The 57,671-nt window shown below is 65.6% G+C and carries 43 protein-coding genes and 1 pseudogene (2 of these 44 cut by a window edge); 27 read left to right on the top strand and 17 right to left on the bottom strand.

The window, feature by feature from the left end; genetic code table 11:
- Positions 1–99, top strand: the final stretch of a protein-coding gene (locus J2W23_RS10840) for a helix-turn-helix transcriptional regulator (RefSeq protein ID WP_307648712.1). Its footprint begins 798 nt before the window's first position; 99 of the gene's 897 nt are visible here — the last part of the coding sequence; its start codon lies beyond the left edge, outside the window; its stop codon occupies positions 97–99.
- 74 nt (positions 100–173) lie between these two features.
- On the opposite strand, the pseudogene J2W23_RS10835 reads toward J2W23_RS10840, so the two are convergent.
- A pseudogene (locus J2W23_RS10835) lies at positions 174–428 on the bottom strand (helix-turn-helix domain-containing protein); the annotation flags it as partial.
- A gap of 212 nt (positions 429–640) precedes the next feature.
- On the opposite strand from J2W23_RS10835, the gene J2W23_RS10830 reads away from it, so the two are divergent.
- The 4 genes from J2W23_RS10830 to J2W23_RS10815 all read left to right on the top strand — a co-directional run bounded on the left by J2W23_RS10830 (position 641) and on the right by J2W23_RS10815 (position 5,359).
- Positions 641–2,134, top strand: a complete 1,494-nt coding sequence (locus J2W23_RS10830) for an NCS1 family nucleobase:cation symporter-1 (protein WP_307648711.1) — start codon at positions 641–643, stop codon at positions 2,132–2,134.
- A 30-nt stretch (positions 2,135–2,164) separates the two neighbouring features.
- Positions 2,165–2,902 carry an aspartate/glutamate racemase family protein gene (locus tag J2W23_RS10825; RefSeq protein ID WP_307648710.1) on the top strand — a complete coding sequence of 246 codons (738 nt, stop codon included), beginning with the start codon at positions 2,165–2,167 and terminating at the stop codon, positions 2,900–2,902.
- A 49-nt stretch (positions 2,903–2,951) separates the two neighbouring features.
- Positions 2,952–3,707, top strand: a complete 756-nt coding sequence (locus J2W23_RS10820) for a GntR family transcriptional regulator (protein WP_307648709.1) — start codon at positions 2,952–2,954, stop codon at positions 3,705–3,707.
- 155 nt (positions 3,708–3,862) lie between these two features.
- Complete coding sequence (locus tag J2W23_RS10815; protein WP_307648708.1) at positions 3,863–5,359, top strand: nucleobase:cation symporter-2 family protein; 1,497 nt, start codon at positions 3,863–3,865, stop codon at positions 5,357–5,359.
- A 7-nt stretch (positions 5,360–5,366) separates the two neighbouring features.
- Here J2W23_RS10815 and J2W23_RS10810 read toward each other — a convergent pair whose 3' ends face one another.
- Positions 5,367–6,224, bottom strand: coding sequence for an aldo/keto reductase (locus J2W23_RS10810; protein WP_307648707.1), 858 nt, complete (start codon positions 6,222–6,224; stop codon positions 5,367–5,369).
- 131 nt (positions 6,225–6,355) lie between these two features.
- Between J2W23_RS10810 and J2W23_RS10805 the strand changes: the two genes are divergently transcribed.
- Entirely contained in the window at positions 6,356–6,775 is a 420-nt protein-coding gene (locus tag J2W23_RS10805; protein ID WP_307648706.1) for a hypothetical protein, read from the top strand.
- A gap of 229 nt (positions 6,776–7,004) precedes the next feature.
- Here J2W23_RS10805 and J2W23_RS10800 read toward each other — a convergent pair whose 3' ends face one another.
- The 3 genes from J2W23_RS10800 to J2W23_RS10790 all read right to left on the bottom strand — a co-directional run bounded on the left by J2W23_RS10800 (position 7,005) and on the right by J2W23_RS10790 (position 24,442).
- Positions 7,005–8,453, bottom strand: a complete 1,449-nt coding sequence (locus J2W23_RS10800) for a right-handed parallel beta-helix repeat-containing protein (RefSeq protein WP_307648705.1) — start codon at positions 8,451–8,453, stop codon at positions 7,005–7,007.
- A 389-nt stretch (positions 8,454–8,842) separates the two neighbouring features.
- Positions 8,843–9,325, bottom strand: coding sequence for a hypothetical protein (locus tag J2W23_RS10795; RefSeq protein WP_307648704.1), 483 nt, complete (start codon positions 9,323–9,325; stop codon positions 8,843–8,845).
- A 9-nt stretch (positions 9,326–9,334) separates the two neighbouring features.
- On the bottom strand, positions 9,335–24,442 hold the full coding sequence (locus J2W23_RS10790; RefSeq protein ID WP_307648703.1) for a LysM peptidoglycan-binding domain-containing protein: 15,108 nt from the start codon (positions 24,440–24,442) through the stop codon (positions 9,335–9,337).
- A 368-nt stretch (positions 24,443–24,810) separates the two neighbouring features.
- Between J2W23_RS10790 and J2W23_RS10785 the strand changes: the two genes are divergently transcribed.
- The 5 genes from J2W23_RS10785 (at position 24,811) to J2W23_RS10765 (ending at position 30,249) form a co-directional block, all read left to right on the top strand.
- Positions 24,811–26,151 carry a C4-dicarboxylate transporter DctA gene (locus J2W23_RS10785; protein ID WP_307648702.1) on the top strand — a complete coding sequence of 447 codons (1,341 nt, stop codon included), beginning with the start codon at positions 24,811–24,813 and terminating at the stop codon, positions 26,149–26,151.
- Positions 26,152–26,158: 7 nt separating this feature from the next.
- On the top strand, positions 26,159–26,863 hold the full coding sequence (locus J2W23_RS10780) for a GntR family transcriptional regulator (protein WP_176659611.1): 705 nt from the start codon (positions 26,159–26,161) through the stop codon (positions 26,861–26,863).
- A gap of 168 nt (positions 26,864–27,031) precedes the next feature.
- Positions 27,032–28,165, top strand: a complete 1,134-nt coding sequence (locus J2W23_RS10775; RefSeq protein ID WP_307648701.1) for an AI-2E family transporter — start codon at positions 27,032–27,034, stop codon at positions 28,163–28,165.
- Between the two features lie 145 nt (positions 28,166–28,310).
- Positions 28,311–28,745, top strand: coding sequence for a DUF2141 domain-containing protein (locus J2W23_RS10770; RefSeq protein ID WP_307648700.1), 435 nt, complete (start codon positions 28,311–28,313; stop codon positions 28,743–28,745).
- Positions 28,746–28,752: 7 nt separating this feature from the next.
- Entirely contained in the window at positions 28,753–30,249 is a 1,497-nt protein-coding gene (locus J2W23_RS10765) for a carotenoid oxygenase family protein (RefSeq protein ID WP_307648699.1), read from the top strand.
- 19 nt (positions 30,250–30,268) lie between these two features.
- On the opposite strand, the gene J2W23_RS10760 is transcribed toward J2W23_RS10765, so the two are convergent.
- Positions 30,269–31,171: a LysR family transcriptional regulator gene (locus tag J2W23_RS10760; RefSeq protein WP_307648698.1), complete on the bottom strand. Its 903-nt coding sequence runs from the start codon at positions 31,169–31,171 to the stop codon at positions 30,269–30,271.
- A 112-nt stretch (positions 31,172–31,283) separates the two neighbouring features.
- Here J2W23_RS10760 and gcl point away from each other — a divergent pair, with 112 nt between their 5' ends.
- Genes gcl through J2W23_RS10745 form a run of 3 tightly spaced genes read left to right on the top strand, consistent with a single transcriptional unit; the run spans position 31,284 to position 34,821 of the window.
- Entirely contained in the window at positions 31,284–33,077 is a 1,794-nt protein-coding gene (gene gcl / locus J2W23_RS10755) for a glyoxylate carboligase (RefSeq protein WP_307648697.1), read from the top strand.
- 20 nt (positions 33,078–33,097) lie between these two features.
- Positions 33,098–33,877 carry a hydroxypyruvate isomerase gene (gene hyi, locus J2W23_RS10750; protein ID WP_307648696.1) on the top strand — a complete coding sequence of 260 codons (780 nt, stop codon included), beginning with the start codon at positions 33,098–33,100 and terminating at the stop codon, positions 33,875–33,877.
- Positions 33,878–33,909: 32 nt separating this feature from the next.
- On the top strand, positions 33,910–34,821 hold the full coding sequence (locus J2W23_RS10745) for a 2-hydroxy-3-oxopropionate reductase (RefSeq protein WP_307648695.1): 912 nt from the start codon (positions 33,910–33,912) through the stop codon (positions 34,819–34,821).
- Positions 34,822–34,930: 109 nt separating this feature from the next.
- Here the strand turns inward: J2W23_RS10745 and J2W23_RS10740 are convergent, their stop codons facing one another.
- Positions 34,931–36,271 carry an NAD(P)/FAD-dependent oxidoreductase gene (locus J2W23_RS10740; RefSeq protein ID WP_176659603.1) on the bottom strand — a complete coding sequence of 447 codons (1,341 nt, stop codon included), beginning with the start codon at positions 36,269–36,271 and terminating at the stop codon, positions 34,931–34,933.
- A 237-nt stretch (positions 36,272–36,508) separates the two neighbouring features.
- Here J2W23_RS10740 and J2W23_RS10735 point away from each other — a divergent pair, with 237 nt between their 5' ends.
- The 5 genes from J2W23_RS10735 to J2W23_RS10715 all read left to right on the top strand — a co-directional run bounded on the left by J2W23_RS10735 (position 36,509) and on the right by J2W23_RS10715 (position 42,151).
- Entirely contained in the window at positions 36,509–38,812 is a 2,304-nt protein-coding gene (locus J2W23_RS10735) for an NADP-dependent malic enzyme (RefSeq protein ID WP_307648694.1), read from the top strand.
- A gap of 182 nt (positions 38,813–38,994) precedes the next feature.
- Complete coding sequence (locus tag J2W23_RS10730; protein ID WP_307648693.1) at positions 38,995–40,029, top strand: ABC transporter substrate-binding protein; 1,035 nt, start codon at positions 38,995–38,997, stop codon at positions 40,027–40,029.
- Complete coding sequence (locus tag J2W23_RS10725) at positions 40,029–40,886, top strand: ABC transporter ATP-binding protein (RefSeq protein WP_307648692.1); 858 nt, start codon at positions 40,029–40,031, stop codon at positions 40,884–40,886. The genes J2W23_RS10730 and J2W23_RS10725 overlap by 1 nt, the downstream gene beginning before the upstream one ends.
- 10 nt (positions 40,887–40,896) lie before the next feature.
- Entirely contained in the window at positions 40,897–41,667 is a 771-nt protein-coding gene (locus J2W23_RS10720) for an ABC transporter permease (RefSeq protein WP_176659599.1), read from the top strand.
- 7 nt (positions 41,668–41,674) lie between these two features.
- A complete protein-coding gene (locus J2W23_RS10715) occupies positions 41,675–42,151 on the top strand; it encodes a nucleoside deaminase (RefSeq protein WP_307648691.1) in 477 nt (158 codons plus the stop codon).
- 4 nt (positions 42,152–42,155) lie between these two features.
- Here J2W23_RS10715 and J2W23_RS10710 read toward each other — a convergent pair whose 3' ends face one another.
- Positions 42,156–42,380 carry an oxidoreductase-like domain-containing protein gene (locus J2W23_RS10710; RefSeq protein ID WP_176659597.1) on the bottom strand — a complete coding sequence of 75 codons (225 nt, stop codon included), beginning with the start codon at positions 42,378–42,380 and terminating at the stop codon, positions 42,156–42,158.
- 79 nt (positions 42,381–42,459) lie between these two features.
- Between J2W23_RS10710 and J2W23_RS10705 the strand changes: the two genes are divergently transcribed.
- Positions 42,460–43,593, top strand: coding sequence for an acyltransferase family protein (locus J2W23_RS10705; protein ID WP_307648690.1), 1,134 nt, complete (start codon positions 42,460–42,462; stop codon positions 43,591–43,593).
- Here the strand turns inward: J2W23_RS10705 and J2W23_RS10700 are convergent.
- Together J2W23_RS10700 and J2W23_RS10695 are read right to left on the bottom strand one after the other, a co-directional pair.
- Positions 43,583–44,926, bottom strand: coding sequence for a sensor histidine kinase (locus J2W23_RS10700; protein ID WP_307648689.1), 1,344 nt, complete (start codon positions 44,924–44,926; stop codon positions 43,583–43,585). The genes J2W23_RS10705 and J2W23_RS10700 overlap by 11 nt on opposite strands.
- A gap of 5 nt (positions 44,927–44,931) precedes the next feature.
- Entirely contained in the window at positions 44,932–45,612 is a 681-nt protein-coding gene (locus J2W23_RS10695) for a response regulator (protein ID WP_307648688.1), read from the bottom strand.
- A 127-nt stretch (positions 45,613–45,739) separates the two neighbouring features.
- Between J2W23_RS10695 and J2W23_RS10690 the strand changes: the two genes are divergently transcribed.
- Positions 45,740–46,426 (top strand): phosphatase PAP2 family protein, encoded by a 687-nt coding sequence (locus J2W23_RS10690; RefSeq protein ID WP_307648687.1) that lies wholly within the window; start codon positions 45,740–45,742, stop codon positions 46,424–46,426.
- Positions 46,427–46,469: 43 nt separating this feature from the next.
- Here J2W23_RS10690 and lpxO read toward each other — a convergent pair whose 3' ends face one another.
- The 3 genes from lpxO to J2W23_RS10675 all read right to left on the bottom strand — a co-directional run bounded on the left by lpxO (position 46,470) and on the right by J2W23_RS10675 (position 49,618).
- The gene (gene lpxO / locus J2W23_RS10685; RefSeq protein ID WP_176659593.1) at positions 46,470–47,366 is read right to left on the bottom strand and encodes a lipid A hydroxylase LpxO; all 897 of its coding nucleotides are present in this window, start codon (positions 47,364–47,366) and stop codon (positions 46,470–46,472) included.
- 144 nt (positions 47,367–47,510) lie between these two features.
- Entirely contained in the window at positions 47,511–48,938 is a 1,428-nt protein-coding gene (locus J2W23_RS10680; protein WP_307648686.1) for a sensor histidine kinase, read from the bottom strand.
- Positions 48,935–49,618 (bottom strand): response regulator, encoded by a 684-nt coding sequence (locus J2W23_RS10675; protein ID WP_176659591.1) that lies wholly within the window; start codon positions 49,616–49,618, stop codon positions 48,935–48,937. Before J2W23_RS10675 ends, J2W23_RS10680 begins: the two co-directional genes overlap by 4 nt.
- 226 nt (positions 49,619–49,844) lie before the next feature.
- Between J2W23_RS10675 and J2W23_RS10670 the strand changes: the two genes are divergently transcribed.
- Positions 49,845–50,147, top strand: coding sequence for a hypothetical protein (locus J2W23_RS10670; RefSeq protein ID WP_307648685.1), 303 nt, complete (start codon positions 49,845–49,847; stop codon positions 50,145–50,147).
- A gap of 169 nt (positions 50,148–50,316) precedes the next feature.
- Positions 50,317–51,498, top strand: coding sequence for a serine hydrolase domain-containing protein (locus tag J2W23_RS10665; protein ID WP_307648684.1), 1,182 nt, complete (start codon positions 50,317–50,319; stop codon positions 51,496–51,498).
- 30 nt (positions 51,499–51,528) lie between these two features.
- Here J2W23_RS10665 and J2W23_RS10660 read toward each other — a convergent pair whose 3' ends face one another.
- The 3 genes from J2W23_RS10660 to J2W23_RS10650 are packed head-to-tail and all read right to left on the bottom strand — an operon-like array spanning position 51,529 to position 52,938.
- Positions 51,529–51,927, bottom strand: a complete 399-nt coding sequence (locus tag J2W23_RS10660; RefSeq protein ID WP_307648683.1) for an OsmC family protein — start codon at positions 51,925–51,927, stop codon at positions 51,529–51,531.
- A 31-nt stretch (positions 51,928–51,958) separates the two neighbouring features.
- The gene (locus J2W23_RS10655; protein WP_307648682.1) at positions 51,959–52,444 is read right to left on the bottom strand and encodes a GNAT family N-acetyltransferase; all 486 of its coding nucleotides are present in this window, start codon (positions 52,442–52,444) and stop codon (positions 51,959–51,961) included.
- A 26-nt stretch (positions 52,445–52,470) separates the two neighbouring features.
- Positions 52,471–52,938, bottom strand: a complete 468-nt coding sequence (locus J2W23_RS10650) for a winged helix-turn-helix transcriptional regulator (RefSeq protein WP_176659586.1) — start codon at positions 52,936–52,938, stop codon at positions 52,471–52,473.
- A gap of 128 nt (positions 52,939–53,066) precedes the next feature.
- Between J2W23_RS10650 and J2W23_RS10645 the strand changes: the two genes are divergently transcribed.
- Entirely contained in the window at positions 53,067–54,368 is a 1,302-nt protein-coding gene (locus J2W23_RS10645; protein WP_307648681.1) for a D-amino acid dehydrogenase, read from the top strand.
- 12 nt (positions 54,369–54,380) lie between these two features.
- On the opposite strand, the gene J2W23_RS10640 is transcribed toward J2W23_RS10645, so the two are convergent.
- On the bottom strand, positions 54,381–55,463 hold the full coding sequence (locus tag J2W23_RS10640) for an aromatic ring-hydroxylating dioxygenase subunit alpha (RefSeq protein ID WP_307648680.1): 1,083 nt from the start codon (positions 55,461–55,463) through the stop codon (positions 54,381–54,383).
- Positions 55,464–55,819: 356 nt separating this feature from the next.
- Here J2W23_RS10640 and J2W23_RS10635 point away from each other — a divergent pair, with 356 nt between their 5' ends.
- The 3 genes in view from J2W23_RS10635 to J2W23_RS10625 are tightly spaced (at most 29 nt apart) and all read left to right on the top strand, a layout consistent with a single transcriptional unit that may run on beyond the window.
- The gene (locus J2W23_RS10635) at positions 55,820–56,854 is read left to right on the top strand and encodes an ABC transporter substrate-binding protein (protein WP_307648679.1); all 1,035 of its coding nucleotides are present in this window, start codon (positions 55,820–55,822) and stop codon (positions 56,852–56,854) included.
- The gene (locus J2W23_RS10630; RefSeq protein WP_307648678.1) at positions 56,851–57,384 is read left to right on the top strand and encodes a nucleoside deaminase; all 534 of its coding nucleotides are present in this window, start codon (positions 56,851–56,853) and stop codon (positions 57,382–57,384) included. The genes J2W23_RS10635 and J2W23_RS10630 overlap by 4 nt, the downstream gene beginning before the upstream one ends.
- A gap of 29 nt (positions 57,385–57,413) precedes the next feature.
- Positions 57,414–57,671, top strand: the 5' end (the start) of a protein-coding gene (locus J2W23_RS10625; RefSeq protein ID WP_176659581.1) for an urease accessory protein UreD. 573 nt of this gene lie beyond the right edge of the window; the window shows 258 of its 831 coding nt (coding positions 1–258); its start codon is at positions 57,414–57,416; its stop codon lies off the right edge, out of view.

Below are 57,671 nucleotides of genomic sequence, written 5' to 3'. Positions count from 1 at the left end.
ATGCCTGGCGCGTCGACTGAAGAGGCCGCAACTCCTTCCGCGTTTGCGACGCAAGTGCTTAGGCAGCGCAACGCGCCACAACAGATTCGGCCCAACTGATTCCTGCGTGTTGGACTCCGCCGATCTCTGACCCGATGGGGTTCAGTCCATGGCCTTGTGAGCCTGAAGGCTGTGTGGATCTGCCGCAGATTGCGCCGCCGTTTCCGCGATTGGGTGGCCTCGATCGCGAGCCAGGTCGAGAGCTTGTCGGCATAGGGATCGAGCTTGCTTGAGCTCGCCCGTTTGGCGTAGCGCGGCTCTTCGTCGCCGGCTCGCAGGTACTTCTTGACGGTGTTGCGAGACAGGGCCGTACGCCTGGCTATCTCGCGGATGGGCATCTGCTCGCGCAGGGCCCAACGTCCGATGACACTCAATGCCGCCACGTCCATCGCTCCCAGGGTCCCCTGTCTTAAAAATCGTCGACCTGGCGACGCACTTTGTTGAGCATCAGCAACCGCATCAGGGAATCTACGGATATATGATTCCCCGAATGGTCTTGATTGCGTGCATTTTTTGTATACAAATAACGCACTCGAAATATGGCGCGATATTTGCGTCAAAAACGGCTTCATCTTCCCAACACTTGCACGAGGAAAAGACCATGAGCACAGTCGTGAGCCAAGCCCCCGCCGGGGTCAGCGAAGCGGGCATTGCGCCGCACGCGGAATCGAACGCCCTCATCAAGCCCGGCTACGACCCGCGCCTGACCAACGAGGACCTCGCGCCGCTCAAGAAGCAGACCTGGGGGCAATACAACATCTTCGCGTTCTGGATGTCCGACGTGCACAGCGTGGGCGGCTACATCACGGCCGGCAGCCTGTTCGCGCTCGGCCTCTCGAGTTGGCAAGTGCTGGTGTCGCTGCTGGTGGGCATCGTGATCGTGCAGTTCTTCTGCAACCTCGTGGCCAAGCCCAGCCAGGTGACCGGCGTGCCCTACCCGGTGGTGTGCCGCGCGCCGTTCGGCGTGCTGGGCGCCAACATCCCGGCCATCATCCGTGGGCTGATCGCGGTGGCCTGGTATGGCGTGCAGACGTATCTCGCGTCGGCCGCCTTCATGGTGCTGGCGCTGCACATGGCGCCCGGCCTCGCGCCGTACGCCGATGTCGCGCAGTACGGCTTCGTCGGCCTCTCGGCGCTCGGCTGGGTCGCGTTCATGGTCATGTGGGTGCTGCAGGCCTTCGTGTTCTGGCACGGCATGGAAGCGATTCGCAAGTTCATCGACTGGGCCGGCCCGGCGGTGTACGTGGTGATGGCGGTGCTGTGCGGCTGGCTGGTGTGGAAGGCGGGCTGGACCAACATCGACCTGAACCTGGGCGGCATCAAGTTCCAGGGCTGGGACGCGCTGCCGGTGATGCTCTCGGCCATTGCGCTGGTGGTGAGCTACTTCAGCGGCCCCATGCTCAACTTCGGCGACTTCTCGCGCTACGGCAAGAGCTTCGACGCGGTGAAGAAGGGCAACTTCTGGGGCCTGCCGGTCAACTTCGTTTTCTTCTCGCTGCTGACGGTGATCACCACCGCCGCCACGCTGCCCGTGTTCGGCGAACTCATCACCGATCCGGTGCACACCGTGGGCAAGATCGACAGCACCACCGCCGTCGTGCTGGGCGCGCTGACCTTCATGATCGCCACCATCGGCATCAACATCGTCGCCAACTTCGTCTCGCCGGCCTTCGACTTCTCGAACGTGGCGCCGCAGCACATCAGCTGGCGCACGGGCGGCATGATCGCCGCGGTGGGCTCGGTGTTCCTCACGCCGTGGAACCTCTACAACAGCCCCGAGGTCATTCACTACACGCTCGATGTGCTGGGCTCGTTCATCGGCCCGCTGTTCGGCATCTTGATTGCCGACTACTACATCGTGCGCAAGCAGCAGATCGACGTGGACGCGCTCTACACCATGAGCAAGCAGGGCAAGTACTGGTACAGCAACGGCTACAACCCGAAGGCGATCCAGGCGCTGGTGCCCTCGGCCATCGTGCCCATCCTGTGCGTGATGGTGCCGGCGCTGCGCGGTGGCGCGAACTATGCATGGTTCATCGGCATGGGCCTGGGCTTCGTGCTCTACGTGCTCCTGAACCGCAACACCAAGACTTGAAACACTGAAAGAGAAAGAAAGGGCCGCGCCGTGCGCATCAAGATCATCAATCCCAACACCACCTGGAGCATGACCGAGAAGATCGGCGCCTGCGCCCGCGCGGTGGCGCACGCCGGCACGGAAATCGTCGCGGTCAGCCCGGCCATGGGGCCGGTCTCCATCGAGAGCCACTACGACGAGGCGCTGGCCGTGCCCGGCCTGCTGCAGGAAATCGCGGCGGGCGAGCGCGAGGGCATCGACGGCTACGTGATCGCCTGCTTCGGCGACCCGGGCCTGAAGGCCGCACGCGAACTGGCGCGCGGTCCGGTGGTCGGCATCGCCGAAGCGGCGATGCACCTGGCCAGCATGATCGGCAGCCGCTTCAGCGTGGTCACCACGCTGGGCCGCACGATGGGCCAGGCCTGGCACCTGGCCGAGATCTACGGCATGGAGCGCTTCTGCGCCAACGTGCGCGCCTGCGAGCTGCCTGTGCTCGAGCTCGAAGAGCCGGGCTCGCGTGCGCGCGAACGCATCGTCGACGAATGCCGTCGCGCGCTCGAAGAAGACGGCTCCGACTGCATCGTCCTCGGCTGCGCCGGCATGACCGACCTGTGCGAGCACATCGGCGACCTGCTCGGCGTTCCGGTGATCGATGGCGTGGCCGCAGGCACCAAGCTCATCGAATCGCTCGTCACGCTGAAGCTCAAGACCAGCAAGCGCGGCGAACTCGCACGGCCGCTGCCCAAGACCATGACCGGGGCGCTCGAAGGCTTCACGCTGCGCGGGTGATACCGGCCGGCGCGGGCGGGGCCATCGAACGCTGAGCCACAATCTCCGCATGCCCCGCGCCAGCTCCAAACCCCCTGCTCTCCCCGAAACGATCCCCGCCCCCGCCGAGAACGGCGCGGCTGCCGACAAGGGCAGCTCCATCGAGAGCATCGCCCAGGACATCGCCACCGCCATCGTCGAGAAGCGCCTGCCGCCCGGCACATGGCTGCGCGAAGAGGCGCTGGGCCGGGTCTATTCGGTGAGCCGCACCAAGGTGCGCGCGGCGCTCTTGATGCTCTCGAAGGACAAGCTCATCGAGATGATTCCCGACAAGGGTGCTTTCGTCTCGCAGCCCACGGTGCAGGAAGCGCGCGAGGTGTTCGCGGTGCGCCGCATCCTGGAGAGCGAGGTGGTGCGCCTCTTCATCGCGAATGCGCGGCCGCGCGACTACCAGGTGCTGGAGCAGCACATCAAGTTCGAGCGCACGGCGCTGCGCCAGAGCCCCGCGATGGGCACGGTGCGCGAGAAGGTACTGGGAGACTTTCACGTGGCGCTGGCCGAGGCGACGGGCAACCACACGCTGACGGAACTGGTGCGCGAGCTGGTGGCGCGCAGCTCGCTGATCGCGATGCTGTATCACTCGTCGAACGATCCGCACTGCTCGTCGGATGAGCACTCGGACTTCCTTCGCATCTGCCGCAAAGGCGACGTGGAAGGCGCCGTGATCTGCATGACCGAACACCTCGAACGCATCGAGGCGAGCCTTGAACTGGGCACCGACAAACCTGACCGGCAGCTCGATCTGGTCAAGGCCCTGCTCGCCTAGAAACAGCCCGACACCATTGCGCGCGGCGATGCGGGTTTTCCTGCATCCGTATTGCCGCATAAATTGTATACAGTTTCGCGTACACACTTTGTGGACGCCGCGAAACGACGCGCCGTCCGCGCCTTCTCTCCCCTTGCTGCGCCAGGAGATACACGATGACGGCCGAGACTTCCTCTTCTGTTTCCACAGTCCATCCGGTGGACCAGCGCCTGCCCTCGGGCAAGCTCGCGGCCCTCGGCCTGCAGCATGTGCTGGTGATGTACGCAGGCGCCGTCGCGGTGCCGCTCATCGTGGGCCGCGCGCTCAAGCTCTCGCCCGATGAAGTCGCGCTGCTGATTTCCGCCGACCTCTTTTGCTGCGGCATCGCCACGCTGATCCAGGCGCTGGGCGCCACGCAGTTCTTCGGCATCAAGCTGCCGGTGATGATGGGCGTGACCTTCGCATCGGTCGCGCCGATGGTGGCCATTGCCAATGCCAACCCCGGGCAGAACGGCGCGCAGTTGCTCTTCGGCGCCATCATCGGCGCGGGCGTGGTGTCGATCCTCATCGCGCCGCTCGTGAGCCGCATGCTGCGGTTCTTTCCGCCAGTGGTCACGGGCACGATCATCGCGGTCATCGGCATCAGCCTGATGCGCGTTGGCATCAACTGGATCTTCGGCAACCCCGTGGGTCCGACAGCGCCCGCGCTGGTCGACCCGGTGTATGCCAAGTGGCTTGCCGAAGTCACCTCGCCGGGCAGCTCGATTCCGGCGGTGCCCAAGGGCTTCGCGATCATGCCCACGGTGCCCAACCCCAAGTACGCGGACCTCTCGGGCTTCGGCGTGGCGGCGCTGGTGCTCGTGTCGATCCTGCTCATCGTCAAGTACGCCAAAGGCTTCGTCGCCAACATCTCGGTGCTGCTGGGCATCGTGATCGGCGCGGTCGTCGCCTCGATCACCGGGCTCATGACCTACGAGAAAGTCGGCAAGGCCGCATGGGTCGACATCGTGCTGCCCTTTCACTTCGGCATGCCGCAGTTCGACCCGATCCTGATCCTCACGATGACGCTGATCATGATCGTGGTGATGATCGAATCCACCGGCATGTTCCTCGCGCTCGGCGAGATGACCGACCGCAAGATCACGCAGAAGGACCTGGCCAAGGGCCTGCGCACCGACGGCCTGGGCACGCTGATCGGCGGCATCTTCAACACCTTTCCGTATACCAGCTTCTCGCAGAACGTGGGCCTCGTGGCCGTCACCGGCATCAAGAGCCGCTACGTGTGCGTGGCAGGCGGCGTGATCCTCATCGTGCTGGGCCTGCTGCCGAAGATGGCGGCGCTGGTGGAGTCATTGCCCACCGTGGTGCTTGGCGGCGCGGGCCTCGTGATGTTCGGCATGGTCGCGGCCACCGGCATCCGCATTCTCTCGGGCGTGGACTTCAAGACGAACCGCCACAACGCGATGATCGTCGCGGTGTCGATCGGCGTCGGCATGATTCCGCTGATCGCGCCGAACTTCAAGCAGTGGATGCCGCATGCGATCCATTCGCTGATCGAGTCGGGCATCCTGCTGGCGTCGATTGCGGCGGTGCTGTTGAACCTGTTCCTCAACGGTGCAAAGCACGACGAGCAGGCCGTGATCGCGGCGGCCAAGCAGGCCGAGGCGCACTGAAAGGAAATCAGATCATCGCCAGCGGCGTCTTGCGCCGCGGCGGCGGATGCAGGCGGTCCAGCTCGGCGAGGGTCGCCGCATCGAGCTTCAGTTCGGCGGCTGCAAGGTTTTCTTTCAGATGCGCGCTGCGCACTGCCTTCGGAATCGCGACGACACCGGGGCGCGCGATCACCGCGGCCAATGCCAACTGCGCGGCGGTCACGCCGAGGCGCTGCGCCAGTTCTCCAAGCGCGTCGTCGCCGGCCAATGCGCCCTGGTCGATGGGGCTGTAGGCCATCAGCGGCATGCCGCGTTCGCGCAGCCAGGGCAGCAAGTTGAACTCCGGGCCACGCTCGCCGAGCGACAGATACACCTGGTTGGCCGCACAGCCCGGGCCACTGCCGATGACGCCCTCCAGCTCTTCCATGTCGTCGGTGTCGAAGTTGCTCACGCCCCAGTGCGCGATGCGCCCATCGGCCACGAGCCCATGCATTGCCTCGACCGTCTCGCTCAACGGATGGCTGCCGCGCCAATGCAGCAGGTAGAGGTCGATGGCGTCGAGCCCCATTCGCTTCAGGCTGCGCTCGCAGGCCTCGCGCGTGCCGCGGCGGCTCGCGTTGTGCGGATAGACCTTGCTCACGATGAAGAGGTCATCGCGCCGCACGTCGCCCGCACGCAGCGCCTCGCCGACGGCCTGGCCGAGCACCGTCTCGGCGCCGCCTTCGCCGTACATCTCGGCGGTGTCGATGAGCCGGTAGCCCAGCACGATGGCTTCGCGCACCGCGGCGACCTCGGCCGCGCGGCGCCCGGCCACCTCGCCCATGCGCCAGGTGCCGAGGCCGAGAACCGGCATCTCGCCGCCGGTGGGGAGTGGGAGTGTTCGCATGCGGGCAATGGTACGAGGGCGGTGCGAGTGAGCGGCATGCATGTCCGCGGCCCGGGTGGGGTGACTTTCGACACTGGCGGGCCGGCCACCGGCCTTCTAGAGTCGCCGCGAAAACCTTCACGCCACGCCGAATGAATCACGCCGCGCCGGAACCTGCAGTCACCACCGCCTTCGATGTGGTCGAACTCTTCGTGGGCGACGACGACGGCATGCTGTGGCTCACGCTCGGCTTTGCTTCGCTCGGTGAGCCGCTGGACGTGCTGCACATCGTCTGCGGAAAAACGCCCACCGGCATCCTCGAAGAAGACGCGCTGTACCTGGAGCGCACGAGCCAGGACCTGGCCTGCAGCGGGGAAGTGCTGGCGCTCGCGGTGCGGGGCAACTGCCTCGCGCTCACCCTCACGCCTGAAGGCGCCGGCGCGCTCGAGTTGCCCGAACACACGCGCTTCACGTTCAAGGCGCAGCCGGCGCTCTTTTCTGAGGCGGTCGGGTTGCTCGCGCAGATGGCGGCGGTCGGGCACGCCTGCATCGCGACGAACGGCGGCCTGTGAGTAGCAAGCAGCCGCGGAGTGATACAAGTAGCTGACTGACGCCGCGCGGCCACTTCCCCCGCGTCTTTCATCGCCGCACGGGCAATAGGTTCACGGACCTTCAGATCCAACTGCGCGTGTCCAGGGCGTGGGGGCGTAGACGCATCGTTGTTCGGCTCTTGGCGATGCAAAACAAAAGCGCGCTCGCCATTCGCTGAAGCGCAGATTGCAATCTGCCCCTCTGTTTTTGCTACCTCGGTACGGCGTAACCAAGGGGACCATCCACGACTTGGCCCTCGCATCCAGGATCCCAGCTGGCGAAGTGGTCGCTCCCAACCCTGCACCGGTAAAAAGCCTGAGCCCCCGGGTGGCCAGGTTCGAACGAGTAGCCCAATATGGAATGGAGCACCTGACCTTCGCAGTTTGCATCCAGGCTGGGGAAATCGTTCTGGGCGACGGTCGATTGCACGCATCGGTAGATCGGCGTCCTTCGTGCACCTGGTCGCGGCGAAAGGCTCAAAGCCATTCTTGCTTCCTGCACCGTATTCGGCATGGCCCACGAGCTTTCGAAGTGGAAGGCTCCATTCAATCTGAAGAGCTCATAGCCATTGAGCCCTTCATGCGAAAGCGTAATCGGGGCATCGCCCACATTGTTGCTTCCCAAGTTCAAGGAAGTGAAATTGGAAAGAGAGGTAACACCAAATACCTTGTTTCCCGAAATCTGCAATGTTCCATCCACAGGAGAATTGGGGTTCAAGAAAAAACCCACTCCCAGGTGATTGAAAATATAATTATTTGACAGTTGAATATTGGACAGTGTCATGCCATCGGCGCTGTTGGCGGTTCCAAATTCAACGGCCCAAATCTGAGATGTGGAGCAGTTGAAGCAGCGCCCATCTCCAAATGTATTATTCGCGACCGTAAGATTGCTGGCGCGAGCCAGGTACAGCTGACCGCCATTGTAGAGTCCGCCATTCCCATCGGACCACAAGCCGTGATGATGATTGCGATTGAATACGTTATTGGCAATTACATTGTCTGTTGGAGATGTGCCTCCCGCTCCTTCGATTGCAAGTCCATTGGCGCGTGCTCCGGCGAAAACAGAGTTTCGCACTTGCAGCCGATAACTTTGCCGATACACCGCATGACCTACGTAAAGACCTATTACCCCGGCATTGGAAATTGATGAATTCAGAAAATTAAGTCCATTCACGCCCCAAGCATTGACGGAATTTCCTTTTCCATCGTTTATATGAACGCCATTCAGAGTGATATCTGTTGAATCAACGATCTCAATCGTTGGGGCGCAACCATCAAAAGGACCGCAAGGCGGGACATTGCCGTTTTCGTCGATCGTGAGATTGGAAATCTGAATGTTGGAGGCACCCGACACCTGGATCGCTGGGCAAGCCTTTTGCTGCGCAAGCCGTGTCAGGCGATGGCCGTTTCCATCCAGGATCTTGTTCTGAAAATTATTGAAGTCCAGAAGCGGAGAATTTGCTCCAGAGCAGCAGCTGTTTCCGGGACCTTGGCCGCAGACCACATCATTCGTTAATTGAAATGTGTCGTAGGTGCTTTTGTACTGCATGCAAGACATCAGGGTTGCCACATCATTGATGTGGCATGTTGCGGCGTTTGCTGCGCACGAACAAGCGAACAAGACCACAGACATTAATTTAATCAGGGTGATATTTTTCATATTATTTTGGAATTAGAAAATCGTACCCACAAAGCACTGCTACTTCGAGCATTGGCGCTCAAAAAAATCAGATCGAATTGTGGTAGACCGAACCGCACGGTCGCAGCTTATCTGCAATGAATTAAAACTCTCGATCTTCAATTCAATTCAATCATTGCGTGTTGCTCTGAGCAGGACAGCGCCTATGCAGCGGTTCGTCTACAACCAGCGGGCGAGCATCGAATTTTAATCCGGCCCTCCACTTCTTAACAATAAGACCCTCCCCAATCTCGGGAATTTCCTATTCCCCGCAGCTGACTAAATATTGCGCGCCGGAAGAATTTGCGCAAAACACAAGACTCACCCCAATGTCAGCGCAGCGGCGCGCACTTGCTGCCACAGCCGCAACATCAGCAATCTTCCGACAGGCGCTTTTTCAATTTTTCCACAAGTTCATCCAATGCAAGATCAGCCTTGCGGGAGAAGGAGAATTCACCCATGACCAGCGGCCTATTCACGATACCACTAACGCTTTCCGCGATCTTCTTAGTTGACTCTTCTGGAAAAAGAGAATCCCAAAGCACTTTAATAAATTCCTGATGCAAAGAGGGTGGAATTTCGCAGAGCAGCAGTTTCTCTGTAATCACCTCACTCGCGACGTTCGAGTGATACAAAAAATATCCAAGCGCCCTACCCACCTCCGTTTTTGTTGAGTCAGTCAATCTCTCAAAACTCGGAAGAATCAAAGAATCAATAACCAATCGAGTCTTATCTTTACTTGAGTAGTCGATCAAATCAAACACATCCTGGTTTGATCCTTTTGCTGTAGCGAGCGCCAAAGGCCCAAGTAGGCTTGATATATAGTTTGGGTTGGCCTTGATTTTATAAATCATAGTTAACATTTAATAGAGAGTCCCCAAGCTTTTATTCGAAATTACTGGGAAAGCAGTGATGGCTTGCCCCGTTTTCGAGTCAATTCCAAAATTGGCAAACTTCGTCTGCCGATAGAATTTTGTCGGATCTCCACCAAACAATGGCGTGTTCTTCAAATATCCCTCCCCCACAACATCATTGAATTTAAGAGAAATATAGTTATCAATTGGATTTCCCGTACTTATCGCATACTGTTGAATTCGTTCGGCTCGATTGATGCCGTAAAGCATGTCCTTGTTGGACAAGAATTGCGTAGAGTCAACTGCAAATCTATTATTCAACTTTCCCGTGATTTTTCCATCTGGGCGCATGCCCGTTGCCGCGGATACAAGCTGGTCCCTCAATGGCACTTGAGGCGAATGCCTCGCCATAAAATGAGCGTCAGGAGTTGCTGCTTGCCTTGCTTCCAACTCCCTGCGAGCGATATTTTCAGTGCGTTCCCAAATGATGGCTTGGCGTTCATCAGTACTTAGATGTCCGTACTTTTGGCGCAACTGTTCACCGCGTGTGAGCGCCTGCCGTTCAATCGCAAGCGCCTCACTTTTCACCGCCTGCATTTCAATTCTGGTTGCTGTGCTTGCGCCCCCGGTCAGAACCGTCGCCGCTGCGTTGATCAACGTATCGATACGTCCATCCCGCTGCTGCGTCAGGTTGAGATTCTTGCCGGTTGCAGGGTTGTAGCCGTCATCGCTGACAAAGCTTGCCCATCCAGTCCCCAGAGTATTTGCCACCCCACCTACCAGCTTGCCTGCAATGGTATTGCCCATCACATGCTGCACCTCGGGCGATAGCCATGTCTTTTCCCAGAACGTCGGCTGGTACGGCGTAAGGCTACCGTAGTAGCGACCACCACTTGGCGCTGTTTCAACCGCCTTTGCTTTGTCAATCCCCGCTTGCTGTGCAGCCCTGGAGGCCGTCAAGAAGCTCGTGTCAATATAGCCCGGGGGGGGCGTATCTCGAGCCTCAACGGTGATGGCAGGAAGGCGCCCAGGTGCGCCAGAGTCGGACTGATAGCTGCCCTGGTAATAGGTGCCGCCTTCACCGTCATCGACTCTCTCCCAAGCCCAGGGAGGAACACCAGTCGTTACCGCAGTGACGCGACCGCCGCTAGGTGCCTCCGACATCACAACAGGCTGCGATGGATCCAACACCCCGTTGGCCGCATATGCGGATTGCAGGAACAAACGGTTTCGGCGGATAGCTTCAGCGTCGCTGATCGTTGAACCGTCGTGCAGGGTGTTCATCGAGGCGTTCGGCTTAGTCTGCTGTTCGCCCGCCTGCTGGCCGTTAGCCGCGGCCAGCGAATCCCCAATGACGTTGCCAAAGGCATCCGCCGCGAGCGCGCCCGCACTGATCTTTCCACCGCGCGCTACCTGCCCCACCAAGCTGCCGCCCAGCCCCGAAACCAAGCTCCGCCCTAGATCGAAGCCCGTGATCGCTCCGTCAGGCACGCCATTCATGCCCGCCTGCTGACCGGGGTAGTAGTCCATCGCCGCATTCAGCCCTTGACCGACGCCTGCGCTCGCAGCGCTGGCCGCGACGCTCTTCCAGCTGAACTTTTCTTGCAACCCAGTGGCAATTGCAATGCCTTGCGTCGCGGCATTGCCGATGGCGCTCCGCACGATCGCATTGCCCACCAGCGCCGTCTGACTTGCCGTGCCAAAGGGCTGGAACCCGCTCAAGGCACCGCCAATCGCGCCTCCGATCGCGCCGAGCGCTACGCCCTTCCAGCTGAAGCTGTCCTGGGCACCGATGGCAACGCCGACCGCCTGACTCGCGATGGAACCCACGGCGCCAGCGATGGCCCCAGCAGCAGCCAAGGTGCCGGCGCTCGCAGTGCCGACAGTTACTCCGGCAGGGCCGATGAGCGAGAGGCTATAGCCAAACGTAAAGTACGAAGCAACGACGGCCACGATGGCCACGATGATCTGCCCCAGTCCACCGCATCCGCCCCCGCTCCCCTTGGGCTCGGGCATCGGCATGTTGGGACTCGTATCCCCCACCATCTTGCTCGGGTCATACGGCTTGAAGCTGTTCGCATTGTTCGCCGCCCCTACCTTCGTAGGAATCGTCAGCACCTGCCCCGACTTCAGATCCGCATTGCTCGACAACCCATTGGCGTCCGCAATCAGGTACCACAGCCCCTCATCCCCATAGGCCCCGCGCGCAATGCTCTGCAGCGTGTCGCCCACGCTCACCGCATACGTGCCCGGGCTGGCCGACGGGTAGTTGCCGTCGATCGGCTGGTACCCGAAATTGAACTCCGCCCGCGCCTGGAACAGCGGCACGCCGTTGGGCATGCTCGGGTTGTTCGGGTCGCGCAGTTGCCCGTACTGCCCCAGCACCTCGCCGTTGACCACCAGCTGGCGCTGCTCCTGGCCCGAGGCCAGGTATTTCGAATACAGGATGTTGCCCTCCATGTCGCTCACGAAGGTGCGGTTGGTCGCAGGCAGGGTCACGTCGCCGATGCCCAGCAGCTCGTTGCCGTTGCCGTAGAACCAGTTCGTGCCGCCCGGCAGGTTCACGTTGCTCGTGCCCACGGTGGTCATCTGCCGGTAGCCCTCGGCGCGCGAGTAGGTGTTGGCGTAGTTGGTCACGCTCACCTGCCCCGGCGTGAAATTCCACACCGTGTAGCCCAAGAGGTTGCCCGCGTTGTCGTAGCCGCCGGCCGTTCCCATGCCCGGTACGATCGGCGCGCCCAGCGCACCGTAGCCGATGGTGTACTTGCGCACGTTCTGGCTGTTGAACACGTCCTGGCGCGTGATCTGGCCGTTGGCGTTGTAGGTGCTGATGCGCGTCTCGCTGCCCGTGCCCGCGAGCGTCTGGCCGTTCCAGGTGGTGCCCAGCAAGGCATTGACGTAGCCTACCGGCAAGGTGCCCGCGGGGCCGGTCTGCACCACGCGGCTGGCGCCGTCGTACAGGCGCGCATCGGTCTGCACGCCGTCGCGCACCACGCTCTGCAGGCGCCCCAGCGCGTCGTAGCGGTACGCCTCGGTGGTCTCGCCCTGGCTGGTCACGTACTGCTTGGTGGCCGTGCTGTAGATCGCCGCCCCGGTCATCGGGTCGTAGCCGGTGATCTGGCTTTGCCCGTCCACCGTCTGCACACGATTGCCCCACCACGTGTCGCTGGTGCGGTTGCCGTTCTGGTCGTAAGTGATCCTGTGGCCCTGCGCGCCCAGTGCGCCCGCCGCGTTGGCGGCATTGGCCACCGTCTGGCGGTTCATCGCGTCGTACTGGAAGTACAGGTCGCTGTCCAGGCTCGTGTCCTGGTCGAGCACGTGCGTCTTGATGCGCGTGCGGTTGCCCACCTTGTCGTACTCGATGTTGACGTACGCACGGCCGTCGGCCACCCAGCGCATGCGGCCAAGCGCGTCGTAGGCGATGTGGTTGTCCTTGTAGACCACGCCGCCCTGGCCGAACCATTCGCGCACGCGGTTGCCGGCCAGGTCGTATTCGTAGCGGGCATCCTGGCCGGTGGTCTGGTCGTAGGTGCGAGCCAGCAAGCCTTCGATGTTGTAGGTGTACGTGCGGTTGGTGCCGCTGTCGAAAGTGAGCTGTCCTGCCTTGTCGTAGGTGTAGGTGTAGGCACGGCCGCCGAAGTCGGTGTGCGTGAGCACCTTGCCGAAGTAGCTGTAGCTCCAGGTGGCCATGTAGCCGTTGCCGTCGACTTCCGCGGTCTTGTTGCCAAGGGCGTCGTAGGCCACCTTGGTGCTCTGGCCCATGGGCTGGATGGTGCGCACCACGCGACCCTGCATGTCGTAGACATAGCGGATGGTCTCGCCGTTGCCATTGGTCTGGCTGAGCTTGCGCCCGGCCTGGTCCCAGGTGCTGGACTCGACGATGGCCCGGGTCGCAACCAGTTGCGGGATGTTGTTGGGCGTCTCGGCGTTGAAGACCTGCACCACGCCGCGCGTGGTCGTGAGCAAGCGGCCCAGGCTGTCGTAGGTGAAGCTGGTGAGGTTGGGCGCCACCGTCAGCGCATCGGTCGCCGAAACCTTGTTGCCGAAGACGTTGTAGCTGTTGCGGATCACGCCGCCGTCGGCATGCAGCTCCTGCAGGAGATTGCCGCGCGCGTCGTAGACCTGGCCCTGGATCTTGCCGTTGGCATCCTTGATCGCCACCTGGCGACCCAGCTTGTCGTAGAACAACTGGGTCACGGCAGCACCCGCGGTGCCCTGCACGCCGTCGGCGTCGGTCTGCTTCTGCTCGATGAGCTGGTTGTTGGCGTTGTAGCGGTAGGTGGTCACCCAGCCCGCCGAGCGCGGGTCGCTGATGGAGACCACGTTGCCCCAGCGGTCGGTGTTCCGGTTCACCACGGGGCGCGGCGAGCTGCCGGCGCCCTGGATGGCGGGGGTCTGCACGGCGTTGGCGCCGTTGGTGTTGCTCTGGCTCACCGCCGCGCTGCCCGCCACCGTGCTGGTGACGGAAGCAAAGAGCGGCGGGATCAGCGGCGTCATGTAGCCCGGGGTGTAGGGCGGCGTGTTGTCCTGCACCGATGGCGCGGTCGTGCCGACCTGCACCTGGTAGGAGTAGGGCACGGCTTGGTAGCGGGTTTCGTAGCGCGGCTGGTAACCGGTGATCACGGGTTTCTGCACCGCGACCTGGACCGGGTAGGTCACGTTCTGCCAGCCGGTGATCACCAGCACGTTGTCGTAGACGGTTCTATAGCGCGTCTCGTAGACCGTCGTGTACTGGATGTTGCCCCATGGGTCGCGCACGATGATGACGTTGCCCGACTCGTCGGTGGTCGTCTGGGGCGGGCCCTGCACCGCGACCGTATAGGCCTCCTGGCGCGGCACCTGCACCCACCCATAGACCGGATCGGTGCGCGTTTGGTACTGCGTCTCGTAGACGGTCTCGTAGACGATGTTGCCGCTCTCATCGCGGGCATAGATCGGATCGGACCCCACCTGAACCTGGTACGGCACCATGTTCACGCCCGAGCGCGTTTCCATGATGGGCGTTCTCTGATTGTCCAGAATGCCCGTCGCCTGCGCGACCGGTTGCGAGGTTCCACCGGAGACCAGCGTCGCCAGGATGCGGTACTCGTAGCGGCCGGCCGCGAGGTTGGTGATGTCCACCTGTTGCATGCCGATCGGCAGGCCCGATTCGTTGCTGCCGGCCAGATTGACGATCGGCAGCGTGCTCCAGGCGCTGCCGCCCACGGCGCGGTACTCGAAGGTCACCGTGTTGCCGGCGTTGATGATGGTCGAGTAGGGCCATTCGACAATGGTCTTCGGGCTGCCGATCGGGTTGCCCGACTCGTCGGTGCCGCCGGTGGTGGTGGAGCGAACGGCAGCGCCCGTGATCACCGGCAGATTGACCGGCGGGACCCATTGCGGGAGCTTGAATCCGCTCGATGAGAAATTGCCCGTGGCGTGCGCGTACGGCACGCCCTCGCCCGAATGCGTCCAGAGCAGCTCGTATTCGTAGTTGCCGGCGGCCACCAGCGTGACGTCGACGCCGTCCCGGCCGTTGCCGCGGGCGGTGACTGGCGTCGCAGTCCACGCGCCCGTGCTGCCGGCCACCCGGTAGCGGAAGACCTGCTCCACGGACGTTCCCGGCGATGACCAGGTGAACAGGCCGCCGCTGGTGGCGCCCATCTGATAGAACGCCATCGGCACGCTGATGAGCGACAGCGGCGGCGAGGTCAGGGTGACGGTGCCGCTGGCGGTCACGCTGGTCACGCCGGCCGTCGTGGTCTGCGTCACGCGGTACTCGTAGCTGCCCGCCGCCAGGCCGCTGGCGTTGTAGCGCAGCATGTCGCCGAAGTTCACCAGCGGGGCATTTACCCAGCCGGTCTCGCCGGTGCTGCCTGCCGGACGAACCTGCATGCGCATGGTGGTGGTCAGGTCGTCCGGCGCATCGATGTCCATGACCTGGCCGCTGTAGCCGAGCGATCCCTCGCTGATGACGGGCTGCCAGTTGCCGTACACGTCCTTCTTGTAGATGGTCAGGCGCGTGACTTTCTCGACACCGCCCTTTGCGTCGTTCCACTCGTCCTGCCAGGTCATCGTCAGGCTGTTGGTGTTCTCCGCCGCATTGGTCACGATCCGCGTCTGCGTGCGAATCAGGCCGCCTTCCATCTGCGGTGGCGGCAGCGGATTGCCCGACTCGTCGGTCGTGACCGGATTGCCGTTTCCATCCAGCGGCCGCGGACTCAGCGGGTAGAGCTGGGTCATGTACTCCATGACGACCTTGATGTCGCCACTGCCGAGATTCCTCAAGGGAGACCAGGCAAGATTGACCGTGTTCGTGCCGCTGCGGCCGTTGACCATCCCGTTTTCGTCCCGGGTCGGGTTGCTGGAGCCGGCGACGGATCCCTGGCTGAACAGGCGGCTGACTTGTGCACCGCCCGTCCACTCGCTGCGTCGGGGCTCGAGGGTCGAAGTGACGCGGCCCAGCAGGTCATAGACCATGTCCGTGCGGCGAAGGTCGGTCGCGGCCACCGCATCGGGCGTGGCGATGTTGCGCAAGTCCGCGTTGCCCGACGCCAGGCCGTAGCTGGTGATCTTCGCGGTCTGGTTGCCGAGCAGGTCGTAGAGCGCGACCTTGTCGACGCCGTCGCCCGAATTGGTTCGCCAGATGCGCCCGGCGTTGTCGTAGTCGAAGTACTCCTGGCGCCCGCCGTTGACGCCCTTGGCGGTCAATTCGCCGAAAGCGTTGTATTCCATCGCCGTGTCGATCAGGCCCGCCTGCGCCTGCGTGACGATGCTGACCGTGCTGCCGCTGACCTTGCTCCGGGACGCCGGATCGATGACGTGCGTCTGCTGCCCGAGCTTGTCGTACTGGTAGGCCCGGAAAAGGGTGCTCGAGACGTTGTCGCCGTCGGTCACCAGCTGCCATTCCTTGGCTACGTTGCCCAGGGCGTCGTAGGAGCTGTAGTGGTTGAAGCCCGCCGCGTCCGTGCTCTGCGTGGCATGGCCGAGCTTGTCGTACTGGGTGTAGGTCAGGCGGTCGGGGTTGATCTGCGAGTTGTTGTCGGCCCCGCTGGTCCAGAGGGCGGCGCTCGCGCCGTAGAGCACAAGGTTGCCGTCGCCCTGCATGACCAGGCTCGTGCCGCCCTTGGCGGCGGTGCCGGAGTTCCAGACGACGCCGTTCGGCCCGGACAGAACCATGTTGCCGTCGGCCTGGAAGACGAAACTGTTCGCACCGCTCCCACCGGTTTGCGAGTTCCAGAGCACCTGGTTGTTGTCGTGCCGGTCATAGACGACCAGGTTGCCGTCGGTCTGCAGGGTGAAGTTGTAGCGTCCGTCGGGCGAATAGATGCTTTGTCCCGGCGCAAGGCTCTGGCCTGGCGTGAGGCTCGTCGCCCCGGGCGCGGCGAGGGCATCCGCACCGGCTGTGGCCTTGTAGACGTGCGTCTCGGTCTTGACCACGACGTTGCCGTAGGCGTCGCGCTGGAACCTGGTCACCGCCGTGAGGTTGCCGTTGCTCGTGGACGGCGAGGCGGTGGCGCGTACCCGGCCCAGGGCGTCGTAGTAGCTGACTGTCGTGCCGCCGGCCGCGTCGGTGGTCAGCGTGAGGTTGCCGACCGCATCGTAGGCATAGCTGGTCACGAGGTTGGCACGGGCGCTGGTGCCGTTCGTGCTGGCACTGAACTCCACGCTGACGCGGGTTTCGCTGGTCTTGCGGCCTCCGCGATCGAACGCAAAGATCGTCTGGCGGTCGTTGGCGGCATCCGCCGTCGTCGTCGGCACTGCCACCGGCGCGCTGGCCGGGTTCCATGCCGCGACGGCCTTGGCGAACTCGGTGCGAACGGTCACGTTGCCCGCGCCATCGAAAGCTTGGGTCGTGAGGTAGCCGAGCGCATCGACGCTCGCGACCTGCTGGCCCTTCTGGTTGTAGTAGTTGTTCGTGTAGGCCCAGGTGTTCTGCCCCGCATTCTTGAGCAGGCCCACCCGCGTGAGGTCGCCGAAGGCGTTGTAGACGTTGACCGTCGTGCGCCCTGCCGTGGCGTACTGCGCGCCCAGTGCCGCGGACGAGTCGTACGTATAGGCCGACGATTCGACGACCATGGCGGTGCGCCCCGCCCGGTCGTACGTGGTGGTGAGCGTGCGGTCGACGCCATGGTTCACGCCCGCTGCATTGATCGCCGCGCTGACCTGGGCGGCAGTCAGGCTCGCGGGATTCCCCGCGGTGAGCGTGGTTCCGACGCCAAAGCGCTTGAGCTCCTTGACCTGGCCCCAGGTGTTGTACTGGTAGCCCGTGACGAAGCCCAGCGCATCGACCTCGTAGCCGACCCGGCCGAGCAGGTCGTAGGTCTTGTAGCTGAAGCTGCCCGCCACGTCGCGATTCGTGATGGCCTCGCCGAAGACGTTGTAGGTCGTCAGCGTGTCCAGGGTCTTGGTCAGTTCGGTACGGGTGGCCAGGCCGCCGGCACCGTTGGTCGTGAGCGTGTCGCCCGCGGGGTTGTAGACGCCGACCGGCGGGTAGATCACCCGGACCTGATGGCCGACGGCATCGTATTCGTAGCTTGTGGTGCGCTGCTCGGCGCGCCCGACCGCCTCCGTGCGCGACTTCAGGTTGCCCAGCGCGTCGTAGGTCATCTGGGTCACGATGCTCGCGCTGCCCGTGCGGGTCGCGTCGACCACGAGCTTGCCGCTGGCGTCGGGGATGACGGTGGTCACCTCGACGGCCGGCGACGTCTCCTTCGTCATCCGGCCGGCCGCGTCGTAGACGTAGGTCCAGACCGAAGCCTTCTTGTTGGTGAACGTGACCTTCTGGCCCAGCCCGTCGTAGGCGTAGCTTTCGGTGAAGCCCAGAGGGTCGGTCGTGCTGACGAGCCGGCTTGCGGCATCGTAGGTGAAGCTGTTGGTCCGGTCCTGCGCCGCCTGGACGACGATGGCGGCGGCGATCGCAGCGGCCGTGTTGGCGGTGGCGGCCGGGATGGACAGCGAGTAGTCGACGGTCTGGGTGATGCGATCCAGGCCGTCGTAGGTGTTGCGCTTGACGAACCCCATCGGATCGACGCTGTAGACCAGGCGGCCGGCGGCGTCGAAGGCCCGTTTGACCACGCGATCGGTGGTCGCACTGGCAGTGACCAGGGCACGCACCGTGCTCACGCTCGCGGTCCAGTTGTTCTGCAGTGTCGTGAGGTTGACGAGCGTCGCGTAGCTCACGCTTCGCACGGCATTGCCGAGTGCGTCGTAGCTGGTCTCGGTGACCGCGCCGGTCGCGTCCACCCCGAAGACCTGCCGGTTGGCCGCGTCGTACGCAGCGCGCGTCACCCGGTCGGCACCGGCATAGTCGTACACCCGGGCAGCCCGGGCCTGCGTCTCGGTCAGTGCGCTGGCGGCCGTCGGCACCGCCACGGCCTTCGCGAAGCTGTAGCGCGTGGTGACGTTGCCGTTCTTGTCGTAGACGGTCTCGGTCATGGCGCCGAGCGCATCGGTCACGAAAATCTGCCGGTTGGCGCGGTCGTACACCCGGTCGGTGATGCGGTCGTTCGCGGAGGCCGTGACAGCCGAAGGAACCGTGCTACCCGAGATCGCAGTGCCGTACTGGATCGTCTTGAGCACATTGCCGTTCTTGTCGTAGACCTGTTTGGTCACCGCACCCACGCCGTCTGCGCTCCAGGTGAGCCGGTTCGCCCGGTCGTAGACGAAGCGCTCGCGGGTGCCGCTTGCCACGTAGACGACTGCGGCGGTGGTGGTCGGGGTGTAGACGCTGGCGGCGTTGGCTTGCTCGAGCTGGTAGCCGCTGACGCGGAAGGCGCGGGTGTCATTCGTGGCGTACTTGACGACACCGAAACTCAAACCCGGCGATGCGGGCGTCACTCCGGTTGCTGTCACGCGATAGCGGCCGCCTCCAAGATCCTGTATGGCGTACTTGACGGGGTTGCTCCCGTACCCGGACAGCACCAGTGCAAACGAGTTCGCGACATTGTTGACGCTCGCGCTACCGAAAGACGGCGGCAGACCGTCTTCCATCTCCACGATCACGGACAGCGTGTAGGTCACGCCCGATGTCGTCGACACCGACTTGTAGGCATAGCTGCCGGCTGGATCGGAGGCCAGCCTGATCGCACCCGCAAACCCGGTCATCGTCGTTGCCGTCACGGCACCGGCTCTACTCGGCGCATCGCCGACGCCATTGGCGAATTCACTCTGCGTGAACAGGTTGGACCCCGCTTGCTGCGGGTTGGTCGCCAATGTCACGGCAGCGGTCAGGGCGGCAGCGGTGGCTGCCGTGGCCACGGGCACGGTGACGGCGTAGGAGATCCGCTCGACAACATTGCCGTTGCCGTCGTAGACCGCACGCTTGACCGCCCCCACACCGTCGATCGTGTAGATGGCGCGATTGAGCTGGTCGTAGACCGAGCGCAGGCGCTGATCGCGCGCGGCGTCCGCCGCTGGCGCGGGAACGGTACCGGGCGTCCAGCTCGCCAGCGCGATGCGATTGGCATACGCCACGCGATCGATCACGTTGCCGTTGGCGTCGTAGGTGAACTTGACGACCTCGCCCAGACCGTTGACGGTGGCCGCGAGGCGGCCGTTCTTGTCGAGGACACGGTATTCGACGCCGTCCTTGGCGGCGCTGACGACCACCTTGGCCTCGATCTGCGCCACCGTCGGCGCTGCGCCGAGGCCGGTGAGGTCGATCGGCGTGGCGTAGGCCACCGTCTGGATCACCCGGCCCTCGGCGTCGTACTTCGTGCGCTGAAGGTTGCCGAGCGCATCGAGCGTGAAGATCAGCTGGTCTTCGGCGTCATACGCGCGGCGCGTGACCTGCCCGTTGGGGTCGGTGCTGCTCGTCAGGTTGCCGTTCTTGTCGTAGGCATAGGCCGTCGTCAGGTTCAGCCCCGTGGGGTCGACGCGCATCTGCGTGCGGCGCCCGAGCTTGTCGTAGGCGTATTGGGTGGTCACGCCATTCGGGTCGATCACGGTGAGCGTGTTGCCCACGCCGTCATAGGTGTACTGCGTGACGAGGTTCAGGCCCGTGGGGTCCACGGCCTTGCTGGTCACCTGGCCCTTGAGGTCGTACACGATGCTCGTGACCACGCCGTTCGGATCGGTCACGCTGATCTGCCGGCCCTTGGCGTCGTAGGCGTAGGTGGTGATCAGGTTCAGGCCCGTAGGGTCGACAGTGCGCGTGAGCAGCCGGTTGGCCGCGTCGTACCCCAGCGTCGTGGTCGTGCCGTTCGCGTCCTTGGTGGTCGCGAGGCGGGTCGAGCGGTCGTAGGTGTTCGTGGTCGTCGTCAGCGCGGTCGTCGTGACGAGCAGGTTGCCGTTCTTGTCGTAGGTGTAGCTCGTGGTGTTGCCGTTGCCGTCGACCACGCTTTGCGTCTGCCCCAGGCGCGTGCGCACCGTGGTCACGGTGATGTTTTCCGGGGTCTTGACCGCGACGCTGCGCAGCGTCTTGTCGTAGGTGAACGTGGTCACCTGGCCCATCGCATCGGTCTGCGTCAGCACGCGATCGAAAGCGTCGTAGCTGGTGGTGCGGACGCCCAGGAGCGCATCGGTCGTCGTGACCGTGCGGCCCAGGCGGTCGAAGCCCTGCTGGCGAACGTTGCCGTTCGCGTCGGTGCTGCGCGTGAGCCGACCGAACGCGTCGTAGATGGCGCTGGTGATGGCATTGATGCCCGATGCGTCCTGCACCGTGCCGGTGACGAGGCCGCGGCGGTCAACCGACATCGACTGGACCCGTTGCACCCCACCGCCGAGCGCTTGCGTGCGCCCGGTCAGGTCGCCGAAGGCGTTGTAGCTGGACTGGGTCAGGTTGCCGAGTTCGTCGGTGCTGCTGCTGAGCTTGCCGGTGACTGCGTAGGTGAAGGTCTGCTTGCTGTCGAGCGCGGCATTCCTGATCCCGTCGATGGCGGTCTTCAGCGCCTCGGTGACCAACCCGCCGGCAAGGCCGGTCATGCTGCCAAGACGGGTGCCATAGCGCACGGTCGCGCCGAGTTGGCCGAGCGTGTCGTACTGCTGCTCGGTCACTTCGCCGAGCGCGTTGATGCTGTGGGTGAGGCGACCGTTCAGGTCGTAGAAGAACAGCGTCTTGTTGCCGTATGCATCGGTGGTGCTGAGACGCCTGCCGGCCGCATCGTACGCATGCGTGAGCCCGTACTGCGACCAGATGGCATCGATCTGCGCCTGGGTCTGGCCGGCGACGAGCAGCGCGCCGCCTTCGGCGGTGAGTTCGCCCGTGAGGCGCCCCTGGATGTCGTAGCGGGCGTTGATCGTCTGGACTTCGGTCGTGCCGAACGCGTTGGTGGTCTTGACAAGGTTGCCGGCGTTGTCGTACTCGTACCGGAAGACGGTCCCTTCGTGATTCGTGCGTTGCGTGACGCGGTTGAGCTTGTCGTAGACGACCGTCGTCGTCCGGGACTCGGCGTTGGCGGCCGGACGCAAGCTCGCTGCCGTCGTGGCCGTCGTCATCTGCGAGAGCAAGGTCGCATCGACGCGAATCGCATGGCGCGTGGAGGTCGTGATGTTGCCGTTGGCGTCATACACGTTCTCGGTCATGAAGCCTTCGGCGTCGATCTGCGCCACGACGCGATCTTGAGCGTCGTAGATCCAGCGCGACGTCTGGTCTTGCGCGCTGCCCGCCGGAATCAGCTGCGCGAGCGTGCCGCTGGCGCGCAGGGCGGCGGTGGTTGCCGTCGCGTAGGAGATCTGCGTGACGAGAAGTCCCTCGGCGTCGTAGCGCGACTCGGTCAGATAGCCTTCGGCGTCGAGGGTGGCCAGCAGCAGTCCGTCGTTGTCGTAGAAGCGGCGTGTGACCCGGTCGCTGGCCGCATTGGCCGTAGGCGCCGTCGCGGCGAGGGTTGGCGCCGCGCCCAGGGAAGCCGTGGCGATGACCTGGCTGTACTGCGTGGTGCCCACAAGGCGCGACGCGCCGTCGTAGCGCAGGTCGGTGACCGCGCCGGCCGCATCGATCGTTCGCACGAGCCGGCCGACGCTGTCGTAGATGCGCCAGGATTTCTGGTCGGCGGCGCTGCTCGCAGGCCGGATGGCGCTCAGCCGATTGACGGGCGCGCTGTTCGGGTCGGTGAAGTACGCCGTGACCGCGGGCGCATTGGCTGCCGTGGCATAGACGATATTCTGGGTGAGCTGGTTGTTCCTGTCGTAGACATACTCGGTCACCCGGTTGTTGCCGTCGATCTCGGCAACCAGGCGCCCCGCCTCGTCATAAAGGCGCCCCGTGCGTGCGCCCGTCGGGTCGACCTGTTGGTAGATGCGCCCGTTCTTGTCGTAGTAGTTGGTGGTGACGCCGAGATTCGCATTCAGCGCGGAGCCCTGGGTGACGCTGACCAGGCGGGAATTCTTGTCGTAGACGCTGGTGGTGATCAGGCCGTTGGCCTGAGTGATGACGGTCTTGTTGTTGATGTCGTCGTAACTGCTCAGCGTGGTCTGGCCGAGCGCGTCCTGCGCCGAGAGCTGGCGCCCCTTGCCGTCGTAGGTGAAGGTGGTGGTGCCGGCGATGGCGCTGATGGTGCTCAGCAACAGGCCCGCGCGGTCATAGACGTACTGGGTGATGGACTGGCTGGCGTCGGCCACGCCGTTGCCACTGGCGTCCACACGGCCGAAGGCCGTGACCTTCTGGATCTGGCCGCGCGCGTCGTAGACGGTATCGGTGCGGCTGGCCTGGGTGCGGTCCTGCGTGCCAGCCCAGGTGACCAGTTCGGCCTCGGTGGGAACGGCGGTGGCGGCCAGGGCCGTGACGTTGTACTTGGCCGCGGCGTACTCGAGGCTGCTGGTGCGCTGGCCGTAGCTGTCGTAGCGGTACTCGGCGACCCGCCCCTCGGGACTGAGGACAAAGCGCACCTGGTTCTTGCCGGCCGCGTCGTAGACGTAGCGTGTGGTCAGGGGCTGCGAGGGCAAGCCGGCACCGGCGCCGTCCGGATCGGGGGTGAGGTAGACGGTCTCGGTGAGCAGTTGGTTGCGTGCGTCGTAGGTGCGGGTGATCGTGTTTCCCGCGGCATCGCGTTGCAGCGTCTGATTGCCGTTCGCGTCGTACTGCATCGTCACCGCGAAGCCTTGCGGGTCGGTGACGAGGGTGACGTTGCCGCTGGCGTCGTAGCTGAACAGCGTGAGCTGCGATACGCCGCCCACCGGCGGTGCCTTGATCTGGGTCAGTTGTCCGGCGGCGTCGTAGCTGTAGACGCTGACCAGGCCCAGCGGGTCGGTAACGGTCGTGCTGCGCGCCGTGGTGTCGTACGTGTAGCTGGTGGTCTGGCCCAGTCCGTCCTTGACGGTCGCAACGCGGTAGTCGGCCCCCACCTGCACATACGTGAAGGCCAGGCTCGTCCCATCTTTTTGAGTGACCGACGCGACGCGCTTGCTCGTGCCGTCGTAGGTATAGGTGGTGACGTATGTCGGGCCGTCGGCAATGCTGTTGTCTTCGGGACTGAGGTCGACCGTGACCGTCGAGAGCCGGTTGGCGCTGTCGTAGGCATAGCGCACCCGCGTGAGGGAGGCTCCGCCCGTGGCCACGGTGCGAATCTGGGTGAGGTTGGTGCCCGTGTAGTCGAAGTAGGTCGTCTCACCGTTGGCGTCGACCATGCTCTGCAGCGTGCCGTTGGCGTTGTAGGCGTAGGTCAGCGTATTGCCGGCAGGATCGCTCGCCGTGAGCAGGCGGCCCTGGCCTGTCGACTCGTAGCGTTCCAGCAGGCCGGTGCTGCCGTCGGTCCACGTGAAGCGCAGCGCCGTGGAATCGTAGGCAATGGTGTCGAACGCGCCGGCTCCGGCCGAGCTGACGTAGAGGCTGCGCGCGACGTCCCATGTGTAGACGGCACTGGCGCCGTCGCGATCTGTGCGCGTGAGGGTGCTGCCGGCCGTGGCGACCGTGCCGGTGAGCTGGACGCGCTGGCCATATGCGCCCACGACCCAGTTGTCCGCGTTGTCGTCGTTCAGCAGGCCCTGGCTGTTGTAGGTACGGACAGCCTGGATGTCCAGGCCTCGCCCGACGAGCTTGTCGTCGAAGTCCTGCAGCACCAGATTGCCGTTGGCGATGTTGACGAAGGCCTGCTCGCCATTGCGCCCCTGGCCGGCGGCCCCCTGTGTGCCCCGCTGCCCGAGCGTTGCCAAAGACGCCAAGCTCAACCCGAGGCTGTTGCCGCTAACGATCGCTACCATTTTGTGCCGCCTGTCTATCTGTATATAGAAGCGAACTGCGCTTTGGCCTGCTCGAACCCGCTTCGCACAGCGGACCCGAAACCCGGGGTGATGTCCGGGAGGCCGCCAACTCCCCTCCTGGGGTTGGCGCACGGTTCTTGACCAATACATCCAGAGATTTGGGAATTTGTTTAGCAATGTTGCGGTTTTGTTGCTCCGGCGAAGTGGGCGAGCGATGCCGGCGAGGCCTCGGCTGCAAAAACCGGGCATCTCAGGGCCCGGGAATACCCTCTGCCACTCCCGAAACCTTCTTGCCTACATTTCTTGTATGCAAGAAAAAGCGACGCTTGCATGCAACCCTCGACAAGACATAAAGACAGGAGACTCCCATGCCTCGCTTCGCCAAATCGCTCTTCGGTCAGGTGGTCATCGCGCTGGTGCTGGGCGTGCTCGCCGGCCTCTTCTGGCCCGAGTACGCCGTCAAGCTCAAGCCGCTGGGTGACGGCTTCATCAAGCTGATCAAGATGATCATCCCGGTGCTGGTGTTCTGCGTCGTCGTGCACGGCATCGCGGGTGCGGGCGACCTGAAGCGCGTGGGGCGCGTGGGCGTCAAGGCGCTCATCTACTTCGAGGTGCTCACCACCATCGCCCTCGCCATGGGCCTGGTGCTGGCCTTCGTGTTCCAGCCGGGCGTGGGCATGAACGTGGACCCGGCCAAGCTCGACCCGGCCGCGATGAGCGCCTATGCATCGAACGCCGACAAGCTCACCAGCGGCGGCACGGTCGAGTTCCTGATGAAGCTGATTCCCACCACGGTGGTCAACGCCTTCGCCACGGGCGACGTGCTGCAGGTGCTGCTGTTCGCGGTGCTGTTCGGCTGCGCGCTGTCGCTCCTGGGCGATCGCGGCAAGCCGGTGGCGGTGGTGGTGGATGCGCTCTCTCTGGTGCTCTTCAAGATCATGGGAATCATCATCAAGCTGGCGCCGCTGGGCGTGCTGGGCGCCATCGCGTTCACGGTGGGGCAGTACGGCATCGGCTCGCTCAAGCAGCTGGGCATGCTGGTCGCCCTCTTCTACGGCGCGGTGCTGGTCTTCGTGTTCGTGGTGCTGGGGCTGGTGATGCGCATGTCGGGCTTCAGCCTCTGGAAGCTGCTGCGGTACCTGCGCGAAGAGCTCGCCATCGTGTTCGCCACCACCTCGTCGGACAGCGTGCTGCCGCAGATCATGGCCAAGCTGCGCCGCATGGGCATTCGCGACTCGACGGTGGGCCTGGTGATTCCGACGGGCTACTCATTCAACCTCGACGCCTTCTCGATCTACATCACCCTCGCAGCGGTGTTCATCGCGCAGGCCACCAACACGCCTATCTCGATGGCGGACCTGCTCACGATTCTTGCGATCGCGCTGGTCACCTCCAAGGGCGCGCACGGCGTGCCGGGTTCGGCCATCGTGGTGCTGGCAGCGACGCTGCATGCGATTCCGGCGATCCCGGCCATCGGCCTCGTGCTGGTGCTGTCGGTGGACTGGTTCATGGGCATCGCCCGCGCGCTGGGCAACCTGATCGGCAACTGCGTGGCCACGGTGGCGATCGCGGCGTGGGAAGGGGACATCGACCGCGACCGCGCACATGCGGTGCTCGACGGCACCTACTCGCCCGACGACGAGCCGCTGGCCGAGACGCCCGCGGCGCCCGTGGTAAACACCGGCACTGCAGCTTCCTCCGCCCACTGAAAAACAAATGGCCACCGACGTCAGCCCCACCGCCATCGCCGAGCGCGTCGTCGAGGCGATCCTCGCGCAGAAGCTCGCGCCGGGCGAGCGGCTGGGCGAGCAAGCCCTGGCCGAGAACTTTGCGGTGAGCCGCACCATGGTGCGCGAGGCACTCATGCAGTTGCAGGCGCGCGGCTTCGTCGAGGTGCAGTCGCGCCGCGGCTGGTACGTGGTGGAGCCTTCGGCCGAGGAAGCGCGCGATGCCTTCTCGGCCCGCCGCATCGTCGAGGCCGGCATCCTGGCCGCGAGCGAGGGCCGGCCACTCGGCAAGGTGATCCGCAAGCTGCGCGACCATATCGCCGACGAGCAGCGCGCCATCGAGGGCGCCGATGCCGCCACGCGGGCCTTCCTGCTCGCCGACTTCCATGTCTGCCTCGCCGAGCAGATGGGGCATCAGTTGCTGGTCGACGTGCTGCGCGACCTCACGGCGCGCACCACGCTGGCTGCCACGCTCTACCAGTCCAAGCACGAGGCCGGGCAGTCGTGCGCCGAGCACGGCGCCATCGTCGCGGCGCTCGAGGAGGGCGATACCGACAAGGCGCGCCGCCTGATGCTGGAGCACATCGGCAATGTCGAGCGCGCGCTCGAAGTCGAAGCCACAGCCGAGCCCGATGCGCCGAGCCGCTTGCGTGCCACGCTGGCACCGATCGCCCTGCCGCGCGCCAAACGTTGACGCCGACGCTGTGCATTAGTACCGCAGCGCGCTATCGATGAGATAGCACGCGGCGACCGTCTGGCAGCAGCTACAGGCGAATTCGCCCCCTCCCCTCCGCCGCCCCGCACAAGGGCGTGCCCGCTGACAGGATGGCGCCTTCGTGCTCGGCTACAGTCCGAGACACTTATGAACTCACCCCAACTCCAGCGCGGCGTGTTCCTCGCCCTGCTCGCCGCCGTCACCGTCGCCTTCGTCTGGGTGCTGCTGCCGTTCTTCGGCGCGGTGCTGTGGGGCGTGGCACTGGCGATCCTGTTCACGCCGCTCTACAAGTGGCTGCTGAAGAAAATGCCGGGCAAGCGCAACGCTGCAGCGCTCTCTACGCTGGCCATCTGCCTCTTCATCGTGATCCTCCCGCTGGCCATGGTCGGCGTGTCGCTGGTGCAGGAGATCGCGCTGGTCACGCAGAACATCCGCTCGGGGCAGATCAACTTCGCGCAGTACTTCCAGCAGATCCTCGCGGCCACGCCGCAGTGGCTCCTGAACCTGGTGGAGCGCTTCAACCTCGGCGACGCCGCCGCCTGGCAGGCGCGCATCTCGGCCGGCGCGGCGCAGGGCAGCCAGCTCATCGCGGGCCAGGCGCTCACCATCGGGCAGAACACCTTCGATTTCGTGGTCAGCTTCTTCGTGATGCTGTACCTCTTGTACTTCCTGGTGCGCGACGGCGCGACGCTCTCCAAGACCATGCGCGACGCCGTGCCGCTCGCCAAGCCGCACACGCACTACCTGCTGAACAAGTTCACCACCGTGATCCGCGCCACCGTGAAGGGCAACGTGGCGGTGGCCATCGCGCAGGGCACCATCGGCGGCCTGGCGTTCTGGTTCCTCGGCGTGCAGGGCGCGCTGCTGTGGGCGGTGCTGATGGCCTTCCTGTCGCTCCTGCCCGCGGTGGGTGCGGCGCTCATCTGGGGGCCGGTGGCCATCTACTTCCTGGCCACCGGGCACTTCTGGCAGGGTGGCGTGCTGATCTTCGTGGGCGTGTTCGTGATCGGCCTGGTCGACAACATCCTGCGCCCCGTGCTGGTGGGCAAGGACACGCAGATGCCCGACTACATCGTGCTGATGTCCACCATCGGCGGCATGGCGATCTTCGGCATCAACGGCTTCGTGATCGGGCCGGTGATCGCGGCGCTGTTCATGGCGGCGTGGAGCCTGTTCGCGGACTCGGGCCACGTGGGCAACGGCCACCAGACGATCGAGCCGCCGCAGACGCCGGAAGCCGCCGACCCGGCCGCCCTGCCCGAGAGCCGCAAGAAGGGCTGAACCCGGCAGGGTGCGGCGCTTCTCGCGCCGGCCACGCGCACTTGGTGCATTTCGCGCACGCATTTCCGCATTTCGTCGCATGCCGCTGGGCACCGCCCGGCGCCTGCGGGATCGTCGGGGCCTCTTCACTGCAACGAGGCCTGCCATGCGTCCTTTCGCTCTCCCTTCCCGCCCGGCCGTGCGCGCGATATGCGCCGCCGCCCTCCTCGCGCCGCTGGGCGCACTCGCCGCCGACCTGCGCCTGAGCGTGGCCGACGGCCCCGCCGCCGACGCCACGCTGTACGTCGCGCTCTACGGCAGCGCCGCCGGCTTCGCTGGCACCGCGCTGGCCTCGCAAATGGTGCCGATGCGCGCCGGCACGGCACAGCTCGTGTTCCCCGGGCTGGCATCGGGGCGCTATGCGGTGCGTGTGTTCGCGGACGAGAACGGCAACGGCAAGCTGGACACCAACCTCTTCGGCATGCCGACCGAACGCTACGGCTTCTCGAACGATGCCAAGGGCAATCTCGGCCCGCCCGAGTTCGACGCCGCCGCGATCGGCGTCGATGCCGACCTGCAAACCGTCATCCACCTGCGCTGAGGCCGCCATGCAAAGACGCGAACTCATGCGACTGCTGGCTTCGGCCGGCGCGCTCTCCCTTCTTGCGCCCCTGGCGCGCGCTGCCGGCAAGGACGACTGGCAGGCCGACTTCGAGGCCGCCGACGCGCCCTGGAAGACCGGCTTCGCCACACCGCCGAACGACCTTCCGCTGACCCGCGCCACAGTGCGCGGGCGCTTCCCCGACGCCGTCGCCGGCACGCTGTTCCGCATCGGTCCGGCAGGCCACGACCTGGGCGGCGAGCGCTACCACCACTGGTTCGACGGCGACGGCATGGTGCATCGCTTCGTGATCGACGGCGCCGACGTGCGCCACCAGGGCCGCTATGTCGCCACCCCCAAGCGCGTGGCCGAAGTGAAGGCCGGACGCCGCCTGTTCGAGGCCTTCGGCACCGTGCCGCCGGGCGTCGAATCGCCGACCTCGGCCGACAGCATCAACGTCGCCAACACCAGCGTGCTGCCGCTGCAGGGCGAGGTGCTGGCGCTGTGGGAAGGCGGCTCGGCCACCCGCATCGACGCGCGCACGCTGGACACGCTGGGCGTGAAGACCTGGCGCCCCGACCTCGCGGGAATGCCCTTCTCGGCCCACCCCAAGGTGGACCCGGACGGCACGGTCTGGAACTTCGGCATCAGCAACAGGCAGGGCCTGATGGCGCTGTACGAGATCGGCGCCGACGGCGCGTTGCGGCGCGCAGCCGCGGTGTCGGTGCCCGACATCGCGATGGTCCACGACTTCGCCGTGACCGAGCGGCACCTGGTGTTCCTGATGCCGCCGCTGGTCTACGACGGCAAGCGCAAGGAAGCCGGCGCGAGCTTTCTGGATGCGCATGTCTGGCGGCCCGAACTCGGCATGCGCGCGCTGGTGATCGACAAGCAGGACTGGGACAAGCGCCAGATGCTGACGCTGCCAGCCGGCTTCCTGTTCCATGTGGGCAACGCCTGGGAAGAAGACACGCCGCGCGGCACGCAGGTCCACATCGACTACGTGCGTTCGGACAACGCCGATTCGGTGTTCACGACCAACCGCGAACTGATGCGCGCACGCGTTGCAAGAAGCACCCGCCCGCACCTGACCGTCGCCTCGCTGAACCTCGGCACGGGCGAGGCCACGCAGAAGGCATTGCCGCTGGAGGCGGAGTTTCCGCGCATCGATCCGCGTCGCGTCGGCCTGCGCCACCGCCAGGTGGTTCACGCGACACAGATGCGCCCCGGCATGCCGGGCTTCGGCGCCGTCGCGCGCACCGATGTCGAAAGCGGCCGCAGCCAGCGCTTCAGCTACGGCGCAGAGGCCATCGTGGAAGAGCATGTCTTCGTGCCGGAGGGCCCGAAGCCGGGCTGGGTGCTGGGCACGGCATTCGACTTCGGCCGGCAGAAGACGGTACTGTCGTGCTTCGCGGCCGACCACCTGGCGGCCGGACCGGTAGCGCAGGCCACGCTGCCTTACGCGCTGCCGCTGGGCCTGCACGGTGCCTTCGTGCCAGCCTGAAGAGAAGAAGGAAAGAAGTTCAGGCCGCCCACCAGCCTTCGTCGAACCGCCCCTGCAGGAACGCCACGAAGCCCGACACCTTGCCCGGCACCAGCTTGGGCGAGGGAAAGACGGCGTGGATTTCCTGCTCGGGCAGCGCATGGTCGCCGAGCACCGCGACCACCTTGCCCGCCGCCATCGATTCGCTCGCCACGTAGCGCGGCATGAGCGCAATGCCCAGCCCGTCGCGCGCGGCCGCCAGCACGGCCGAGAGGTTGTTCGAGCGAAAGCGCCCCGAGACCGGCACCGTCACCGGTTCGCCCTTGGGCGTGTGCATGCGCCAGAACTCGTCGCCCACCACGCTGCTGTAGATGAGCGCCACGTGCGCGCCCAGGTCCTGCGCGCGCCTTGGCGTGCCGTGCTTCTTCAGGTAGCCCGGCGCCGCCACCATGACCCATGGGTTCGCGCCGAGGTAGCGCGCGCCCAGCGACGAATCGGCCAGCTTGCCCATGCGGATCGCCACGTCGATGCCCTGCGCGATGAGATCGACGTAGCGGTCCTCGAAGCTCAGGTCGAGCTGCACCTGCGGATGCCGGCGCATGTATTCGAGCGCCAGCGGCACCACCACGCGCCGCCCGAACGCCACCGAAGTGCCCACGCGCAGCAGGCCCTGCGCCTGGTTCTGCCGCAATTGCACGATGCTGTCGGCCTCCTCGGCATCGCGCACGATGGTCTTGCACTTCTCGTAGTAGAGCGCGCCCGGCTCGGTAAGGCTCACGCCCCGCGTGTTGCGGTTGAGCAGCCGAACCTTCAGCCGCGTTTCCGTTGCCGCGATCTGCTTGGTCACGGTGGGTTGCGTGGTGTTGAATTCGCGCGCTGCTTTCGAGAAGCTGCCGGTCTCGACCACGCGCACGAACATCTCCATTGCCAACAATCTGTCCATTGGCGCATCGTAGCCAGTTATTCCGCCACGGAATAGGTTTTATGGTCCCCAGCCGTCTTCTTCGAATGCCCCCCGCTTCCTACAGTGGACGTCACTTAACGGAGACAGTCCCATGGCAAAAATGAAAGCAGTACAAGCCGCTGTGCTTGTGATGGAAAAGGAAGGCGTGACGCAGGCCTTCGGCGTGCCCGGCGCGGCCATCAACCCGATGTATTCGGCGCTGCGCCAGCGCGGCAGCATCTCGCACATCCTCGCGCGCCACGTCGAGGGCGCCTCGCACATGGCAGAGGGCTACACGCGTGCGGTGGCCGGCAACATCGGCGTGTGCATCGGCACCTCGGGCCCGGCGGGCACCGACATGATCACGGGCCTGTACTCGGCCTGGGCCGATTCGATCCCGATCCTTTGCATCACCGGCCAGGCGCCGCGCGCGCGGCTCTACAAGGAAGATTTCCAGGCGGTGGACATCGAATCGATCTCCAAGCCCGTCACCAAGTGGTCGGTCACCGTGCGCGAGCCCGGCCAGGTGCCGCAGGTCTTTCAGCAGGCCTTCCACCTGATGCGCTCGGGCCGTCCGGGCCCCGTGCTCATCGATCTCCCCTTCGACGTGCAGATGGCCGAGATCGAGTTCGACATCGACAGCTACGAGCCACTCACCCCCTACAAGCCGGCCGCCACGCGCGCCCAGATCGAGAAGGCCATCGCCATGCTGCAGGCCGCCGAGCGCCCGCTGATCGTGGCCGGCGGCGGCGTCATCAACGCCGATGCGTCCGACCTGCTCGTGCGATTTGCCGAGGCCACCGGCGTGCCGGTGATCCCGACGCTGATGGGCTGGGGTTCGATCCCCGACGACCATCCGCTGATGGCCGGCATGTGCGGCCTGCAGACCAGCCACCGCTACGGCAACGCGACGATGCTCGCCTCGGACTTCGTGCTGGGCATCGGCAACCGCTGGGCCAACCGCCACACGGGCTCGGTCGATGTCTACACCAAGGGCCGCAAGTTCGTGCACGTGGACATCGAGCCCACGCAGATCGGCCGCGTGTTCACGCCCGACTTCGGCATCGTCTCGGACGCCAAGGCCGCGCTCACGCTCTTCGTCGAAGTGGCTGAAGAGATGAAGGCTGCCGGCAAGCTCGCCGACCGCCGCGAATGGGCCAAGTCGTGCATCGAGCGCAAGAAGACCATGCTGCGCAAGACCAACTTCGACGAAGTGCCGATGAAGCCGCAGCGCGTGTACCAGTGCATGAACAACAACTTCAGCAACGACACCTGCTACGTGAGCACCATCGGGCTCTCGCAGATCGCGGCAGCGCAGTTTTTGCACGTGTACAACCCGCGCCACTGGATCAACTGCGGCCAGGCCGGCCCGCTGGGCTGGACCATTCCCGCCGCGCTGGGCGTGCGCGCGGCCGACCCGTCGCGCAAGATCGTCGCGCTCTCAGGCGACTACGACTTCCAGTTCATGATCGAGGAACTGGCCGTGGGCGCGCAGTTCAAGCTGCCGTACATCCACATCGTGGTGAACAACTCGTACCTTGGCCTCATCCGCCAGGCGCAACGCGGCTTCGAGATGGACTACTGCGTGCAGCTCGCGTTCGACAACATCAACGCAGGGCCGGACGCCGGCATCGAGAGCAGCTACGGCGTCGATCACCTGAAGGTCGTCGAGGGCCTGGGCTGCAAGGCGATCCGCGTGAACAAGCAGGAAGAGATCGCACCGGCCATCCAGCGCGCCGAGGCGCTCATGGCCGAGTTCAGCGTGCCGGTCGTCATCGAGGTGATGCTGGAGCGCGTGACCAACATCGCGATGGGCACCGAGATCGACAACATCACCGAGTTCGAGCCGCTGGCCGAGCACCCCGCCGATGCGCCCACCGCGGTGGCGGCCGAGATGCTGGACTGAGCGAACAAGGAGACACGCACATGCCCAAGTTCGCAGCCAACCTCACGATGCTCTTCACCGAGCTGCCGTTCATGCAACGCTTCGAAGCCGCCGCCAAGGCGGGCTTCAAGGGAGTGGAATACCTCTTCCCCTACCCCTTCGAGAAAAAGGAACTCGCCGCGGCCCTGCGCGCCAACGGCTTGCAGCAGGTGCTGCACAACCTGCCGGCCGGCGACTGGGACAAGGGCGAGCGCGGCATCGCCTGCCACCCCGACCGCACCGGCGAATTCGCCGAAGGCATCGGCATGGCGATCGACTACGCGACCGCGCTCGGCTGCCCGCAGGTCAATTGCCTGATCGGCAAGGTGCCCGAAGGCGCCGACATCAACGTGGTCAACCGCACGGTGATCGACAACCTGCGCCTGGCCGCGCGGGAACTCGAGGCGGCCGGCATCCGCATGCTGATAGAGCCGATCAACACCTTCGACATTCCGGGGTTCTACCTGAACCGCACCGACAAGGCGCTCGCGCTGATCGAGGCGGTGGGTTCGTCCAATCTGAAGGTGCAGTACGACATCTATCACGCACAACGCATGGAAGGCGAGCTCGGCAACACGCTGACCAGGCACCTCGCGCAGATCGGCCACATCCAGCTGGCCGACAACCCCGGCCGCGGCGAGCCGGGCACGGGCGAGATCAACTACCCGTGGCTCTTCAAGCACATCGATGCGCTGGGCTACGACGGCTGGATCGGCTGCGAATACAAGCCGCGCAGCGACACGGTGAATGGCCTCGGCTGGCGCGAAGCGCTCACGCAATAAGAGACAACAACTTCAAATCGGAAACGACAGACATGACGACCACACCCCAGAAGATCGGATTCATCGGCCTCGGCATCATGGGCGCCCCCATGGCGGGCCACCTGCTCGATGCGGGCCACCAGCTCTTCGTGAACACGCAGGGCAACACGCCCGAGCCCTTCATCTCGAAGGCGAAGATCTGCGCCTCGGCGGCCGAAGTGGCGCGCCAGGCCGACATCATCTTCATCATGGTGCCGGACACGCCCGACGTGGAAAAGGTGCTTTTCGGCGAACCGGGCACGCACGGCGTGGCCGAAGGCCTGAAGGATTCGCGCGGCAAGATCGTGGTGGACTGCAGCTCCATCGATCCGATCGCCACCAAGGCCTTTGCCAAGCGCATCGTCGCGCTCGGTTGCGGCTACATCGACGCGCCGGTTTCGGGCGGCGAAGTCGGCGCCAAGGCCGCGAGCCTCACGATCATGTGCGGCGGCGACGAAGGCACCTTCGAGCGCGTGAAGCCGCTGCTCGACAAGATGGGCAAGAACGTCACGCTGGTGGGCGGCGTGGGCGACGGCCAGGTCTGCAAGGTGGCCAACCAGATCATCGTGGCGCTGAACATCGCGGCGGTGGGCGAAGCGCTGCTGTTCGCCTCGAAGGCGGGCGCCGATCCGGCCAAGGTGCGCCAGGCGCTGATGGGCGGCTTCGCGAGCTCGCGCATTCTCGAAGTGCACGGCGAGCGGATGATCAAGCGCACCTTCGCGCCGGGCTTCCGCATCGCGCTGCACCAGAAGGACCTGAACCTCGCGCTGCAGAGCGCGCGTTCGCTGGGCGTGGCGCTGCCGCAGACGGCGGGTGCGGCGCAACTGATGAACGCCTGCGCGGCGCTCGGTCACGGGCAGTCGGATCACTCGGCGCTGGTCAAGGCGCTCGAAGCGCTCGCCCAGCACACTGTCACGCCGGACTAGGCACGCACTCCCTCAGGCTTCGCGCACTTCGTGTCGCTTCTCCTTCCCCCTCGCCGGGGGCAACACCAGCGGCCCGGCAAAGCCGGTTCCGCGGTGTTTCCCGAAAGAATCAGGTTTTAGCCGCTTCCAGCGACTCTTTCAGGTTCCGCCGGCGCCATGCCCAGGTCTTGATGGCCTGCGGCAGGATGCCGATGCACGAGGCGTAGTACGTCACCTTGAAGCCCCAGAAGCGCGGGCCGATGGGCGTGTCGCGGAACAGGTCTCCGGCCAGGATGGACAACAACGCCTCCTGCATGCGCCAGATGTTGCGCGGCGCCATGAACAGGCGCCGGATCGCCGGTGAGGTGATGCGGTAGATGAACCACGAGAACATCTTCGGCCCGCGCTTCATGACCTTCTCGTAGTGGCGGAAGGCGCGCTCGGCCTCCTTCGCCTCGCCCTTGAGCCACAGGTCGGCCGCGGCCGCGGCCTCGAAGCCGCTGTTCATCGCCAGGTACACGCCCGAGGAGAACATCGGGTCGACGAAGGCATAGGCGTCGCCCACCATCATGAAGCGGTCGCCGCGACAGAACTTGGAGTCGTAGGCGTAGTTGCCGGTGGCGGTGGCGCCTTCCATCAGCGTGGCGTTTTTCAGGCGCGCGGCCAGCTTGGGCGCGAGCGCGATGGTTTCCATCAGGAACTCTTCGAGCGACGCACCCTGGCGGCGCTTGAAATACGCGGGCGAGGCCACGGCGCCGACGCTCACGGTGCCGTCCTTCAGCGGGATGTACCAGAACCAGCCGTGGTCGAACCAGAAGAGCGAGATGTTGCCTTCGAAGCGGCCCGGCCGGCGCTCGGCATTGGCGAAGTGGCCGTAGAGCGCCGCGCTCGCGTGCTTGCGGTTGCGCTGCTTGGCGTCGAACTGGCTCGACAGCAGCGTGTCGCGACCGCTGGCGTCGATCACGAAGCGCGGGCGCCAGCTGGTCTCGGTGCCGTCGTCGGCCTTGACCTTCACGAGCGGGCGGTTGTCGGGCGTGCCCTTGCCGGCGTCCATGTCGACGCCGGTGACGCGCTGGCCCTCGAAGGTGCGCGCGCCGCGCTTGCCGGCGTGGCGGAACAGCAACTCGTCGAACTCCGAGCGGCGCACGTGCACCGCGTACGGAAAGCTCTTGTCCATCGCCTGGCCGAAGTCGAAATGGCTCGAATGGTCGTGCCACGGCGAGACGAACTCGGCGCCGTGCTTCTTGATCCCGATGGCCTCGACCTCGGTGCGCACGCCCAGCCGGTCGAACAGCGGCATGTTCATGGGCAGCAGCGATTCGCCGATGTGAAAGCGCGGATGCTGCGCCTTCTCGATCAGCACCACGTCGTGGCCCTTGTCCGCCAGCAGCGCGGCCACGGTGGAGCCCGAAGGGCCGCCGCCGATGACCACGACATCGGGGTCGGTGGTGGTGAAAGGTCCGGGTGTCATGCGCTGCCCCTCCGTTGTCTTTGTGTCTGGTTGACGATGCCCGCCGCCCTCGCGGCAAGGCTCGGCCTTGTTATGGTTAACCTTGATTCACCATGGTTAACGGATTCGGAGTTTAGCGAACCGGCCGCCCCGGGTACGCGAAGGCTATGGGTTCAGGCGTTTTCGGCATTCCCCCAGCGGGAGAGGGCCGCGCTTTTGCGGTAGCCTCGTTGCCCGTCAGAAACAAGGAGACATTTCATGGCTGCACCCCTCTCCCCCGCAGAAGAAGCACTTCGCGAGGCAGCGCGCGAATACCACCGCTCGCCCGTCAAGGGCAAGATTTCGATCACCCCCACCAAGCCCCTGTTGAACCAGCGCGACCTGTCGCTGGCCTATTCGCCGGGCGTGGCCTATCCCTGTCTCGACATTGCGGCCGACCCGTCGCTGGCGGTCGAGTTCACCGCCCGCGGCAACCTCGTGGGCGTGGTCACCAACGGCACCGCGGTGCTGGGCCTGGGCAACATCGGCCCGCTGGCCGCCAAGCCGGTGATGGAAGGCAAGGGGTGCCTGTTCAAGAAATTCGCCGGCATCGACGTCTTCGACATCGAGCTGGCCGAGAACGACCCCGACAAGCTGGTCGAGATCATCGCGGCGCTGGAGCCGACGCTGGGCGGCATCAACCTGGAAGACATCAAGGCGCCCGAGTGCTTCTACATCGAGAAGAAGCTGCGCGAGCGCATGAACATCCCCGTGTTCCATGACGACCAGCACGGCACGGCCATCATCTCGGCCGCGGCGCTGATCAACGGCCTGGAGCTCGTGGGCAAGAAGATCGAGGACGTGAAGATCGCCGTCTCCGGCGCCGGCGCCGCCGCCATCGCGTGCCTGGACGTGATGGTCGGCCTGGGCGCCAAGCCCGCCAACATCTACGCCTGCGACTCCAAGGGCCTCATCTACATCGGCCGCGCGGGCGGCTTCGACGAATCGAAATCGCGCTACGCCCAGCAAGACACCGGCGCCCGCACCCTGGCCGACGTGGTGAAGGACGCCGATGTGTTCCTCGGCTGCTCGGCCCCCGGCGTGATGACGGCCGAGATGGTCAAGACCATGGGCACGCAGCCCATCATCCTGGCGCTGGCCAACCCCGAGCCCGAGATCCGGCCCGAGCTGGCCAAGGCCGTGCGGCCGGACTGCATCATCGCCACGGGCCGTTCGGACTACCCGAACCAGGTCAACAACGTGCTGTGCTTCCCGTACATCTTCCGCGGCGCGCTCGATTGCGGCGCCACCAAGATCACGGAAGAAATGAAGCTGGCCTGCGTGCGCGAGATCGCCGACCTCACCAAGGCCGACATCAGCGAGGAAGTGGCCACTGCATACGCGGGGCAGGAGCTCTCGTTCGGGCCCGACTACATCATTCCGAAGCCCTTCGATTCGCGCCTCATCCTGCGCATCGCGCCCGCCGTGGCCAAGGCGGCTGCGGCTTCGGGCGTGGCCACCCGCCCGATCGAGGACATGGAGGCCTACCGCCAGCACCTCACGCGCTTCGTCTACCAGACCGGCATGTTCATGCGCCCGGTGTTCACCGCCGCCAAGCTGGCCACCGCCAAGCGCGTGGCCTACGCCGAAGGCGAAGACGAGCGCGTGCTGCGCGCCGCGCAACTGGCCGTGGACGAAGGCCTGGCGCAGCCGATCCTGGTGGGCCGCCCCGCCGTGATCGAGGCGCGCATCAAGAAGGCGGGCCTGCACATCCGCGCAGGCACCGACTTCGAGATCGTCAACCCCGAGGACGACCCGCGTTTCCGGGTGTACTGGGAGGCCTTCCACAAGCTCATGGGCCGCCGCGGCGTGACGCCCGAGGCCGCCAAGACCATGGTGCGCCGCTCCAACACCACCATCGCCGCGCTGATGCTGCACCTGGGCGATGCCGACGCGATGATCTGCGGCCTGGTCGGGCGCTTCGACGTGCACCTGGAGCACATCCGAAACCTGATCGGCCTGAAGCGCGGCGCGCCGGGCTTCGCGACGCTGAACGCGCTCACGCTCGAGAAGCGCACGGTGTTCATCACCGACACCAACGTCAATGAAGACCCGAGCGCCGAGATGCTCGCGAGCATCGCGCTGATGGCCGCCGAGGAAGTGCGCCGCTTCGGCCTGCCGCCCAAGGTGGCCTTTCTCTCGCACTCGAACTACGGCACCTCGAGCCGCGGGTCGGCCCGCAAGATGCGCCTGGCGCGCGACCTGTTCGCGCAGATGGCGCCCGACATCGAGTGCGACGGTGAAATGCACGGCGACGCCGCGCTCTCGGAAGAAGTGCGCCGCACCGCGCTGCCCGAGACCACGCTCACCGGCGAAGCCAACCTCTTGGTGTGCCCGAACCTCGACTCGGCGCACATCCTCTACAACGTGCTGAAGATGACCGGCGCGAACGGCATCACGGTCGGCCCGATTCTCCTGGGCGGCGCGGGCTCGGCGCATGTGCTGACGCCTTCGTCGACCGTGCGGCGCGTGGTCAACATGACGGCGCTGGCTGTGGCGAATGCGACGACGGCGCTGAAGTAAGACAGGCCGCTTCCCCTTCGGAAACGCCCCGCTGTGGTGATGCAGCGGGGCGTTTTTTCGTGGTTTTGCACCGCAAGCGTTCCGCCGCGCACCGCCTTGGCCGGCGCGGAAGGGTTCGCACCAATCGCGTGCGGGCACCGTTTTTGCTTGAATGCCGAAGCATTCACCTTCACGGATTCCGCATGAACAAGCGCCATTTGCTCCAGACCTTCCTCGCCGCCTCGGCCTTCAGCTTCGGCCTCACGCCGGCCTTTGCCCAAGCCCCGACGCCGATCAAGTTCCAGCTCGACTGGCGCTTCGAGGGACCGGCGGCGCTGTTCCTTCACCCGGCCGCCAAGGGCTACTTCAAGGCCGCGGGCCTGGACGTGACCATCGACGCGGGCAACGGCTCGGGTGGCACGGTCACGCGCGTGGCGTCGGGTGCCTACGAAATGGGCTTCGCCGACCTCGCGGCGCTGATGGAATTCCACGCCAACAACCCCGACAGCCCGAACAAGCCGGTCGCGGTGATGATGGTCTACAACAACACGCCGGCCTCGGTCATGGCGCTCAAGAAGAGCGGCATCACCAAGCCGTCCGACCTCGCCGGCAAGAAGCTCGGCGCGCCGGTGTTCGACGCGGGCCGCCGCGCGTTCCCGATCTTCGCCAAGGCCAACAACATCGGCGCGGTCAACTGGACCGCCATGGACCCGACGCTGCGCGAGACCATGCTGATCCGCGGCGACATCGACGCGATCACCGGCTTCACCTTCACGTCGCTGCTGAACCTGGAGGCGCGTGGCGCCAAAGCGGCGGATGTGGTGATCCTCCCCTACCCCGACTACGGCGTGAAGCTCTACGGCAACGTGATCATTGCGTCGCCCAAGCTCATCAAGGAGAACCCGGCGGCGGTGAAGAAATTCCTCTCGGCCTTCGCCAAGGGCGCCAAGGAAGTCATCGCCAACCCGGCGATGGGCATCGAATCGGTGAAGGCGCGCGACGGCATCATCGACAGCAAGCTGGAAACCCGCCGCCTGCAACTGGCCATCGACACGGTGATCAACAGCGCCGATGCGCGCGCCGAGGGCTTTGGCGGCGTCAACGCGGGCCGCATGTCGCTGATGGCCTCGCAGGTGTCCGACGCCTTCAACACCAAGACCCGCGTGAGCCCCGATGCCGTGTGGACGGCCGCCCTGCTGCCGCCGGCAGCCGAACTCAGCGGAATCCTGCGCAAGTGATGGCAGGCGCACCGAGCGACACCGCCGCCCCCTTCGTCGACTTCCAGGACGTCTGGCTCGCCTACAACGAGGAACTCCTGCGCGAAAACCACTTCGCGGTCGAAGCAATCGACCTGAAGGTCAAGCGCGGCGAATTCATCGCGATCGTCGGGCCTTCGGGCTGCGGCAAGTCGACCTTCATGAAGCTCACCACCGGGCTCAAGATGCCGTCGATGGGCAAGATCCGCATCGACGGCGCACCCGTGACCGGGCCGCTCAAGATCTCGGGCATGGCCTTCCAGGCGCCCTCGTTGCTGCCGTGGCGCACCACGGTCGACAACGTGCTGCTGCCGCTGGAAATCGTCGAGCCCTACCGCTCGAACTTCAAGGCCAAGCGGAAGGAATACGTGGAGCGCGCGCGCAAGCTGCTGCAGAAGGTGGGCCTTGCGGGCTATGAAGACAAGTTTCCGTGGCAGCTCTCGGGTGGCATGCAGCAGCGCGCGAGCATCTGCCGCGCGCTCATCCACGAGCCCAAGATGCTGCTGCTCGACGAGCCCTTCGGCGCGCTCGATGCCTTCACGCGCGAGGAGCTGTGGTGCATCCTGCGCGACCTCTGGACCGAGCAGCAGTTCAACGTGATCCTGGTGACGCACGACCTGCGCGAATCGGTGTTCCTGGCCGACACGGTGTACGTGATGAGCAAGAGCCCGGGCCGCTTCGTGGTCAAGCGCGAGATCGAGCTGCCGCGTCCGCGCGAGCTCGAGCTCACCTACACGAAGGAGTTCACCGACATCGTGCTGGAGCTGCGCGGGCACATCGGCGCGATCCGAAACACAGGCATCGGCGCGGCGCAGACGGCTGCTGCTGTTTCCCACTGAACGGCGCGCCATGAAGAACACCAAGCAAATCGAACGCTGGTCGCCCTGGCTGCTGCTGGTCGCCGTCATCCTGCTGTGGCAGATCGTCTGCGCGGGCTTCGAAGTCTCGGACTTCATCTTCCCGAGCCCCTGGCGCATCTGGACGCAGTTCTGGGAGTTCAAGGAAATCATCGCGGGCCATGCCTGGCGCACCTTCTGGGTCACGATGGCGGGCTTCGGCCTCGCGATCGTGGTGGGGGTGCTGATGGGCTTCGTCATCGGCAGCTCGCGCATCGCGTATGCGGCGATCTATCCGCTCATGACGGCCTTCAACGCCCTGCCCAAGGCGGCCTTCGTGCCGATCCTGGTGGTGTGGTTCGGCATCGGCGCGGGGCCGGCGATCCTCACGGCCTTTTTGATCAGCTTCTTTCCGATCATGGTGAACATCGCGACCGGCCTCGCCACGCTCGAGCCCGAGCTCGAAGACGTGCTGCGCGTGCTCGGCGCCAAGCGCTGGGACGTGCTCATGAAGATCGGCCTGCCGCGCTCCATGCCCTACTTCTTCGGCTCGCTGAAGGTGGCGATCACGCTGGCCTTCGTCGGCACCACGGTGAGCGAGATGACGGCCGCCAACGAAGGCATCGGCTACCTGCTGATCTCCGCCGGCTCGGCCATGCAGATGGGCCTGGCCTTCGCGGGCCTGATGGTGGTGGGTGCGATGGCGATGTTGATGTACGAGCTTTTCAGCGTGATCGAGAAGCACACGACCGGCTGGGCTCATCGCGGCTCGCAGAACCAATAGTGCGCGCATGACCCACGACCAGATCATTCGCGCGCTGCGGCGCGCCGACGAAGTGGCCCGCCGCGCGATGGCGATGGGCCGCCACCCCTTCGGTGCGGTGCTCGTCGCACCCGATGGCGAGACCATCCTCGCCGAGCAGGGCAACATCGACACGGTCAATCACGCCGAGGCGACGCTCGCGCGCCACGCCGCGCAGAACTGGCCGGCCGACTACCTGTGGCAATGCACGCTGGTCACCACCTTCGAGCCCTGCGCGATGTGCGCGGGCACGAGCTACTGGGCCCACATCGGCCGCGTGGTCTACGGCGCGGAGGAGTCGGCACTGCTCGCGCTCACGGGCAGCCACCCCGAGAACCCGACGCTGAGCCTGCCCTGCCGCGAGGTGTTCGCGCGCGGGCAGAAAAACATCGAGGTGATCGGGCCGGTGCCCGAGGTGGCGGAGGAAATGATCGCCACGCACCGCGGGTTCTGGGAGACCCGCTAGCTCGTCAGGCCAGCAGCAGCGAGGCCTCGTCGCGCCAGTACGCGATGGCGCCGAGCCACCCTTCCCACACGCAGCCATTGCAGCCGCGCCCACAGCAGGTGGTCGGCTCGGGCGGCGGCGCACGCAAGGCAACCGCCTGCGCGGCGGCTTCGGCTTGAACGACGGCGATCAGCGCCTGCGCGCTGGCCAGATCGATCGGCGAGGGAAGGTCTTTATCGGCAAAAGGCATGGGCGGGGAGCGGTCGATTGTCGGCGCTTCAGCAGGCCTTCAGCGACAACGCCGGGGACTCGCCCAGAATCGCAAGCCGATGGCCCGTTCCGCGCTCCCTTCGAACACCGCGCTGCCGCGCCTGGCGCATGTCGACCTGCTGCGCGGCCTGCTCGTGGTGTTGGTCATCCTCCTGCATGCGAACCTGCGCGTTCCCTTCGGCCCGCCCGCGCTGGCGGAGGCGCTGGGACCGCGGCTCGCGGGCATCCTGTTTCGCAGCGGCTACTACGCGGTGATCGTGTTCTTCGTGGTCTCGGGCTACCTGATCACGAGCGCCTCGATCCGCCGCTGGGGCGATCTCTCACAGGTGCGGCCCGCGGCGTTCTACCGCCTTCGCGCCGCGCGCATCCTGCCGAGCCTGCTGCTGCTCCTGGCGGTACTGGGCGTGCTGCACCTCGCGGGGAGCGCGTGGTTCGCGCTGGACACAGGCAAGGTTCCGCTCTGGCGCGCCGTGGTCGCCGCGCTCGGGCTGCACCTCAACTGGCTGGAAGCGCAGGTGGGCTACCTGCCGGGGCCCTGGGGCGTGCTGTGGTCGCTGTCGGTGGAAGAGGCCTTCTATCTTTTCTTTCCGCTGCTCTGCGTGGCGTGCGGCAGCGAGCGCCGGCTGTGCGTCCTGCTGCTCGTGCCGATCGTGCTCGGCCCCCTCGCGCGCAGCGTGTTCAGCGACAACGAGCTGTGGCAGGACCATTCGTACCTCTCGGGCATGGATGGCATCGCCTTCGGCTGCCTGGCCGCCCTGCTGGCGCATCGCGTGCCACAGGTGCCATCGGCCGCCGTGCAGCGGCTCGTGCTGTGGATGGGACTTGGGCTCAGCGTGCTCGTTTTCTGCTTCCGCAAGGAGGTGTTCCAGTGGGGCCTCACGCGCCATGGCCTGCAGGTGTCGCTGCTGGAGCTGGGCATCGCACTCGTGCTCGTGGCCATGCACTGGCGCCCTTGGCGATGGGCCGCCAACGCAGCCACCGCGCCGCTGCGATGGTTCGGCCGGCACAGCTACGAGGTCTACCTCACGCACATGTTCGTCGTGATTCCCGGTGCATGGCTGTACCAGCAGGCCGATGTACCGCCGGCATGGATACCGCTGTGGTTCGTCGCGGTGATCGCGGTCTCGGGCCTGCTCGGAGACACCGTGGCTCGCTGGTTCTCCGAACCCTGCAACCGCGCGCTCAGGCGCTGAGGTTCAGTTCGAGCCGCATCTTCGCGCCGCCCGATTCGCTCGATCCGATGGTCAGCTGCCCGCGATGCAGGCGCGCCACTTCGGCCACCAGGTGAAGGCCCAGCCCGGCGCCTCGTCCCCGCGGCACGAGCCGGTGAAACGGCGCCACCACCCGCTCGCGGTCCGCCTCGGGAATGCCCGGCCCCGAGTCCAGCACCTCGATGCACGAGGGTTCGCACAGCCGCACCTCGATATCGCAGCCCTGCCCCCCGTGCTCTATGGCGTTCTGGATCAGGTTGGTGAGTGCGCGTTCGAGCGATGGCGCATCGCCACGCACCGTCAGCGCCTGCGATGCGTCGACCGAGAGCGTGCAGCGGTTCTGGATGGCGAGCGGCGCGATGTCGGCCGCCACGCGCTCGCACAGCGCCTTCAGGTCCACCGGCTGCTCCTGCAGCACGACATGGTCCAGGCGCTGCAGGTCGAGCAGCTGCTCGGCCAGCGTGGCGAGCCGTGCCGAGGCCTGCATCAGCTTCACCTTGAGCGGGTCGTTCGGCAAGCCCTCCAGGTGGATCTGCAGCGTGGTGATCGGGGTGCGCAACTCGTGCGCGGCATCGGCCAGAAAGCGCTCCTGCCGGTCGTAGCCTTCGTTGAGCCGGTCGAAGGCGCGGTTGACGGCGTTGACCAGCGGGCGGATCTCGCTCGCCACGTTGGCCAGCGGCAGACGCGTGGTCCGCTCGTGCACGTCGATGCTCTCGGCATGCTCGGCGGTGGCGACCACGCCTTTCAGCCCGCGCTTCACCACGAAGGGCGTGGCCAGGATCACGCCCAGGCTGGTGAGCAATGCCATCGGCGCCACCAGCCACAGGAACAGGAGGCCCGTGCCCTTGAGCGTGTTCTCCATCGTCAGCGGACCGCCGGTCTGCGCCAGCACGGCGACCGGGCCCGCGCGGGTGTCGACGCGCTCGAAGCGGGCCTTGGGCCGGGTGTTGTCGTTCTCGGGATTGAGGGCCACGCGCTCCACGTCGCCGAACGCATTCATGAGCGCCGCATAGACGGGCGGCACATCGCCGCTGCGCACCTCGGAGCCGCGCTCGTCGCGCGCGATGAACCAGAGCGGCGGATCAGCCTGCTGCAGCCTGCGCAATTCCCGTGTCGGCTCGATGGCCAGCCGGCCATCGGCGCCGCGCACCATCGCGCGCCCGATCATCGCCACCGTCTCCTGGCCGTTTTCGTCGACCACGCGCCCCAGCATCCAGGCCAATCCGAGGAAGCCGCCCAGCACCAGCGAGCCGACCACCACCTGCAGCAGGATCAGGCTCCAGATCAGGCGCCAGCGCAGGGAGAACAGGCGCATGCCGCTCACAGCGCCGATGCCGCGCAGATGAGATAGCCCACACCGCGGATCGCATGGATCTCGACCTGCGCGCCCGCCTTGTCGAGCTTGGAGCGAAGGCGCGAGACATGCGTGTCGAGCGCGTTGGACTGGATGTCGTCCTTGTGGCCGTACACGCGGTCCTGCAGTGCCTCGCGCTGCACCGTGCGGCCCCGGTGCTCGAGCAGGGCTTCGAGCACCAGCAGTTCGCGCCGCGGGAGCGTGAGGCAGGCCTCGCCCACATGGACCTGCCGCGTGTGATGCTCGAAGCGCAGTTGCCCCAGCGTCATGACGAGGTTGGCGCGCACCGCGGGACGGCGCGCGAGCGCTCGCACGCGCGCCATGAGCTCGTCCATCGAGAAGGGCTTGGCGAGGTAGTCGTCGGCGCCGCCGTCAAGACTCAGCACGCGTTCGGCCACGTCGGACATCGCGGTGAGCACCAGCACCGCGGCGGCAATGTCGTTCTGGCGCAGGAACGCCACGAGCGAGAGGCCGTCGCCATCAGGCAGGCCGCGGTCGAGCACGATCACGTCGTGCTGCGCACCGAGCGCGGCCTCTTCGGCTTCACGCAGGGAGCTCGCCACATCGACCACCGCCTGGTTCTGACGCAGGGCCGATGCGAGCGCCTGCGCCAGATCGGTTTCGTCTTCGACGAGCAGGATTCTCATGAGAGGTGGGCAATGCGAACGGGTGGGCGGGACATTCTAGGAGAGGCACCATGCCGGGCAGCGCAATGTTCACGCAATGCAGTTGCATAAGCTGTGGCGCTCCCCCTCCCCGAAAGCCGCATCGGTGATGACATCCCGCTCGAGCCCCGCATCCCTTCCTTCCGTGCCCTGGTACCTGGCACTGGGGCATCGGTTCGCGACGCTCTGGATCGTGAAGATGATCGGCACCACGCTCGGCATCTCCGGCTTCTTCTTTCTGTACTTCTGGGTGATGCACAACCCGCCGTCGACGCCGACGGTGATGCCGCTCATGCCCATCGACCACTGGGTCGCCGTGAGCGACGACGCGATGCTGCTCTACGGCTCGCTGTGGTTCTACATCTCGCTCGCCCCCGCCTTCGCGAAGAACAAGGCCGAGCTGTGGGCCTGCGCGCGGGGTGCCGCAACCATGGCGGTCGCCGGTCTCGCGGTGTTCTGGTTCTTTCCGACCACGGTGCCGGTGTTCGCGGTCGATTGGTCGCAGTATCCGGCGCTGCAGTTCCTCAAGGCCACCGACGTGGGCGGCAATGCCTTCCCATCGCTGCACGTGGCCTTCGCGGTATTCACCGCCATGCTGCTGGGCCGCCAGCTGCGCAGCGTGGATGCGCCCGCGTGGACGCAATGGGTGAACCTGCTGTGGGCCTTCGGCATCGTCTACTCGACGCTGGCGACGCGGCAGCACGTGCTGCTCGACGTGATCGGTGGCACGCTGCTTGCCGTGATCGTCGGCTGGGCACGCACGAAGCGCAAGCAGCTGGTGCTGGCCGAGGCCTGAGCCGCACGGTCAGGCGGCCCGGCGCTTCAAGGAAGCGGCTTGGTTACCAGAAGATCCAGAGCGCGAGGCCGCCGAAGATGGACCACTTCACAAGGTAGTACGCCCGCTTGTCCCAGGCCTTCAGCCGCTTGCCGACCACGCGGATCTGGTAGATGTACTTGAACGCGCGGTTGATGCCGCCCGTCTTGTCGCCCGCATCGTTGGGCGAACTCGCGGCGGCCAGCAGGTTCTTGGCGAACCAGCGGTTCACCGCGCTGGCCCAGCGGTACTTCAACGGGCGCTCGATGTCGCAGAACAGGATCACGCGGTCGTGGTCGGTGGTGTTCTCGGCGTAGTGGATGAAGGTCTCGTCGAACACCACGGCCTCGCCGTCGCGCCAGTGGTAGCGCTGGCCGTCCACGTCGATATAGCAGCCTTCGACGCCGGGCGTCCACAGGCCCAGGTGATAGCGCAGCGAACCGGCGAAGGGATCGCGATGGCGCACGAGGCGGCTGCCGGGCGGCAGCTCGGCGAACATGGCGGCCTTGATGGTGCCGATGCCCTTGAGCAGTTCGGTCGTGCGCGGGCACAGCACGGCAGCCGAGGGATGCGCCTCGTCGTACCACTTGAGATAGAAGCGCTTCCAGCCGCTCTTGAAGAAGGAATTGAAGCCCACGTCGTTGAACTGGCTCGAGGCCTTGATGCTGCCGCCATTGCGCATGGCCAGCGCTTCTTCGCGGATGACCTCCCAGTTCTCTTCGAGCACGCGCATCTCGGGGAACTGTGCGGGCGACAGGTACGGCGTACCGGGCACCTTGGAGAAAAGGTACATGAAGACGTTCAGCGGCGCGAGGAAGGTCGAGTGATCAGAGAGCTGTCTGAAGAAACGATGCCGGACCTGCCCGCGGAAGTGAACGTAGAGCGCGCTGAGCGCGAAGATTGCAAGAATGACCCACTTCATTGTTGAAAGTGTCCTGTAGACGGCGCCGGGGGTAGCCGGGCATTGTAAATCTCCGCCCCAAAATGGACCTGACCAAGCCCTTTGGCCGTGTCCGGAGGGAGGTTTCAGAGGCTGAGAGGCAATTCGGCGTGACCGCTCAACCTCTTAGAGGCTGAGCATCGGCTGGGGCGCCTCGGCCGCCGCCAGCGGCAGCCGCACCGCGACCAGCAAGCCGCCGCCCTCGGCCTCCTCGAGCACCACTTCGCCGCCGTGCCGATCCACCACCGACTTGACGATGGCCAGGCCCAGCCCGCTGCCGCTTTGCGTCTGGTCGGGGTTGCGGAAAAACCGGTCGAACACGCGCTCGCGCAGCGCGGGCGGAATGCCCGGGCCCTGGTCGGCCACCGTCAGCACTGCCCGGGCACTTTCGCTGGCCACCTTCACCAGGACCCTTCCATTCGCCGGGCTGTACTTGATGGCGTTGTTGATGAGGTTGTCGATCATCGAGACCAGGCTTTCACGCTCGCCCAGCACCGGCACGTTGCCCTCGCATTCGAGTTCCAGCTCCACGCCCCGGGTGCTGGCGAGGCCTTCGATCATGGCCAGCCGGTCCTGCACCAAGGCATCGAGCGACAGCATGACCGGCAGGTCGCCATGCAGCACCGCATCGCTGCGCATGAGCTGCAACAGCTGCCCCACCAGCCGCGCGGCGCGGTCGTTGCTGCGCAGCAAGTTGCCCATGAGTTCGCGCTGGCCTTCATCGGTGCTCTGCTCCTTCAGCGCCTCGACGTTCACGCGCATGGCCGCGAGCGGCGTTCGCAGTTCGTGGGCCGCGTCGGCGATCAGGCTGCGCTCGCGCGAAGTGCTGTCGCGCACGCGCTGCAAGAGGCTGTTGATGCTCTGCACCAGCGGCTGCAATTCCTTGTGCGGCGGCGTGTACGACAGCGGTGTCATGTCGGCGGGCCCGCGCTCGGAGGTTTCCTTGGTCACCTGCCGCCAGGGGCGCAGCGCGACGCGCATCGAGAGCCACGCCGGAAAGACCAGGAACGGCAGGCTGATCACCAGCGGCAGCAGGTAATAGCCCCGGTACGCCATGGTGACGGTGAGCCGCCAGACGCTCGGCTCGGCCAGCATCACGCGCGTATCGGAATTGGCGGAGACGTGCGTGCGCGCACGCCACTCGCGGCCTCCCGCAGTCACGGTCTCGATGCGGTTGGGCACCGTGTTGAGGATGACGGGCACACCCGCCGTGGAGCGGTAGATCAGGCGGTCCTTCTGCCAGACCTGCAGCACGGCGGCCGTGTCCGCAGCGGCGTCGCCATCGCCCGAGGCTTCGACCAGCACCTGGTCGAAGGCGGCCAGCGTCTCCTGCTGGCGATCGGGCCGGTCGGCCAGGTTCTCCGCGATCACCGTGATGGTGTGGAAGATCTTCTGGTACTTCAGCAGTTCGGGGTCTTCGTAGGAGTCGTAGAGCAGGAGCGCGATGGCCATGGTCCACAGCAGGGCCACCACGGCCATCTGCGCGAGCAGCAGGCGCCGCATCAGGGAGGGCTGTTTCCACTTCCTCCAGCGCAGCGCCAGGGCCTGCATCATTTGGGCGTGCTCCGCACCAGCGACTGCACATCGATCACGTAGCCGATGCCGCGCACCGTGCGGATGTAGCCCTGCCCGATCTTCTTGCGCAGGTTGGAGATGTGCACCTCCAGCGAATTGCTGCCGTTGGCCTGGCCGCCGGGCAGCACCTGCTCTTCCATCACACGGCGAGTGACCACGCGGCCGGTGCGCTTGAGCAGGAGCGCGAGCAGGTCGAACTCGCAGCGCGACAACTCGACCGGCTCGCCGTCGACGATCACGCCGCGCGTCGGTTCGTGCAGCGCGAGGCCGCGCATGCGGATGGTCTCGTCGTTGAAGCCGTAGCTGCGGCGCGCCAGCGCGCGCACGCGCGACAGCAGCTCGGCCAGCGCGAAGGGCTTGACGAGATAGTCGTCCGCGCCGTCGTCCAGGCTGCGCAGGCGGTCGTCGAGCGCATCGCGCGCGCTCAGCACCAGCACGGGCAGGATCTGCTTGTCGCGGCGCAGGCGGAACAGGAGCTCCAACCCATCGCCGTCGGGCAGGCCCAGGTCGAGCAGCACCATGTCGAAGGTGCCGCCATCGAGGGTGCGCAAGGCGTCGCCGAGGCGGCGGACCCACACGACGTCCATGCCTTGATTGGCCAGCGCGATGCGCACGCCATTGCCGAGATCGAGATCGTCCTCAACAAGCAGAAGGTTCATGGGTATGCGGGGCGAAGCCGCCCGATGGTCGAAATGTGGGCGAAGTATCTGCCAAGCCCCGCGCGGGGACTTCAGGAAATCTTCATGAAGAACGCAGCTCCTCTTCAGGCGCGAAAACCACACTGGAACGCTCTCATCCGGAAAGCACATCGACGTGAACAGACCTCCTTCCTCACCGGCCCGTCCCCTTTGGTTTCACCCCCCGCGCAGATATGTGCTTCGCGCCATGGCCGCCCTGCCGCCCGCGCTGGCCCTGGCGGCCTGCGGAGGTGGCGGCAGCTCACCCGGCGGGATCGGCACGGGCCCTGCCGTTGCCTCCGTCACCGAACGTCGCATCAAGGTGTCGACGGAGTCCGATGTGTCGCTGCAGGTGCGCGACTGGCACAAGCCAGGCACTGCGGGCCCCGTCATCGTGCTGCTGGCTGGCCTTGGCGGAAATGCGCGCTACTTCGACAGCCTCGCGCCTGCGTTGGCGAGTGATTTTTCGCGCGTGGTGAAGCCGATGTGCTGCGAGCGATCCGCTTCATGACGTGGGCTTGAATGCGACAAACTCGACACGGCACTCGGCCCGCTGGCCGATGAGGGAAATCGGCATGCGAGGCGCACGGGGCCAGCACGCGGGCAGGCGGAAGCATCGAAGCATCGAAGCATCGAAGCATCGAAGCATCGAAGCATCGAAGTGAATGGAAAGGGATCGAATGTCCTTGCTGAAGATATCGGCGGGAGCGCTGCTCGCCGCATCGCTCTCCCTTGACATCGCGCATGCCCAGCCGGCGTGCAGCGCCTCGCCCGTCTACACGGGCCCGCCGATGCGCTCGGCGCCCGAGGCCGTGTGGCAGAAGGACTTTGGCCGCCCCATCGACGGCGAACTGCCCGCCGAACTGCAGGCGGCACTCAGCGGCGCTCTCGACAAGATGCTCCCGCACGTACCCGCCGCAAGCGTCGCAGTCGCGATCCCCGGGGAAGGCTTTTGGTCCGCCACGCGCGGCCTGGCACGCAAGGAGCCGCCCACGCCGGCAGGCCCGGACCAGCCCTTCCAGATGGCCAGCACGGGCAAGACGTTCACGGCAGCCGTGGTGCTCCAGCTCGTCGAAGACAAACGATTGAAGCTGGACGACACCATCGACCAGTGGTTTCCCGATGCGCCCAATGCGCGGCTCATCACCATCGAGCAGTTGCTGCGGCACACCAACGGGCTGGCCAGCTTCAACGCGTTGCCATCGCTGGGCACGAAGTACCGGCCGCCGGCCGACATCATCGCGCTCGGCACCTCGCAACCGCCGCAGTTCTGCCCCGGCACGAACTGGCGCTACACCAACACCGGCTACGCCATGCTGGGCGTGATCGTCGAAAAGACCGAAGGCATGCCTCTGGCCGATGTGCTGGCCAAGCGCCTGCTGAAGCCGCTGTCGCTCACGCACACCGTCATGCGCAAGCCTGGCGTCGAACTGCCGGTGGCCACGGGCCACGCGGCGGGCCGGCCCGTGGAGGCGCCGGACCAGTACGCCACGCCCTATGCGGCCGGCGCGCTGGCATCGACCGCGGGCGATCTCGTGCATTTCTGGCATGCGCTGCTCTCGGGCAAGGTGCTGCCCGAGGACACGGTGCATCGCATGTTCACCCGCATGCCCGCGATGCTCGGTCCATACGCCGGTGGCAATTCTTCCTATGGCATGGGCGTGCAGCTCTACGACGTGCCCGACGGGCCGGGCCTGATGCTCGGGCACAGCGGCGGCATCGAGGGCTTCACCACCGTGGTGGCCTACGTGCCGGCCGACGACCTGTACGTTGCCGTGTCGTTCAACGAGAAGAACGTGCCTGCTGAGGCCGGGCTGTGGGCGCTGGTTCGCGCAGTGCGCGCGTACCGCGTCGTGCGCTGAACGACCGGCACGCGCGCGCAGCGAACGGGCTCAGGCCCAGCCGGTCTCGATCTCGGTCTTCACCTCGGTCATGAGCTTGTGCACCGGGCATTTGCCCGCCACGCGCAGCAACTCGTCGCGCTGGGCCTCGGTCAGGTCGCCGGTCAGGCGCAGGCCCGACTTCAGGCGATAGACGCCCTTGCGCTCCTCGCTGTCGTCGCGGTCGACCACCACCTCGATGTCTTCCACCGGGATGCCCTTGCGGCGTGCGTAGATCAGCACCGTGAGCGCCTTGCAGGCTGCAAGCGATGCGTCGTAGAGGTCGTGCGGCTCGGGGCCCGCGTCGCTACCGCCGCCGGCCGGCGAAGCATCGACCGGGATCTCGTGGTTGCGGATCTTGAGGATGTGGCGCGTGCCGGTGGTGCCGTCTCGGCGGATCGAAATGCTCATGCCTGTTTCCTTGGTGGATGAAAAAAAGAGTTCAGCGGGCGAGCGGCTTCACATACAGGATGGTCGTGAAGCCGCTGTGCCATTCGAGATCGGGATAGCGGTCGGCCTCGCGATAGCCGAGCGCGAGATAGAAGCCCTGGCTCTGCGTGTTGAAGGTGTCGGTTTCGAGTCGCGCAACTTCGACGCCATCGGCGCGCATGCCGTCTTCGGCAAACGCCATCAGCGCGCGCGCAATTCCCTTGCGCTGCTGCACCGCGGGCACGTGCAGCGCATGGACGAAGTCGTCTTCCCAATGGACCATGCCGACCACCTCGCCGTCGATTTCCGCAACGAAGAACGCGGGCCCCATCTCGTCGATGTAGCCGACGGGCTCGCCGCTCTCGCGATACGCCCGCGCGGCTTCCGGCGTGAGCTGCGGCAGCCAGGTACCCGCGAAGGTGTCGTCGAGGATGGCCTTGACCGCATCGAAGTCGTCGAGGCGCCAGGGACGGATGGTGATCGTCGGGGTGTCTTGCATGCCGGCGAGATGGTAGCCGCGGCGTTTCAGCGGTCCACAGCGAGCGTGAGCGTTTCCTTGATCTCTTCCATCACCACATAGCTGTGCGACTCGGCCGCCACGGGCAGCTTCTTGAGGATGTCGCCGAGCAGATGCCGGTATTCGCTCATGCCGCTCAGGCGCGCCTTCACGAGGTAGTCGAAGCTGCCGGAAACGAGATGGCATTCGAGCACCTCCGGCATGTGCAGCAACTCCTGCTTGACCTTGTCGAACACGTCACCGGACTTGGCCGAGAGCTTGATCTCCACGAACACCAGGAGCGTCTTGCCCAGCGCCTCGGGCGACACGCGCGCGTGGTAGCCGGTGATGACGCCGTCGCGCTCCATGCGCTTGACGCGCTCGGCGCAAGGCGAGGCAGACAGGCCGATGTGCTCGGCCAGTTCGGTCATGGAGACACGGCCCTGGCGCTGCAGCAGGTCGAGGATCTTGCGGTCGATTCGGTCGAGTTCCGGCATTTCACTCCGCGGACTGCGTTGGACGATTTTTGGCAGTGGATTTCTCCGCCAAACCCTGAAAAACAATGGAATCCACTGCATTGTGCACCTTAGATTCCATGCATTCCACCTGAATCAGCGAATACACCATGAAAGTCATCGTTCTCGGCGGCGGCGTGATCGGCACCACCACGGCCTACTACCTCGCACGCTCGGGCGCCGAAGTCACCCTGCTCGACCGGCAGGCCGGCCCCGCGGAGGAAACCAGCTTCGGCAACGCCGGGCAGGTGTCGCCGGGCTACTCCACGCCGTGGGCCGCGCCGGGCATTCCGCTGAAGGCGATCAAGTGGATGTTCAAGAAGCACGCGCCGCTGTCGATCCGCCCCGACGGCACGCTGTTCCAGCTGCGCTGGATGGCCGCGATGCTGCGCAACTGTTCGCCCGAGCGCTACGCGGTCAACAAGGAACGGATGATGCGCGTGGCCGAATACAGCCGCGGGTGCCTCCAGCAACTGCGCGCCGACACCGGCCTGCAATACGAGCACCGCACCGGTGGCACGCTGCAGCTGTTCCGTACGCAGGCGCAGCTCGACGCGGTGCAGCGCGACATCGCGGTGCTCGAGGAATGCGGAGTGCCCTATGAACTGCTCGACCGCGACGCCCTCGCCCGCATCGAGCCCGCGCTGGCCGGCGCTCGCGACCGCCTCACCGGGGGCCTGCGCCTGCCCAACGACGAGACCGGCGACTGCCATCTCTTCACCAGCGGCCTTGCCGACATCGCGCGTGGCCTGGGCGTGGACTTCCGCTTCGGCCAGGCCATCGACGGCCTGGAAACCGACGGCGGCCGCATCACCGGGGTGCGCACCACCACCGGCAAGATCTTGACGGCCGACCGCTACGTGATGGCCTTCGGCAGCTACTCGCGCGCGGCCATCGCCTCGCTGGGCCTCGACATCCCCGTGTACCCCGTCAAGGGCTACTCGCTCACCGTGCCGCTGGTCGACGAATCGCTCGCACCGCAATCGACGGTGCTCGACGAGACCTACAAGGTCGCGGTCACGCGCTTCGACAACCGCATCCGCGTCGGCGGCATGGCCGAGCTCGGCGGCTTCGACCTGCGCCTGAACCCGGCCCGCCGCGCCACGCTCGAGAAAGTAGTGAGCGACCTGTTCCCCGGCGGCGACCTGCCGCGCGCCAGCTTCTGGACGGGCCTGCGCCCGATGACGCCCGACAGCACGCCCATCGTCGGCGCCACGCGCCATGCGAACCTGTTCCTCAACACCGGCCACGGCACCTTGGGTTGGACCATGGCCTGCGGCTCGGGCAAGCTCATCTCGGACATGGTGATGGGCCAGCGGCCGGACATCCGCACCGACGGGCTCGGCATGGACCGCTACGAGCAGACGCCGTCGCGCGGCACGCGGCCGAGCCCTGTCACGGCACCGGCCTGAGGCAACGGCCGCTCAGGCGGCCTTGGCAATGGGAATCGTGACGCTCTCCATGCCGCGATAGACCTCTGCCTCGCCATGCTTCGCAAGCAACTGCATCAGGTGCTTGCGGATCAGCATGCCGGGACGGTCCGACTCCATCGAATACTCCACGCCGCGCCGGCGCGTGTCGACCAGCGCATCGGGGTCGGTCGATTCGAGGATGTCCTTGTCCTCGCGCGTGATCTCCGCGTCGAAATCGATCAGCATCTGCGCCGCGCAATCGGCCTCGGTGTCGTTGCGGAAGAGCCACTGGCACAGCTGCATGCGCCCGTCGTCGATCGGCGTGAAGCAGTTGATGATGATGTGGCGCACACCGCTCGGGTACTCGATGTCGAGCCGGCGCGAGAACGGCAGGAAATACGCGTTGCGCATGTGGCGCGTGGTGATCGCATCGGTCACGCCGCTGATCGCGTGGAACTTCACCGGGTTGTTCGCCTCGATGACCGTCCCCGCGTAGAAGCCCGACTCGTTTTCCACCAGCTCGTACCTGCTCGGCTTCGGGCTCGCGGCCACGCCGAAGGTGGCGCGGTGCACGAAGCTGAAGTGCGAGTTGTCGAAGGAGTTTTCGAGCGCGCGCATCGGGCTGGTCTGCCACTCCTCGTGGAACTGGAAGATCGTGCGGTAGGCCGGGTCGGAGAACTCCGGGATTTCTGGGATGTCGGCAATGGGCTCTTCCAGCGCCACCCACGCGTAGCCGTAGCGCGCGGTGCAACGGTAGGCGGTGGTGCGGTAGTCGGGCGAGATCTTGCGGTCGGCCTCGTACTGCGGAATGCGGATGACCTGGCCGCTGCGGTCGTACGTCCAGCCGTGATAGCCGCACTGGATCGCGCCGGTTCCGCAGGCCTTGCCTTCGCCATCGACGCACCAGCCCTTCGAGAGCTTCGCGGTGCGGTGGCAGCAGCGGTCGCGCAGTGCGGCCGGCTCGCCGCTGGCATCGATGAAGAGAACGATGTCTTCGCCCAGCAGCCTGAAAGGCTTGGGGCCATCGGCCAGTTCGGTAAGCGGCATGACGGCATGCCAGAACTTGCGGAAGACGGGTTGTCGGGTGACGAGCATGCGTGGACTCCTTCTGTTGTTGCGCGTGGGTACGAACGAACCTGAAAGAGCAATTTCCTGCCTGAATGCTGCGTGGGGCATCGCGCGGCTGAACGCTTCTACTCTGCGCAACCTGCCTTGCAAATTGCGCGCCCGGATTGTGCGCGCGGTCTGGCCAATGTGCCAGGCCTCGGCCAAAAAGCCCGAGGAAAACCCCTTGGCATGCGTCGTGCATCAGCGCTGGCAAGAGTAGAAGCGTTCAGCAGCGCACGCACCACGAACGTGCGCCCGCCCGGAAATTGCTCTTGAAGCGCCTTCTGCATTCGTCGTCTTGCAGCGGAAGGTTTTTTCAAGACCCGAAGATTCCGAGGCCCCACATGCAACGTCGATTCTTTCTAGCGGCCAGCGCCGCGACCCTTGCCGCCCCGTCCGTCCTGGCCCAGCAGGGCAGCGCCGGCAAGCTCACCCCGATCAAGTTCACGCTCGACTTCCGCATCAACGGCCAGACCGCGCCTTTCTTCCTTGCGCACGCCAAGGGCTACTACAAGGACGAAGGGCTCGACGTGAGCATCGACACCGGCGCCGGCTCGGTCGCCTCGATCACCCGCATCGCGAGCGGCGTCTACCAAATGGGGCTGGGCGACATCAGCTCGCTGGTCGAGTTCAACGCGCAGAACCCCGGCACGCCGATGGTGCAGGCCGTCTACCAGTACTACAACCGCGCACCGTTCGTGATCATCGGTCGCAAGGACCGCGGCGTGACCGGCGACTTCAAGAGCCTGCAGGGCAAGAAGGTGGCGGCCGCGGCGGTCGAATCGACCCGCCGCGCATGGCCGATGGTCGCGCGCAAGCAGGGCATGCGCAGCGATGCCTTCCAGTGGCAGACCACCGACTTCAGCGCGCGCGACAACGTGATGGTGCGGGGCGACGTCGATGCCGCCACCTACTTTCACGACTCGGCGATCTCGCTCTTCGCGCGCATGAAGCCCGAGGAGCTCTCGGTGCTGAAGTACGCGGATGCCGGCGTCAACCTGTATGGCAACGCGATCCTCGCGAGCAGCAACCTCATCGCGCAGAACCCGAAGGTGGTCGCGGCTTTTCTGCGCGCGACCAACCGCGCCATCGTCGAGACATTTGCCAACCCTGCGCCCAGCATCGCGGCCATGCGCCAGCGAGAGCCCATCCTCGACGAGAAGATCGAGCTTGAACGCTGGGGCGTCACGGCGCAATATGTGGGCGCGGCGGACACACGCGGCCACGGCCTCGGCGACATCCGGAAGCTCACGCTGGAGCAGCAGGTCGACGAGGTGGCCGAGGTCTTCGGACTCAAGGTCAAGCCCGCCGCCGACGCCATCTTCAACACCTCGATGCTCCCATCGCGCAACGAACGCATGATTTCCACCAAGGCATGAATTTCAACAGCACCCACAACACCAACACCTCGCTTCCCGAAGAAACCGCACTCGACGAGCGCGACGGGCGGTATCTGCGCAAGGCCATCGGCTGGTCGCACCTCGCGCGCCGGCGCGGCAACCGGCCCTTCGGATCGATCATCGTCTCGGCCGACGGCGAGGTGCTGGCCGAGGCCTACAACAACACCGGCGAGACAGGCGACTGCACCGGCCACGCCGAGACGAATGCGATCCGCGCACTGGCCGGCCGCGGCATCTCGCGCGAAGCACTCGCGGGTGCCACCCTCTATGCCTCGGGCGAACCCTGCGTGATGTGCGCGGGCGCGATCTTCTGGTCGAACATCGGCCGCGTGGTGTTCGGCATCGACGCCGAGCGCTTGCGCGTGTTCCGCGGCGAACGGCAGGACCAGCGCGATGCGGAACTGTCGTGCCGCGACGTGTTCCGCGCGTCGCCGCATCCGATCGAATGCATCGGGCCGGCGCTGCTGGACGAATCCGCTGCGGCGCACGACGGAGCCTGGAAGGTCTGAGCGGCGCAGCGGCTGGATAGACTCGGCGCATGCCCTGGCACGCCCGTCTCCACCTCGACTACCAACAAGAAGCCGACCGCACTGTCGCCCGTTTCCGTCACGACGGGCCGCTGCGCATCCTGCAGAGCCTGTACCCCGAAGGCGACGCGATCTGCCACAACGTGCTGGTGCATCCGCCGGGCGGGTTGGTCGGGGGGGACACGCTCGACATCGACATCGAAGGCGCGGATGGCAGCCACGGGCTGATCACCACGCCGGGGGCCTCACGCTTCTATCGCTCCGAAGGC

Source organism: Variovorax boronicumulans (assembly GCF_030812215.1).
In the GTDB taxonomy this organism is placed as follows: Bacteria; Pseudomonadota; Gammaproteobacteria; order Burkholderiales; family Burkholderiaceae_C; genus Variovorax; species Variovorax boronicumulans_C.
Note: the sequence above shows the minus strand (reverse complement) of the source record. Positions and strands in the feature narration are given on the sequence as shown.

What these genes read in the sequence shown, in the direction of transcription:
- J2W23_RS10780 (WP_176659611.1), top strand. Translation starts at nt 26,159, where the DNA reads ATGGCCACCGACGTCAGCCCCACCGCCATCGCCGAGCGCGTCGTCGAG.
- J2W23_RS10655 (WP_307648682.1), bottom strand. Translation starts at nt 52,444, where the DNA reads ATGCAAGACACCCCGACGATCACCATCCGTCCCTGGCGCCTCGACGAC.
- J2W23_RS10805 (WP_307648706.1), top strand. Translation starts at nt 6,356, where the DNA reads ATGAATCACGCCGCGCCGGAACCTGCAGTCACCACCGCCTTCGATGTG.
- J2W23_RS10795 (WP_307648704.1), bottom strand. Translation starts at nt 9,325, where the DNA reads ATGATTTATAAAATCAAGGCCAACCCAAACTATATATCAAGCCTACTT.
- J2W23_RS10725 (WP_307648692.1), top strand. Translation starts at nt 40,029, where the DNA reads ATGGCAGGCGCACCGAGCGACACCGCCGCCCCCTTCGTCGACTTCCAG.
- J2W23_RS10830 (WP_307648711.1), top strand. Translation starts at nt 641, where the DNA reads ATGAGCACAGTCGTGAGCCAAGCCCCCGCCGGGGTCAGCGAAGCGGGC.
- J2W23_RS10820 (WP_307648709.1), top strand. Translation starts at nt 2,952, where the DNA reads ATGCCCCGCGCCAGCTCCAAACCCCCTGCTCTCCCCGAAACGATCCCC.
- J2W23_RS10815 (WP_307648708.1), top strand. Translation starts at nt 3,863, where the DNA reads ATGACGGCCGAGACTTCCTCTTCTGTTTCCACAGTCCATCCGGTGGAC.
- J2W23_RS10645 (WP_307648681.1), top strand. Translation starts at nt 53,067, where the DNA reads ATGAAAGTCATCGTTCTCGGCGGCGGCGTGATCGGCACCACCACGGCC.
- hyi (WP_307648696.1), top strand. Translation starts at nt 33,098, where the DNA reads ATGCCCAAGTTCGCAGCCAACCTCACGATGCTCTTCACCGAGCTGCCG.
- J2W23_RS10735 (WP_307648694.1), top strand. Translation starts at nt 36,509, where the DNA reads ATGGCTGCACCCCTCTCCCCCGCAGAAGAAGCACTTCGCGAGGCAGCG.
- J2W23_RS10770 (WP_307648700.1), top strand. Translation starts at nt 28,311, where the DNA reads ATGCGTCCTTTCGCTCTCCCTTCCCGCCCGGCCGTGCGCGCGATATGC.
- J2W23_RS10760 (WP_307648698.1), bottom strand. Translation starts at nt 31,171, where the DNA reads ATGGACAGATTGTTGGCAATGGAGATGTTCGTGCGCGTGGTCGAGACC.
- J2W23_RS10730 (WP_307648693.1), top strand. Translation starts at nt 38,995, where the DNA reads ATGAACAAGCGCCATTTGCTCCAGACCTTCCTCGCCGCCTCGGCCTTC.
- J2W23_RS10630 (WP_307648678.1), top strand. Translation starts at nt 56,851, where the DNA reads ATGAATTTCAACAGCACCCACAACACCAACACCTCGCTTCCCGAAGAA.
- J2W23_RS10740 (WP_176659603.1), bottom strand. Translation starts at nt 36,271, where the DNA reads ATGACACCCGGACCTTTCACCACCACCGACCCCGATGTCGTGGTCATC.
- J2W23_RS10695 (WP_307648688.1), bottom strand. Translation starts at nt 45,612, where the DNA reads ATGAGAATCCTGCTCGTCGAAGACGAAACCGATCTGGCGCAGGCGCTC.
- J2W23_RS10745 (WP_307648695.1), top strand. Translation starts at nt 33,910, where the DNA reads ATGACGACCACACCCCAGAAGATCGGATTCATCGGCCTCGGCATCATG.
- J2W23_RS10635 (WP_307648679.1), top strand. Translation starts at nt 55,820, where the DNA reads ATGCAACGTCGATTCTTTCTAGCGGCCAGCGCCGCGACCCTTGCCGCC.
- J2W23_RS10675 (WP_176659591.1), bottom strand. Translation starts at nt 49,618, where the DNA reads ATGAACCTTCTGCTTGTTGAGGACGATCTCGATCTCGGCAATGGCGTG.
- J2W23_RS10705 (WP_307648690.1), top strand. Translation starts at nt 42,460, where the DNA reads ATGGCCCGTTCCGCGCTCCCTTCGAACACCGCGCTGCCGCGCCTGGCG.
- J2W23_RS10715 (WP_307648691.1), top strand. Translation starts at nt 41,675, where the DNA reads ATGACCCACGACCAGATCATTCGCGCGCTGCGGCGCGCCGACGAAGTG.
- J2W23_RS10650 (WP_176659586.1), bottom strand. Translation starts at nt 52,938, where the DNA reads ATGCCGGAACTCGACCGAATCGACCGCAAGATCCTCGACCTGCTGCAG.
- J2W23_RS10720 (WP_176659599.1), top strand. Translation starts at nt 40,897, where the DNA reads ATGAAGAACACCAAGCAAATCGAACGCTGGTCGCCCTGGCTGCTGCTG.
- J2W23_RS10665 (WP_307648684.1), top strand. Translation starts at nt 50,317, where the DNA reads ATGTCCTTGCTGAAGATATCGGCGGGAGCGCTGCTCGCCGCATCGCTC.
- J2W23_RS10660 (WP_307648683.1), bottom strand. Translation starts at nt 51,927, where the DNA reads ATGAGCATTTCGATCCGCCGAGACGGCACCACCGGCACGCGCCACATC.
- J2W23_RS10765 (WP_307648699.1), top strand. Translation starts at nt 28,753, where the DNA reads ATGCAAAGACGCGAACTCATGCGACTGCTGGCTTCGGCCGGCGCGCTC.
- J2W23_RS10690 (WP_307648687.1), top strand. Translation starts at nt 45,740, where the DNA reads ATGACATCCCGCTCGAGCCCCGCATCCCTTCCTTCCGTGCCCTGGTAC.
- J2W23_RS10700 (WP_307648689.1), bottom strand. Translation starts at nt 44,926, where the DNA reads ATGCGCCTGTTCTCCCTGCGCTGGCGCCTGATCTGGAGCCTGATCCTG.
- J2W23_RS10790 (WP_307648703.1), bottom strand. Translation starts at nt 24,442, where the DNA reads ATGGTAGCGATCGTTAGCGGCAACAGCCTCGGGTTGAGCTTGGCGTCT.
- J2W23_RS10710 (WP_176659597.1), bottom strand. Translation starts at nt 42,380, where the DNA reads ATGCCTTTTGCCGATAAAGACCTTCCCTCGCCGATCGATCTGGCCAGC.
- J2W23_RS10800 (WP_307648705.1), bottom strand. Translation starts at nt 8,453, where the DNA reads ATGAAAAATATCACCCTGATTAAATTAATGTCTGTGGTCTTGTTCGCT.
- gcl (WP_307648697.1), top strand. Translation starts at nt 31,284, where the DNA reads ATGGCAAAAATGAAAGCAGTACAAGCCGCTGTGCTTGTGATGGAAAAG.
- J2W23_RS10670 (WP_307648685.1), top strand. Translation starts at nt 49,845, where the DNA reads ATGGCCGCCCTGCCGCCCGCGCTGGCCCTGGCGGCCTGCGGAGGTGGC.
- J2W23_RS10810 (WP_307648707.1), bottom strand. Translation starts at nt 6,224, where the DNA reads ATGCGAACACTCCCACTCCCCACCGGCGGCGAGATGCCGGTTCTCGGC.
- J2W23_RS10785 (WP_307648702.1), top strand. Translation starts at nt 24,811, where the DNA reads ATGCCTCGCTTCGCCAAATCGCTCTTCGGTCAGGTGGTCATCGCGCTG.
- J2W23_RS10680 (WP_307648686.1), bottom strand. Translation starts at nt 48,938, where the DNA reads ATGATGCAGGCCCTGGCGCTGCGCTGGAGGAAGTGGAAACAGCCCTCC.
- lpxO (WP_176659593.1), bottom strand. Translation starts at nt 47,366, where the DNA reads ATGAAGTGGGTCATTCTTGCAATCTTCGCGCTCAGCGCGCTCTACGTT.
- J2W23_RS10775 (WP_307648701.1), top strand. Translation starts at nt 27,032, where the DNA reads ATGAACTCACCCCAACTCCAGCGCGGCGTGTTCCTCGCCCTGCTCGCC.
- J2W23_RS10640 (WP_307648680.1), bottom strand. Translation starts at nt 55,463, where the DNA reads ATGCTCGTCACCCGACAACCCGTCTTCCGCAAGTTCTGGCATGCCGTC.